52 protein-coding genes, 1 tRNA gene and 2 riboswitches (1 of these 55 cut by a window edge) are annotated in these 55860 nt (G+C 66.2%); of the genes, 30 read left to right on the top strand and 23 right to left on the bottom strand.

Features of this window, described 5'->3' with window-relative positions; all coding sequences use genetic code 11:
• Positions 1 to 618, top strand: part of the annotated coding region (gene hutH / locus ACK4S9_RS02490; protein ID WP_409720960.1) for a histidine ammonia-lyase (this coding region is incomplete at its 5' end). The annotated region extends 906 nt beyond the left edge of the window; 618 of its 1524 annotated nt are in view.
• A gap of 139 nt (positions 619 to 757) precedes the next feature.
• A complete protein-coding gene (locus ACK4S9_RS02485; protein ID WP_409720958.1) occupies positions 758 to 1255 on the top strand; it encodes a DUF421 domain-containing protein in 498 nt (165 codons plus the stop codon).
• A 4-nt stretch (positions 1256 to 1259) separates the two neighbouring features.
• On the opposite strand, the gene ACK4S9_RS02480 is transcribed toward ACK4S9_RS02485, so the two are convergent.
• Positions 1260 to 1844 carry a LuxR C-terminal-related transcriptional regulator gene (locus ACK4S9_RS02480; protein ID WP_409720954.1) on the bottom strand — a complete coding sequence of 195 codons (585 nt, stop codon included), beginning with the start codon at positions 1842 to 1844 and terminating at the stop codon, positions 1260 to 1262.
• Between the two features lie 114 nt (positions 1845 to 1958).
• Between ACK4S9_RS02480 and ACK4S9_RS02475 the strand changes: the two genes are divergently transcribed.
• Positions 1959 to 2657 carry a CoA transferase subunit A gene (locus ACK4S9_RS02475; RefSeq protein WP_409720951.1) on the top strand — a complete coding sequence of 233 codons (699 nt, stop codon included), beginning with the start codon at positions 1959 to 1961 and terminating at the stop codon, positions 2655 to 2657.
• Positions 2658 to 2678: 21 nt separating this feature from the next.
• Entirely contained in the window at positions 2679 to 3329 is a 651-nt protein-coding gene (locus ACK4S9_RS02470; protein ID WP_409720948.1) for a 3-oxoacid CoA-transferase subunit B, read from the top strand.
• Positions 3330 to 3396: 67 nt separating this feature from the next.
• On the opposite strand, the gene ACK4S9_RS02465 is transcribed toward ACK4S9_RS02470, so the two are convergent.
• The 8 genes from ACK4S9_RS02465 to ACK4S9_RS02430 form a co-directional block, all read right to left on the bottom strand.
• Positions 3397 to 3801 carry an energy transducer TonB gene (locus tag ACK4S9_RS02465; protein ID WP_409720945.1) on the bottom strand — a complete coding sequence of 135 codons (405 nt, stop codon included), beginning with the start codon at positions 3799 to 3801 and terminating at the stop codon, positions 3397 to 3399.
• A 108-nt stretch (positions 3802 to 3909) separates the two neighbouring features.
• Positions 3910 to 4956, bottom strand: coding sequence for a S41 family peptidase (locus ACK4S9_RS02460; protein WP_409720943.1), 1047 nt, complete (start codon positions 4954 to 4956; stop codon positions 3910 to 3912).
• A gap of 231 nt (positions 4957 to 5187) precedes the next feature.
• Positions 5188 to 6444, bottom strand: a complete 1257-nt coding sequence (locus ACK4S9_RS02455) for a M56 family metallopeptidase (RefSeq protein ID WP_409720940.1) — start codon at positions 6442 to 6444, stop codon at positions 5188 to 5190.
• Positions 6441 to 6836 carry a BlaI/MecI/CopY family transcriptional regulator gene (locus ACK4S9_RS02450; RefSeq protein WP_409720938.1) on the bottom strand — a complete coding sequence of 132 codons (396 nt, stop codon included), beginning with the start codon at positions 6834 to 6836 and terminating at the stop codon, positions 6441 to 6443. The genes ACK4S9_RS02455 and ACK4S9_RS02450 overlap by 4 nt, the downstream gene beginning before the upstream one ends.
• Positions 6837 to 7085: 249 nt before the next feature.
• The gene (locus ACK4S9_RS02445) at positions 7086 to 8387 is read right to left on the bottom strand and encodes a dicarboxylate/amino acid:cation symporter (protein WP_409720936.1); all 1302 of its coding nucleotides are present in this window, start codon (positions 8385 to 8387) and stop codon (positions 7086 to 7088) included.
• A gap of 149 nt (positions 8388 to 8536) precedes the next feature.
• Positions 8537 to 9454 carry an SMP-30/gluconolactonase/LRE family protein gene (locus ACK4S9_RS02440; protein WP_409720934.1) on the bottom strand — a complete coding sequence of 306 codons (918 nt, stop codon included), beginning with the start codon at positions 9452 to 9454 and terminating at the stop codon, positions 8537 to 8539.
• Between the two features lie 6 nt (positions 9455 to 9460).
• The gene (locus tag ACK4S9_RS02435; protein ID WP_409720932.1) at positions 9461 to 9841 is read right to left on the bottom strand and encodes a hypothetical protein; all 381 of its coding nucleotides are present in this window, start codon (positions 9839 to 9841) and stop codon (positions 9461 to 9463) included.
• 8 nt (positions 9842 to 9849) lie between these two features.
• Positions 9850 to 10644 carry a 3-hydroxybutyrate dehydrogenase gene (locus tag ACK4S9_RS02430; protein ID WP_409720930.1) on the bottom strand — a complete coding sequence of 265 codons (795 nt, stop codon included), beginning with the start codon at positions 10642 to 10644 and terminating at the stop codon, positions 9850 to 9852.
• Positions 10645 to 10777: 133 nt separating this feature from the next.
• Here ACK4S9_RS02430 and ACK4S9_RS02425 point away from each other — a divergent pair, with 133 nt between their 5' ends.
• The 7 genes from ACK4S9_RS02425 (at position 10778) to ACK4S9_RS02395 (ending at position 17928) form a co-directional block, all read left to right on the top strand.
• A complete protein-coding gene (locus tag ACK4S9_RS02425; protein WP_409720970.1) occupies positions 10778 to 11659 on the top strand; it encodes an alpha/beta fold hydrolase in 882 nt (293 codons plus the stop codon).
• Between the two features lie 31 nt (positions 11660 to 11690).
• The gene (locus ACK4S9_RS02420) at positions 11691 to 12041 is read left to right on the top strand and encodes a RidA family protein (protein WP_409720928.1); all 351 of its coding nucleotides are present in this window, start codon (positions 11691 to 11693) and stop codon (positions 12039 to 12041) included.
• A gap of 21 nt (positions 12042 to 12062) precedes the next feature.
• The gene (locus tag ACK4S9_RS02415) at positions 12063 to 14315 is read left to right on the top strand and encodes a RelA/SpoT family protein (RefSeq protein ID WP_409720926.1); all 2253 of its coding nucleotides are present in this window, start codon (positions 12063 to 12065) and stop codon (positions 14313 to 14315) included.
• Positions 14316 to 14520: 205 nt separating this feature from the next.
• A complete protein-coding gene (locus tag ACK4S9_RS02410) occupies positions 14521 to 15327 on the top strand; it encodes an MlaE family ABC transporter permease (RefSeq protein WP_409720924.1) in 807 nt (268 codons plus the stop codon).
• Positions 15328 to 15340: 13 nt separating this feature from the next.
• Entirely contained in the window at positions 15341 to 16273 is a 933-nt protein-coding gene (locus ACK4S9_RS02405; protein ID WP_409720922.1) for an MlaD family protein, read from the top strand.
• On the top strand, positions 16270 to 16896 hold the full coding sequence (locus ACK4S9_RS02400; protein ID WP_409720920.1) for a hypothetical protein: 627 nt from the start codon (positions 16270 to 16272) through the stop codon (positions 16894 to 16896). The genes ACK4S9_RS02405 and ACK4S9_RS02400 overlap by 4 nt, the downstream gene beginning before the upstream one ends.
• Before the next feature lie 75 nt (positions 16897 to 16971).
• Positions 16972 to 17928 (top strand): diguanylate cyclase domain-containing protein, encoded by a 957-nt coding sequence (locus ACK4S9_RS02395; protein WP_409720918.1) that lies wholly within the window; start codon positions 16972 to 16974, stop codon positions 17926 to 17928.
• Here ACK4S9_RS02395 and ACK4S9_RS02390 read toward each other — a convergent pair.
• Positions 17904 to 18869: an NAD(P)/FAD-dependent oxidoreductase gene (locus ACK4S9_RS02390; RefSeq protein WP_409720916.1), complete on the bottom strand. Its 966-nt coding sequence runs from the start codon at positions 18867 to 18869 to the stop codon at positions 17904 to 17906. The two genes, ACK4S9_RS02395 and ACK4S9_RS02390, sit on opposite strands and share 25 nt — an antisense overlap.
• 89 nt (positions 18870 to 18958) lie before the next feature.
• Positions 18959 to 19897 carry a cation diffusion facilitator family transporter gene (locus ACK4S9_RS02385; RefSeq protein ID WP_409720914.1) on the bottom strand — a complete coding sequence of 313 codons (939 nt, stop codon included), beginning with the start codon at positions 19895 to 19897 and terminating at the stop codon, positions 18959 to 18961.
• A gap of 112 nt (positions 19898 to 20009) precedes the next feature.
• On the opposite strand from ACK4S9_RS02385, the gene ACK4S9_RS02380 reads away from it, so the two are divergent.
• The 11 genes from ACK4S9_RS02380 (at position 20010) to ACK4S9_RS02330 (ending at position 31104) form a co-directional block, all read left to right on the top strand.
• A tRNA-Val gene (locus tag ACK4S9_RS02380) sits at positions 20010 to 20086 on the top strand.
• A gap of 261 nt (positions 20087 to 20347) precedes the next feature.
• A complete protein-coding gene (gene thrS, locus ACK4S9_RS02375) occupies positions 20348 to 22258 on the top strand; it encodes a threonine--tRNA ligase (RefSeq protein ID WP_409720912.1) in 1911 nt (636 codons plus the stop codon).
• 12 nt (positions 22259 to 22270) lie between these two features.
• On the top strand, positions 22271 to 22816 hold the full coding sequence (gene infC / locus ACK4S9_RS02370; protein WP_409720968.1) for a translation initiation factor IF-3: 546 nt from the start codon (positions 22271 to 22273) through the stop codon (positions 22814 to 22816).
• Positions 22817 to 23218: 402 nt separating this feature from the next.
• A complete protein-coding gene (gene rpmI, locus ACK4S9_RS02365) occupies positions 23219 to 23416 on the top strand; it encodes a 50S ribosomal protein L35 (RefSeq protein ID WP_057262756.1) in 198 nt (65 codons plus the stop codon).
• 30 nt (positions 23417 to 23446) lie between these two features.
• Complete coding sequence (gene rplT, locus ACK4S9_RS02360) at positions 23447 to 23806, top strand: 50S ribosomal protein L20 (RefSeq protein WP_027865360.1); 360 nt, start codon at positions 23447 to 23449, stop codon at positions 23804 to 23806.
• 138 nt (positions 23807 to 23944) lie between these two features.
• Entirely contained in the window at positions 23945 to 24961 is a 1017-nt protein-coding gene (pheS, locus tag ACK4S9_RS02355; protein ID WP_409720908.1) for a phenylalanine--tRNA ligase subunit alpha, read from the top strand.
• Positions 24962 to 25026: 65 nt separating this feature from the next.
• Positions 25027 to 27453, top strand: coding sequence for a phenylalanine--tRNA ligase subunit beta (gene pheT / locus ACK4S9_RS02350; RefSeq protein ID WP_409720906.1), 2427 nt, complete (start codon positions 25027 to 25029; stop codon positions 27451 to 27453).
• 170 nt (positions 27454 to 27623) lie between these two features.
• Positions 27624 to 27968 (top strand): integration host factor subunit alpha, encoded by a 345-nt coding sequence (locus ACK4S9_RS02345; RefSeq protein WP_281908493.1) that lies wholly within the window; start codon positions 27624 to 27626, stop codon positions 27966 to 27968.
• A 7-nt stretch (positions 27969 to 27975) separates the two neighbouring features.
• Positions 27976 to 28386: a MerR family transcriptional regulator gene (locus ACK4S9_RS02340; protein WP_409720904.1), complete on the top strand. Its 411-nt coding sequence runs from the start codon at positions 27976 to 27978 to the stop codon at positions 28384 to 28386.
• Between the two features lie 257 nt (positions 28387 to 28643).
• A complete protein-coding gene (locus ACK4S9_RS02335; protein WP_027865355.1) occupies positions 28644 to 29276 on the top strand; it encodes a response regulator transcription factor in 633 nt (210 codons plus the stop codon).
• A gap of 301 nt (positions 29277 to 29577) precedes the next feature.
• Positions 29578 to 31104, top strand: a complete 1527-nt coding sequence (locus ACK4S9_RS02330; protein ID WP_409720901.1) for a CHASE3 domain-containing protein — start codon at positions 29578 to 29580, stop codon at positions 31102 to 31104.
• On the opposite strand, the gene ACK4S9_RS02325 is transcribed toward ACK4S9_RS02330, so the two are convergent.
• Complete coding sequence (locus ACK4S9_RS02325) at positions 31105 to 31905, bottom strand: Crp/Fnr family transcriptional regulator (protein ID WP_409720899.1); 801 nt, start codon at positions 31903 to 31905, stop codon at positions 31105 to 31107.
• A 271-nt stretch (positions 31906 to 32176) separates the two neighbouring features.
• Here ACK4S9_RS02325 and ACK4S9_RS02320 point away from each other — a divergent pair, with 271 nt between their 5' ends.
• Together ACK4S9_RS02320 and ACK4S9_RS02315 are read left to right on the top strand one after the other, a co-directional pair.
• Complete coding sequence (locus ACK4S9_RS02320) at positions 32177 to 32848, top strand: response regulator transcription factor (protein WP_409720897.1); 672 nt, start codon at positions 32177 to 32179, stop codon at positions 32846 to 32848.
• A gap of 7 nt (positions 32849 to 32855) precedes the next feature.
• A complete protein-coding gene (locus ACK4S9_RS02315) occupies positions 32856 to 34232 on the top strand; it encodes a sensor histidine kinase (protein WP_409720895.1) in 1377 nt (458 codons plus the stop codon).
• Here the strand turns inward: ACK4S9_RS02315 and ACK4S9_RS02310 are convergent.
• Genes ACK4S9_RS02310 through ACK4S9_RS02285 form a run of 6 tightly spaced genes read right to left on the bottom strand, consistent with a single transcriptional unit; the run spans position 34211 to position 40687 of the window.
• Positions 34211 to 37555 carry a pilus assembly protein gene (locus ACK4S9_RS02310; protein WP_409720893.1) on the bottom strand — a complete coding sequence of 1115 codons (3345 nt, stop codon included), beginning with the start codon at positions 37553 to 37555 and terminating at the stop codon, positions 34211 to 34213. The two genes, ACK4S9_RS02315 and ACK4S9_RS02310, sit on opposite strands and share 22 nt — an antisense overlap.
• Before the next feature lie 20 nt (positions 37556 to 37575).
• Entirely contained in the window at positions 37576 to 38154 is a 579-nt protein-coding gene (locus ACK4S9_RS02305) for a hypothetical protein (protein ID WP_409720891.1), read from the bottom strand.
• Positions 38151 to 39221 carry a PilW family protein gene (locus ACK4S9_RS02300; RefSeq protein ID WP_409720889.1) on the bottom strand — a complete coding sequence of 357 codons (1071 nt, stop codon included), beginning with the start codon at positions 39219 to 39221 and terminating at the stop codon, positions 38151 to 38153. Before ACK4S9_RS02300 ends, ACK4S9_RS02305 begins: the two co-directional genes overlap by 4 nt.
• Positions 39222 to 39241: 20 nt before the next feature.
• A complete protein-coding gene (locus ACK4S9_RS02295) occupies positions 39242 to 39826 on the bottom strand; it encodes a type IV pilus modification protein PilV (protein ID WP_409720887.1) in 585 nt (194 codons plus the stop codon).
• A gap of 4 nt (positions 39827 to 39830) precedes the next feature.
• Positions 39831 to 40292: a GspH/FimT family pseudopilin gene (locus tag ACK4S9_RS02290; RefSeq protein ID WP_409720885.1), complete on the bottom strand. Its 462-nt coding sequence runs from the start codon at positions 40290 to 40292 to the stop codon at positions 39831 to 39833.
• A complete protein-coding gene (locus ACK4S9_RS02285) occupies positions 40286 to 40687 on the bottom strand; it encodes a type IV pilin protein (RefSeq protein ID WP_409720883.1) in 402 nt (133 codons plus the stop codon). The genes ACK4S9_RS02290 and ACK4S9_RS02285 overlap by 7 nt, the downstream gene beginning before the upstream one ends.
• Positions 40688 to 40849: 162 nt before the next feature.
• Between ACK4S9_RS02285 and ACK4S9_RS02280 the strand changes: the two genes are divergently transcribed.
• Positions 40850 to 42529: a peptide chain release factor 3 gene (locus ACK4S9_RS02280; protein WP_409720881.1), complete on the top strand. Its 1680-nt coding sequence runs from the start codon at positions 40850 to 40852 to the stop codon at positions 42527 to 42529.
• Positions 42530 to 42572: 43 nt separating this feature from the next.
• Here the strand turns inward: ACK4S9_RS02280 and ACK4S9_RS02275 are convergent, their stop codons facing one another.
• On the bottom strand, positions 42573 to 43274 hold the full coding sequence (locus tag ACK4S9_RS02275) for an outer membrane beta-barrel protein (RefSeq protein WP_409720879.1): 702 nt from the start codon (positions 43272 to 43274) through the stop codon (positions 42573 to 42575).
• A gap of 292 nt (positions 43275 to 43566) precedes the next feature.
• Here ACK4S9_RS02275 and ACK4S9_RS02270 point away from each other — a divergent pair, with 292 nt between their 5' ends.
• The 3 genes from ACK4S9_RS02270 to ACK4S9_RS02260 all read left to right on the top strand — a co-directional run bounded on the left by ACK4S9_RS02270 (position 43567) and on the right by ACK4S9_RS02260 (position 47222).
• Positions 43567 to 45237: a methyl-accepting chemotaxis protein gene (locus ACK4S9_RS02270; RefSeq protein WP_409720877.1), complete on the top strand. Its 1671-nt coding sequence runs from the start codon at positions 43567 to 43569 to the stop codon at positions 45235 to 45237.
• A 691-nt stretch (positions 45238 to 45928) separates the two neighbouring features.
• Positions 45929 to 46261, top strand: a complete 333-nt coding sequence (locus tag ACK4S9_RS02265) for a hypothetical protein (protein ID WP_409720875.1) — start codon at positions 45929 to 45931, stop codon at positions 46259 to 46261.
• A 271-nt stretch (positions 46262 to 46532) separates the two neighbouring features.
• Positions 46533 to 47222, top strand: a complete 690-nt coding sequence (locus ACK4S9_RS02260) for a hypothetical protein (RefSeq protein ID WP_409720873.1) — start codon at positions 46533 to 46535, stop codon at positions 47220 to 47222.
• 178 nt (positions 47223 to 47400) lie between these two features.
• Here the strand turns inward: ACK4S9_RS02260 and gcvP are convergent, their stop codons facing one another.
• The 3 genes from gcvP to gcvT all read right to left on the bottom strand — a co-directional run bounded on the left by gcvP (position 47401) and on the right by gcvT (position 52059).
• Positions 47401 to 50292, bottom strand: a complete 2892-nt coding sequence (gene gcvP, locus ACK4S9_RS02255) for an aminomethyl-transferring glycine dehydrogenase (RefSeq protein ID WP_409720871.1) — start codon at positions 50290 to 50292, stop codon at positions 47401 to 47403.
• A gap of 197 nt (positions 50293 to 50489) precedes the next feature.
• Positions 50490 to 50870, bottom strand: coding sequence for a glycine cleavage system protein GcvH (gene gcvH / locus ACK4S9_RS02250; protein ID WP_409720869.1), 381 nt, complete (start codon positions 50868 to 50870; stop codon positions 50490 to 50492).
• A 58-nt stretch (positions 50871 to 50928) separates the two neighbouring features.
• Positions 50929 to 52059, bottom strand: coding sequence for a glycine cleavage system aminomethyltransferase GcvT (gene gcvT / locus ACK4S9_RS02245; protein WP_409720867.1), 1131 nt, complete (start codon positions 52057 to 52059; stop codon positions 50929 to 50931).
• A gap of 46 nt (positions 52060 to 52105) precedes the next feature.
• Positions 52106 to 52205, bottom strand: a riboswitch (glycine riboswitch).
• Positions 52206 to 52224: 19 nt separating this feature from the next.
• A riboswitch (glycine riboswitch) is annotated at positions 52225 to 52309 on the bottom strand.
• A gap of 166 nt (positions 52310 to 52475) precedes the next feature.
• Between gcvT and ACK4S9_RS02240 the strand changes: the two genes are divergently transcribed.
• Positions 52476 to 53036: an ATP-dependent Clp protease proteolytic subunit gene (locus ACK4S9_RS02240; RefSeq protein ID WP_409720865.1), complete on the top strand. Its 561-nt coding sequence runs from the start codon at positions 52476 to 52478 to the stop codon at positions 53034 to 53036.
• 83 nt (positions 53037 to 53119) lie between these two features.
• Here ACK4S9_RS02240 and ACK4S9_RS02235 read toward each other — a convergent pair whose 3' ends face one another.
• On the bottom strand, positions 53120 to 53311 hold the full coding sequence (locus tag ACK4S9_RS02235) for a hypothetical protein (protein ID WP_036245977.1): 192 nt from the start codon (positions 53309 to 53311) through the stop codon (positions 53120 to 53122).
• A 292-nt stretch (positions 53312 to 53603) separates the two neighbouring features.
• On the opposite strand from ACK4S9_RS02235, the gene ACK4S9_RS02230 reads away from it, so the two are divergent.
• Positions 53604 to 55856, top strand: a complete 2253-nt coding sequence (locus ACK4S9_RS02230; RefSeq protein ID WP_409720863.1) for a DUF1631 family protein — start codon at positions 53604 to 53606, stop codon at positions 55854 to 55856.
• Positions 55857 to 55860 lie beyond the last annotated feature (4 nt).

Genomic DNA, 55860 nt, shown 5'->3' with positions numbered 1-55860 from the left:
GAGCTCAACAGCGCCAACGACAATCCCATCATCGACCCGGACGGCGAACGCGTGCTGCACGGCGGGCATTTCTACGGCGGCCACATCGCGTTCGCGATGGACGGCATGAAGAATGCGGTGGCCAACCTGGCGGACCTGATGGACCGCCAGCTGGCCTTGCTGGTCGACATCCGCTACAACGCGGGCCTGCCGGCCAACCTGTCGGGCATGCAGGGCGAGCGGGCCGCGATCTCGCACGGCCTGAAGGCGCTGCAGATCAGCGTATCGGCCTGGACCGCGGAGGCGCTCAAGCTGACCATGCCCGCCTCGGTGTTCTCGCGCTCGACGGAGTGCCACAACCAGGACAAGGTCAGCATGGGGACGATCGCGGCCAGGGATTGCCTGCGGGTGCTCGAACTGGTGGAGCAGGTCGCGGCCGGCATGCTGATCGCCGTCCGGCAGGCGATGTGGCTGCGCCTGCGCCCTGGCGGGCCGGTGGCGGCGCCGGCCGCATTGGGCGCCATGCTGGACGCGCTGGGCCGGGACATCGACGCGGTGATCGAGGACCGGCGCCTGGACACCGACCTGCACCGCTTGTTGATCGCGATCCGGGCCAAGGCCTGGGATCTGCACGCCTGAAAAGGGTGCGCCCGGTTCGGTTTGCCGACCGGGACCGGCTTGCCCGGCGCCGTGCGCTGCGCCACCTTCTGCGCGCTGCTGCTTAAATGGAGCCGGTGAGCATGCCGTTCCATGGCCGGCCGTCCCTGCAGGAGGAAGAATGATCGAGAAGCTTGGTCAGCCCGACTGGGCTGCCATGTTTGCAGTCAACACGCCACTGGTCGAACTGGCCGTGCGGGCCACGGCCTTGTACGCGGCCATCCTGGTCCTGATGCGCCTGATGCCGCGCCGCACCGGGGGCGAGCTGGCGGCCATCGACCTGATTTTCCTGCTCCTGATCGCGGGAGCGGCGTCGAACGCATTCGGCGCCTACGAATCGGTGACGGAAGGGCTGATCCTGATCGCCGTGCTGGTGCTGTGGGACTACGCCCTGAACGCCGCCAGCTACCGCTTCCGTTTCATCGAAAGGCTGGTATCGGCGCCGCCGATCCCGGTGGTCCGCGATGGAAGACTCTTGCGGCGCAACATGCGGCGCGAATTCCTCACCGAGGACGAACTGATGAGTTCGCTCCGGCAGCAGGAAATCACCAGCCTGGAGGAGGTCAAGCTGGCCTACATCGAAGGCGACGGCACCATCACGGTGGTGCGCCACCGCTAGCGGTTCAGCGCGCCCCGACCAGCTTGTGCACCAGTTCCGAGGAGGTCGAGGCGGCGAACTTGCGCATCAGGCTGGCCCGGTGCATCTCCACCGTGCGCGGGCTCAGGTCGGTATCGCGCGCGATCATCTTGCTGGTCTTGCCCTCCACCAGCAGCGCCGCGATCTCCCGTTCGCGCGGCGTCAGTTCGGCCGACACCGGGCGCTTTTCGCTGACGTCCTCGAAGGTCCAGACGCCGGCGCCGAGCGGCTGGCTTGGATCGAGCGCGCTCCCGGTCACGTGGCACCAGAACAGCTCGCCGCTGGCGCGGCGCATGATGCGCTCGTCGGAATAGCGTCCCCGGGCGTTCATGATCGGCACGATGCGGTCGCCCGTGCGCAGGAACTCGTCCATCGTGGGGTAGAGCACGCTGAAGGACTTGCCGTTGAGGTCTCCCTCGGCGTAGCCGAACATGCTTGCCAGCGCCCGGTTGCAGGACTGGATCACGCGATTGGCCGAGACGCACATGCCCACCGGCGCGTGCTGGAAGATCATCTCGTAATCGATGGCGCTGGCTGGGTTCACTTGAGGTGGATCGACTGCTCGGTTCATGGACGGGGCCGCCCGTATTTCTACGGTATTGTTATTCAGTACAGCGTATTTTATGCTGAGACTCTACTCTGTAGTACAGAAGAGCTTTTCGCTTAACCTATAAAAGGGACGGGTATGAACAAAGTGTATCCTGATGCGAAGTCGGCGCTTGCCGGCATCGTTGCAGACGGCCAGACCATCGCCGTGGGCGGCTTCGGCCTGTGCGGCATTCCGGAGGCGCTGATCGCGGCGCTGCGCGATTCCGGCGTCAAGAACTTGACGGCCATTTCGAACAATGCGGGCGTGGACGGCTTCGGCCTGGGCCAGCTGCTGGAAACCCGCCAGATCAAGAAGATGATCTCGTCCTACGTCGGCGAAAACAAGGAATTCGCACGCCAGTTCCTGGCCGGCGAACTCGAACTCGAATTCACCCCGCAGGGCACGCTGGCCGAGAAGCTGCGCGCCGGCGGCGCCGGCATCCCGGCCTTCTTCACCAAGACCGGCTACGGCACCATCGTCGCCGAAGGCAAGGAGACCCGCGAATTCGACGGCGGGCACTACGTGATGGAACGCTCGCTGCTGCCGGACGTCTCGCTGGTGAAAGCATGGAAGGCCGACAAGGCCGGCAACCTCCTGTACCGCAAGACCGCGCGCAACTTCAACCCGAACGTGGCCACCGCCGGCAAGATCTGCATCGTGGAAGTCGAAGAGCTGGTCGAGATCGGCGAGATCGATCCGGACCAGGTGCACACCCCGAGCATCTTCGTGCACCGCATCGTGCATAACCCGACGCCGGAAAAGCGCATCGAACAGCGCACCGTGCGCGCCAACTGAGACTAGAGCGGAGACAGAGACATGGCATGGACTCGTGATGAAATGGCCGCGCGCGCGGCGAAGGAACTGCAGGACGGTTTCTATGTGAACCTGGGTATCGGCCTGCCGACCCTGGTGGCGAACTACGTTCCCAAGGATATCGAAGTCTTCCTGCAGTCGGAAAACGGCCTGCTGGGCATCGGCCCCTTCCCGACGGAAGACGAGGTGGACGCCGACCTGATCAACGCCGGCAAGCAGACCGTGACGGCGCTGCCGGGCGCCGCTTACTTCAGCTCGGCCGATTCCTTCGGCATGATCCGCGGCGGCAAGATCAACCTGGCGATCCTGGGCGCGATGCAGGTGTCCGAGCGCGGCGACCTGGCCAACTGGATGATCCCGGGCAAGATGGTCAAGGGCATGGGCGGCGCCATGGACCTGGTGGCCGGCGTCAAGCGCGTGGTCGTGGTGATGGAACACGTCGCCACCGCCAAGGACGGCTCGACCAGCCACAAGATCCTGCCGAAATGCGACCTGCCGCTGACCGGCGTGGGCGTGGTCGACCGCATCATCACCGACCTGGGCGTCATCGACGTGACCGACACCGGCCTGAAGCTGGTGGAACTGGCGCCGGGCGTGAGCAAGGAGCAGGTGCTGGCGGCGACCGGCTGCGAGCTGGACGTCTCGGCGGTATAAGGCGGACGGGCGGCCTGCGCCGCCCGCCGACAAGCAGGCCCGGCCGCGCGAGCGCCCGGGCTTGTTTTCATTCCGGTGTCCAGACGTACTGGACGGCTGTCCAGGCGCGCACCGGCTTGCCCTCAAGCGTCGCCGGCCTGAATCTGCATTTGACCAGCGCCGTACGCGCCGCCTCGTCGAGGCCGGGGTAGCCGCTCGATTTCAGGATCTTCGACTCCACGACCCATCCATCGGGGCCGATGAGAAACTGCATCGTGACCGTGCCGGCGTTCTTCAGGCGTGCATCTTCCTCGGGATAGACCGGTCTGCTGCAGGTATTGGTGTCCACGAGGGGGCGCGGCTGCGGCGTCGCCTGGCCTGGCGCGGCATGCGCCAGGCTGGCCGAAGCGATCGCTGCCACAAGCAAGACGGATGCGGGGCCGAGACGCTGCGCGCGTCGCCCCAGGGTGAGGAAGTGCTTGATGCCGGTCATGCGTGCTCCTTGTACGGTTGGCGTCTCAGGCCGTGGATTGGCGGGTGTCCCGCGAGCTTGCTAGCCTGACGCGCGCGTTGCGCCTCGGCTCCAGCGCGCCGACTTCGTTCATTTCAGCTCGTCTAGACGCTTGCGCAGACGCTGTGCATGTCCGTCGTTGGCGGGCGATTTCAGCAGCTCGGTGAGGGCCAGGCGCTCGGCCGTGCGCAGCGCGTCCTCCGCGTCGACCTTCACGTCCGGCACCACGCCGCTGCCTTCCCAGTTGGTCTTGCTGACCGGGTTGACCGCCCGGCCGGCAGGGATGAAGGCCGCCAGGTGCTGGTGGATGCGGTGCACGCCGCCCGGATGGGCGCCACCGCCGGTGGTTTCTCCAACGATCACGCCACGGCGCAACTGCTGCAGGTTATAGCTGAATTCCTCGGCTCCCGAAAAGGTCTTCTTGCTGGTCAGGACGTAGATCTTTTTGGTGCCGCCAAACTTCCTGCCGGGGACATCCTCCTCGGTCCAGAACCCCTCCGTGCGGCCGCCTTCACGCCAGTACATGTCGTTCAGGTGCGTACGCTTGTCGAACAGGTAGCTCGACATGAAGGCGACGGCATGGGGATCGCCGCCGCCGTTATTGCGCAGGTCCACGATGAGCGCGTCGGTGTCCGCGACCAGGTTCATCATCGCGCTCAGGGCAGGCTTGGCGGCCGAGGCCTGGGGGAAGCTGTGCAGGTCGATATAACCGATGTTGCCGGGCAGGGTCTCCACCTTGCGGATGTCGTAATTGCGCGACTTCAGGAACACACCGAACTGGCGCTCCTGCTCGGGTGTGGGGCCGCGCTTGCCTGTGTCGGTGTCGGGAGGAATGGGTCTCGCATGGTAGCGCACGCCGAGGTGCTTGTCCCCGGTCGGCTGGCGCAGGTCTTCGGTGAGCATCGCCGCGAAGGCGGTGAGATCGGGGGCGGTGCGGTAGGCGCCGCTTCGCTCGCGCGCGTTCAGGCGGTCGACGACCTGCCTGGCCTTGTCCGGGAAGACGTAGATCTCGCCGACCTTGGCGCCGAGTTCGGCGATCACAGCCTTGCGAGTGGCCTCGTCGACTTCGGCTCTAGCGTCACAAGCGAAGGAGGCGAGCAATACGGGTGCAAGCAGAAGGGTGCGAATCGTATTCATGTGAGTCCTGTCGGGTGAGGGTGGGTCGCGTAGCAGGCAAGGATGTAACGCGCTTGCTTGCAAAAGGAACGGTTCGATGCTACGTCATGGAATTGATGCTACCTCATCGTAGCAATACATTGTTGGTCAAGCAATGCGCGCTGCATAGTTGGGCGAAAAAAACCGCTGTGACGGCGTCCCGTCCAGCGGTGTGGTTCAGGGCCCAGCCTTGCAGGGCCATTGCTGGGCTGCTTACTCCAGCGTCCAGACGTACTGCACCGCGGTCCAGGCCTCGACCGGCTTGCCCTTGGCGGTTGCCGGCTTGAACGTGCACTTGGTCAGCGCGGTATGCGCTGCCTCGTCCAGCGCCACATGGCCGGACGATTTCGTGACCTTCGATTCCTTGACCTTGCCGTTCTTGCCGACCAGGAAGCCGAGGGCGACGGTGCCGGTATGATGCTGCTTGATCGACTCGGCCGGATAGTGCGGCCGCTTGCAGGTCTCGAAGTTGGCGATCGCCTCGGTATCCTTCGCCACCGGCTTGGCGGGGGCCGCATGGGCCAGGCTTGCGGCGCCGATGACCAGCCCCAGTACGGGAATGGCCGCCTTCCAGTTCAACGCTTGCGTATCGGGACGAACCAATCGTTTGATGCGTGACATGAGATCTCCTCCGTTGGCCGCTTGGGCCAGGTGGTGGGTTGAGAACTGGAGTTTTTCCAGTTCGGACAGGGCCAGGGCCAGGCGCCGCGGTTCGCCCAGTTGCCTTGCCGCGAAATCGTCGGCGATCTGTTCCCGCTCCGCCCGGATGCGGCTGGAAATCCACCAGACCGCCGGGTGGTAGAAAAGCAGGGTCTCGACCAGGTTCTGGCCGAGGTTGACGAGATAGTCGTGGCGCTTGATGTGGGCCAGTTCGTGGGCCAGCAGCGCTTCCAGCAGCTGGGCCGGCATGCCGGACACCAGCGCGGCCGGCACCAGCACCACCGGACGCCACCAGCCGGCGGTAATCGGGCTGGCGAGCCGCTCGACCACGCGCAGGCGCACCGCACGGCCGATGCCGAACTGGGCCGCCATGCGTTCGATGCGCGCCTGCCAGGCCGGGTCGAGGCGCTCCTGGGTGGCGGCGCGTTCGATCCACAGCAGCCCGGCCACCATGCGCAGGGCCATCGCCAGCGCGCACACGGCCCAGGTGCCCACGATCCAGGTGAGCTGGTCGGCGAGCAGGGCGGCCCAGCCGGCGTCGACCGGCGAGCCGGCCACCAGGCCGGCCGCGAACAGCACCATCGCATCGCCGCCGCTGCCGCTCTCGCCGGTCAGGCGCAGCGCCAGTTCGAGGGTGGGCCAGGCCAGGCACAGGAACAGGCCGGTGCAGGCAGCCAGGTAGCGCGACTCGGGCCGCTTGTTGCGCAGCACGGTGAGCAGGACGGCGGTGGCGCAGCCGATCAGCGCGCCCTGCCACAGGAAGTGGACCAGGGTCCAGCCGACACTGGCGACGAGGTCCGCGGCATTCATCGCTTGTCCTCCGGCTTGTCTTCACGCAGCAGTTCCTCGATCTCTTCCCGTTCCTTCTTCGAGATGCCGGTCTTGAGCGCGGCCAGCACCAGCGCCTTGGCCGAACCGGCGAAGGCGCGCTGCATCAGGTCCTTGAGCAGATTCGTCTCCACCGAGTCCTGGGCGTGGGCCGGAGCGTAGACGTGCGAGCGTTCGCTCTCGTCGCGCACCAGGAGGCCCTTGCCGTGCATGATCTGCATCAGGCGCAGCACGGTGGCATAGGTGACCTCGGGCTTGGTCTTCTGCATTTCCTGGTGCACCTGCTTGGCGGTGCCCGAGGCCATCGGCCACAGCACTTGCAGGAGTTCGAGTTCGGCCGGGGTCGGCTTGGGAGTATCGGGTTTGCGTGGCATGAGCGTCCTCATTGGCGTGTTCGGATCTAGAATAGTGTGTCTAGACACTGGTGTCTACTCTTTTCGCCTACCGTGCGTGCTTTATGCGCGAAGAATAAGAGCAGGGTCAGGTCTGACATTTGGACACGGGCTGAGCAAGAACGATCGAGCAACGCTCGAGTTCGTGTCCGATTGTCAGACCTGACCCCGAACGAAGACGAAAAAAAACCGCATCCGGAGATGCGGTTCGTTGGGGCGAGCCCGGCGCAATCAGGCGGCGGCGCGCACCGGCTCCAGGTCTTTCTCGCCTTCCAGCGGCACCCGGCCGTGCAGGACGTCGTCCATGCGCTGGACGTCGAGTTCCTTTTCCCACTTCGAGACCACCACGGTGGCCACGCCGTTGCCGACGAAGTTGGTCAGGGCGCGCGCTTCGCTCATGAAGCGGTCGATGCCGAGGATCAGGGCCATGCCGGCCACCGGGATGGTCGGGACCACCGCCAGCGTCGCCGCCAGGGTGATGAAGCCGGCGCCGGTGATGCCGGACGCGCCCTTCGAGGTCAGCATCGCCACCGCCAGGATGGTCAGTTCCTGCATCAGGGTCAGTTCGGTGTTGGTGGCCTGGGCCACGAACAGGGCCGCCATCGTCATGTAGATGTTGGTGCCGTCCAGGTTGAACGAGTAGCCGGTCGGGACCACCAGGCCGACCACCGGCTTGGAGCAGCCGAGGCGTTCGAGCTTGCGCATCAGGGCCGGCAGGGCGCTTTCCGAGGAACTGGTGCCGAGCACGATCAAGAGTTCTTCCTTGATGTACTTGATGAAGCGGATGATCGAGAAGCCGGTGAACTTGGCGATCAGGCCCAGCACGCCGATCACGAACACGAAACAGGTCAGGTAGAAGGAGCCCATCAGCTTGGCCAGCGGCAGCAGCGAATCGAGGCCGTACTTGCCGATGGTGAAGGCCATCGCGCCGAAGGCGCCGATCGGGGCGGCCTTCATGACGATGTTCACGACGCCGAAGATGGCGTGCGAGAAGTCGTCGATCATCTTGGTCACCGGGCGGCCGCGCTCGCCCAGCATCGACAGCGAGAAGCCGAACAGCAGCGCGATCAGGAGGACCTGCAGGATGTCGCCCTTGGCGAAGGCGTCGACGAAGGTGGTCGGGATGATGTTCATCACGAAGTCCACCGTGCTCTGGTCCTTGGCCTTGGCGGTGTACTGGGCGATCGACGAAGCGTCGAGGTGGGCGGCGTCGACGTTGAAGCCGGCGCCCGGCTTGACCCAGTTGGCGACCACCAGGCCGATGGCCAGCGCGAAGGTCGAGACGACCTCGAAGTACAGCAGGGCCTTGCCGCCGACGCGGCCGATCTTCTTCATGTCCTGCATGCCGGCGATGCCGGCGACGACGGTACAGAAGATCACCGGGGCGATGATCATCTTGATGAGTTTGATGAAGCCGTCTCCCAAGGGCTTCATCTTCGCGCCCAGTTCAGGGTAGAACACCCCCAGCAGCACGCCGAGCACGATGGCGAACAGCACCTGGACATACAGGACTTTATAGAATGGCTTTTTCATGGCAACGCTTCGTCGTGAAGTTTGTGGTGTTGCCATCTTCACCGAAGCGTGACGCCTTATCTATTGTGGATATCCGCAGGCCTTATATCTTGCTTGCGGATATGTCGATCCTGTATCGGCTGATATTTCCGGTATCGCGGACATACGCCTCAATACGGCATGCCGCTCACACCCAGCGGCAGCCGCCACACTGCACCCGCCCCGGTGATGTACAAGGTCTTGCCGTCCTTGCCGCCAAAGGCCGCATTGGTGACGTTGGCGTCCACCCGGATGGTGGCCAGTTGCTGGCCACGCGGCGAAAAGACGCGCACCCGTTTCGCCCCGTGCTCGGTCACGTACAGGTTGCCGTGGCAATCGACCGTCATGCCGTCCGCACCTTCCAGCCCGCTCACCAAGGAGCGCCCGGTCTGCGGCGCGCCCTTGACGATGGGGTAGGCCACCAGCAGGCCGTCGCTGGCGTTCACGTACAGGACGTCGCCGGCGGGCGACAGCGCGATCCCGTTGGGATTCGGACGCGTGCCGTCCACCAGCGTCACCTCGCCGCCTGGCGTAACGCGGTAGATGCCGGTCACCGGCTGCCCGCCGGGCGCAGCCGCTTTTTGCCAGTCGGGATCCGTGAAGTAGATGGTCCCGTCGCCGGCGATGGCGATGTCGTTGGGCGAGTTGAACACATTCCCCTTGAAGGCGCCGGCCAGCCGCACGGCTTGGCCATCCGGTCCATGGCGCAGCAGCGCCTTGTCCTTGTGGCTGGCCAGCACCAGCCCGCCGCCGGCGTCCACGGCCAGCCCGTTGCTGCCGCTGTCCTCGATGACGGTGCTGACCGTACCGTCCGGCGCCAGCTTGCGCACCCGCGAGGGGAAACCCTTGGCGAAGCCGAAGTCGGAAAAATAGAGCGCGTCCTTGACCCACACCGGCCCTTCGTACAGGCCCGGTTCGGCGCGCGAAGCCGTGACGGCGGCGACGCGTTCGGCCTGAAGTGTGCCGGAAGGCGGGGCGCCGCAGGAAGCCGCAAGCGTGTTGCTGGCCGCTAGCGCCAGCGCGGCGCAGATGAGGAGTCGATGTGTCATGCGTAGTCAGCCCTCCAGGTCCCCGAGCGACTGCTCGATCCCGAACTGCACGTCGCGCAGGAAGGCGCCGCCCTTGTCGGACAGCGCAATGCCCGGCACCGCCAGCTCCACCAGGCATTGCAGCGCCTGGCGGAACCATTCCATGTCGGTGCCCATGAGGGGCAGGGCGTGGGCATCGTTCAGGTAGTGCACCGCACGGATCAAGAGATTCGGATCGCGCCCGGCGCGGGCGACGCCGGGCGCGAAGTCGACCACTTCGCGGAAGAAGCGGTCGGCCAGCGTCTCGAGGATGTCGTTCGACACCTGGGGCTGGCCGGCGGCGAGCACCACCCGGGCCAGCTCCTGGCAGGCGTCCTGCAAGCCCTGTTCGTCGAGGCGCTCGGTCATGGTGGCCTTTACTGTGCGGCCCAGCCGCCGTCCATGTTCCAGGCCACGCCGCGCACCTGGTCGCCGGCCGGCGAGCAGAAGAACACGGCCAGCGCGCCCAGTTCCGCCGGGGTGACGAATTCGCCGGACGGCTGCTTCTCGCTCAGCAGGGCTTTCTTGGCCTCGTCGTTGGACAGGCCGTCGCGCGCGGCGCGGTCGTCCACCTGCTTCTGCACCAGCGGGGTCAGGACCCAGCCCGGGCAGATCGCATTGCAGGTCACGCCGGTGGCGGCAAGCTCCAGCGCCGTCACCTTGGTGAAGCCCACCAGGCCGTGCTTGGCCGCGACATAGGCCGATTTGCCGCTTGATCCCACCAGGCCGTGCACCGAGGCCAGGTTGATGATGCGGCCCCAGCCCTTCTGCTTCATGCCGAGGATGGCCAGGCGGCTGGTGTGGAAGGCCGAGGTCAGGTTGATGGCGATGATGGCATCCCACTTCTCGGGCGGGAACTCGTCCACGGTGGCCACGTGCTGGATGCCGGCGTTGTTGACCAGGATGTCGACCCCGCCGAACTTGTCGGCCGCAAAACGCATCATCGCCTCGATCTCGTCGGGCTTGCTCATGTCGGCGTTGTGGTAGGCGGTCTGCACGCCGAATTCGGCGCCCACGTCCGTGTAGAGCTTCTCGATCTGCTGGGCGTCGCCGAAGCCGTTGAACACGATGTTGGCGCCCTGTTCCGCCAGCGAACGGGCGATGCCCAGGCCGATGCCCGAGGTGGAACCGGTGACGAGTGCTGTTTTACCGCTGAGCATATTGGATTTCATTGCGTCCTCTTTCGTGGATGAACGGGTTGCTTCCTCAGAATTGGTAGAATTCTAATGGCAATGCCAAGTAAAATGGTGTGTTGCGATGCAAAGTATCCAATATTGTCATGACGGAGCGGGGGCGAAGGTGCAGATCGGCGAAGCCAGATTGAAAAGCGTGCAGTGCAGTTCGCTCGCCGGCCTGCACCGCATGGCCTACAAGGAGTGGGGCGATCCCGCCAATCCGAAGGTGCTGGTCTGCGTGCACGGGGTCACCCGCGTGGCCGACGACTTCGACGCCCTGGCGCGCGCCCTGTGCGACGAGTACCGCGTGGTCTGCCCGGACGTGGTCGGCCGCGGCAGATCCGGCCGCCTGCGCGACCCGGCCTACTACACGGTGCCGCAGTACGTCGCCGACATGGTGACCCTGATCGCGCGCGTCACGCAGGACGACAGTCTCGGCGTGCACTGGTTCGGCACCTCGATGGGCGGCCTGATCGGCATGATGCTGGCCTCGCTCGACGACAGCCCGGTGCGCAAGCTGGTCCTCAACGACATCGGCCCGGTGCTCGACCAGGGCGCGCTCGCCCGGATCGGCGAGTACATCGGCCAGGACATCCGTTTCCCCGATTTCGAGACCGGCGCGGCCTACGTCAAGGCGGTGTCGATGTCCTTTGGCCCGCACAGCGAGGAGGAATGGCGCAAGCTGGCGAGCGACGTGCTGCGCCAGGAACCGGGCGGCCAGTGGGTGCGCCACTACGACCTCGGCCTGGCCCAGCCCTTCCAGGCCATCACGCCCGAACGCGCGGCCGGCGACGAGGCGCAGCTGTGGTCGGCCTGGGACGCGATCCGCTGCCCGGCCTTGCTCGTGCGCGGCGAGCAGTCCGACCTGCTGTCGCGCGAGACGGCCTTGGAGATGTGCACGCGCGGTCCGAAGCCGCGGCTGGTCGAGATCCCCGGCGTGGGCCATGCGCCCACCTTCCTGCGGCAGGATCAGATCGCGATCGCACGCGAATTTTTAGTCGGCGGAGCATGAGGCTTCCGCCACGTTTTAGAAGAAAGCAGCTATGGAAATCAAACGACTCCACGTAGGCAAGCGCCTGTCCGAAACCGCCATCCACAACGGGACCGTCTACCTGGCCGGCCAGATCGCCGAAGACACGACGCAGGGCATCGAAGGCCAGATGCACGAGGTGCTGGGCCACATCGACCGCCTGCTGAACGAAGCCGGCAGCGACAAGTCCTGCATCCTGATGTGCCAGATCTACATCTCGAGCATGGAGCACTTCGCCGGCATGAACAGCGTCTGGGACGAGTGGGTGCCGCAGGGCCACACCCCGCCGCGCGCCACCGTCGAAGCCAAGCTGGCCAATCCCGCATGCCTGGTCGAGGTCTGCGTCACCGCCGCATTGCGCTGAAGCGCCAGGCACGCGAACCAGATGGTAGCAAGCGTTCTACTCGGTGACGCCAGCACCCAGCTGGTCCAGGGGCTCGGCGTGGAAGACTGCGCGCGGGTCCAGACGGCGCTCGACTATGCCGGCGGCATGTACGGCGAGCGCAAGGCCGCCACGGGCCAGGATGCGTTCGAATTCTCGCTCGGCGTGGCCGGCACGCTGGCGCTGCTGCGCACCGACGCCGAAACCCGCATCGCCGGCCTGCTGTTCGAGCTGGCGATGATGGACCCGGCGGTGGCGGGCTCGCTCGAGGAACGCTTCGGCAAGGAAGTATCCGACCTGGTGCAGGGCGTGTACCAGCTGGTCAAGCTGCGCGACCTCACCGCCGGCAAGGACCAGGTGGCGGAAGCGAAAAGTGCGGGCAAGAACGCGGCCCAGCAGGCCGCCGCCCAGGTCGAGACCCTGCGCAAGATGCTGCTGGCGATGGCTTCGGACATGCGCGTGGTGCTGATGCGCCTGGCCGCCTGCGCCGCCAGCCTGCGCTACTTCGCCGAGCAGAAGCGCTTCGACGAGGTCACCCGCGCCTATGGCCGCGAAGTGCTCGAGTTCTACGCGCCGCTGGCCAACCGGCTCGGCATCTGGCAACTGAAGTGGGAGCTGGAAGACCTGTCCTTCCGCTTCATCGAGCCGGATGCCTACCGGCAGATCGCCAGGATGCTCGAAGAGAAGCGCACGCAGCGCGAAAGCTTCGTGCAGTCCTCGATCGACCGGCTGGAAAAGGAGCTGCGCGAGGCCGGCATCAAGGCCGAGGTCTCGGGCCGGCCGAAACACATCTACAGCATCTGGAAGAAAATGCGCGGCAAGGAGCTCGATTTCTCCTCGCTGTACGACGTGCGCGCCTTCCGCGTGACCGTCGAGGACGTCAAGGCCTGCTACACGGTGCTCGGCATCGTCCACAACATCTGGACCCCGATCCCGAAGGAATTCGACGACTACATCTCGCGCCCGAAGCCGAACGGCTACCAGTCGCTGCACACGGTCGTCACCGCCGAGGACGGGCGGCCGCTGGAAGTGCAGATCCGCACGCAGGAGATGCACAACTTCGCCGAATACGGCGTCGCCGCCCACTGGCGCTACAAGGAAGAGGGCGGCTCCAACTTCAAGAGCCAGAAGTACGACGAGAAGATCGCCTGGCTGCGCCAGCTGCTGGCCTGGAAGAGCGACGTGGCCGACGTGGTCGCCGGCCAGGAAGACCTGCAGAAGGAATGGGTCGAGAAGCTGAAGGCCGCCACCCTGGACGACCGCATCTTTGTCCTCACGCCCCAGGCGCGCGTGCTCGAATTGCCGCAGGGCGCGACCCCGATCGACTTCGCCTACCACCTGCACAGCGAGGTCGGCCACCGCTGCCGGGGCGCCAAGATCGACGGCGTGATGGTGCCGCTGAACACGCCCTTGAAGAACGGGCAGACCTGCGAGATCATCACCGCCAAGGGTCCCACCGGCACCCAGGGACCCTCGCGCGACTGGCTCAGTCCCGGGTATACGGTCAGCAGCCGCACCCGCTCGAAGATCCGCGCCTGGTTCCACGCGCAGGAACAGGCCGAGACCCTGGCGCAGGGACGCGCGCTGGTCGAAAAGTCGCTCCAGCGCGAGGGCAAGACCGCGGTCAACCTGGAGGCGCTGGCGCAGAAGCTGGGCTTTGCCAAGGTGGACGAGCTGTTCATCCAGGTCGGCAAGGAGAAGTTCAGCCTGCGCCACGTGGAAGCGGCCCTGCACGACACGGCGGAAGCACCGCCGCCCGTCGACGAGGCCGTGGTCAACAAGAGCCGCGCCTCGAGCGTGGAGCAGGGCGCCAAGTCGGGCGTGCTGGTGGTCGGCACCGAGGGCTTGATGACGATGCTGGCCAAGTGCTGCAAGCCGGCGCCGCCGGACCCGATCTGCGGCTTCGTCACGCGCGGCAAGGGCGTTTCGATCCACCGCCTGAGCTGCAAGAACTTCGCCGAGATGCGCGCCAAGGCGCCCGAGCGGGTGATCCAGACCGAGTGGGGTTCGGCCGGGCTGGAGACCGTGTATCCGGTCGACCTGTTCATCCTGGCGATGGACCGGCAGGGACTGCTGCGCGACATCTCGGACGTGTTCATGCGCGAGAAGATCAACGTGATCGGGGTGAACACGCAAAGCAGCAAGGGACAGGCGCGCATGGTGTTCACGGCCGAGATCGGCTCGACCGGGCAGCTGAACAAGGCGCTGGCGGCGATCGCGGAGGTAAAGGGAGTGATGGAGGCGCGGAGGCAATAGCGTTCTTGGTTCTCACGCACAATGGGGTTCCCGCCTGCGCGGGAACGACGGTCTCTCTGCTAGTGGCGAAACATCTTTTTCGGCCCGCGGCCTCCGGACCGTCATTCCCGCGCAGGCGGGAATCCAGTTCCCCTGAATAGCCCAAAAAGTATCAATTTGATACCAAAACAGAGCACGTCCATCATAGTTGTATCATATTGACACCATGCGCCGAACCCTCAACCTCTACGCCAACCCGAGCCTGTGGGGCCTGGCCTTCCTGCGCTACCTGCGCAGCTGGTGGTACATGGTGCACCTGGGCGCGGTCGCGCTGGTGATGGCCCTGTCGCCCTCGACCTACAACCGCGCCAACCGCTTGGCGGCGGCGCGCCACATCTATGCCAGCACCTGGCAGGTGCTGCCTGGGTTCTCGCTGGCCTCGGCCCTGATCAGCCTGGTCATCATCCGCATCGTGCTGGTCACCGCCAAGAGCTACGGTCTGTCGCATTTCGCGCTCGAGATGGTGGTGCGGGTGCTGGTGCTCGAACTGATTCCCCTGTCCGCCGCGATGTTCGTGGCCCTGCGCGCCAGCATGGCTTTTGATGCCTCGGCGCTCGGGCTGGCGCGCGCCGGCCTGTCGCCGCAGGCCGCCAACGACGAAGCCCTGCGCCGGCTGCGGCGCGACATGGTGCCGCAGCTGCTGGCGAACTCGGTCGCGGTGACCAGCCTGGCCATGGTCACCAGCACCATCGTGCTGGTGCTGGCCTACCTGAACGTGTACGGCCTGCTGCCCTGGGGGATCGCGGACTACACCCGCACCGTCGGGCGCGTGTTCTCGCCCACGGTGACGATCGGCTTCGTACTCAAGACCGTGTTCTTCGGCCTGGCCGTGGCCTTGATCCCGACCGCCGCCATCCTCGAGCTGCAACGCTACCCGCGCCGCGTGAATTCCACCGTTCAGCCGGGCGCGCTGCGCCTGCTGTTCGTGCTGCTGGTGATCGAGGCCGCGTCGCTGGCGCTGAAATACATCTGACACATAGGACACCATGACGGAACCCCTGCCGGACGAACCGAAACATGTCGAACTCAAGGCGATGATCCTCCTGGTGACGATCGGCATCCTGGTCGTCGCCTTCTTCGGCTACGTGATGCATGCGCGCGGCGTGTTCGAGCCGACCCAGCGCCTGATCCTGGAAACCGACGATTCCTCCGGCGTGATCCCCGGCATGGACATGACTTTCGCCGGCTTTCCGATCGGGCGTGTCAGCCAGGTCGAGCTCTCGCCCGAGGGCAAGGTGCGGATCCTGGTGGACGTGCAGAGCAAGGATGCCAAGTGGCTGCGCACCTCGAGCGTGTTCACGCTGGAGTCGAGCATCGTCGGCGAAACCCGCCTGCGCGCCTTCACCGGCCTGCTGAACGATCCGCCGCTGCCCGCCGGCGCCACCCGCCAGGTGCTGCGCGGCGACGCCACCGCCGAGATTCCGCGCATCGTCGCCACCGCGCGCGCGCTGCTGGAGAATCTGGAAACCATGACCGCCAACGATTCCGACATCAATGCCAGCCTGGCCAACATCAATGCCGTCACCGGCCGCATGAACGGCCCCGGCGGCGTGCTGGGCGGGGTGATGGGGGGCGACGCGGAGGCGCGCCGGCTGCGCGAGGCGCTCGACCGCATCAACTCCCTGCTGGGCAAGACCGAGCGGCGTGTCTACGGCAAGGACGGCGTGATGGACGACGCCCAGCTGGCGATCCGCCAGCTGCACGTGGTGTTGCAGGATGCCAGCACCACGCTCAAGAAGATGGACGCCGTGCTGGTCGAGGCCCAGGCCGTCGGCGCCAACGCGCGCGTGGCCACCCAGGACCTGGGCGCGCTGCGCGGCGAGGTCGACGCCAGCCTGCGCAAGGTGAACCGCCTGGTGGACGAGCTCAACCGCAAGTGGCCGTTCGCCCGCAAGAACGAGGAGATCAAGCTGCCATGAGAATTCTCGCTTTCGTCGCCGTGGCGATGCTGGCCGCCTGCGCCAGCAAGCCTTTGCCGCCCGACTGGCAGGCGGACGCCAAGGGCGCGCTCGACGCTTCGGTGGACGATTACCTGAAAGGGCACGGCGCCGCCGCGGCCGCGCAATTCCGCACTGCGCGCACGGCCACCACCAGCACCGGCCGCCCGGACTACGTCGCCCAGGTCGAGTTGGTGCGCTGCGCCGCGCAGGTCGCCAGCCTGGATTTCGACGACTGTCCGGGCTACGCGGCCCTGGCCGCGGAGGCGACGGCGCAGCAGCGCGCCTATGCCGACTATCTCTACGGCCGCTGGCAGGGCCTGAATGCCGCGCTGCTGCCCGAGCAGCACCGTCCCGTGGCCGCCACCGGCCAGGTAGGCGGCGTGGCCGATCCGCTGGCGCGCCTGGTGGCCGCCGGGGCCGCCTTCAAGGCCGGGCGCATCACGCCGGAGGGCATCGTGCAGGCGATCGATACGGCCTCGAACCAGGGCTGGCGCCGGCCGCTGCTGGCCTGGCTGGGCGTGCAGGCGCAGCGGGCCGAGGCGGCCGGCGATGCGCAGGAGGCGGCGCGCATCCGGCGCCGCATCGCCCTGGCCTCGGGCTGAGCGGAATCGCTTTGCCCGACACAGCAATCTATTTCCGGTGCACAATACCATGCATATCCACCCCGCATGGACATCATGACGATCAAGCCCCCCGAATCCCGGCCTGTTTCCTGTGACGACCCGGGCGTCTACCGCACCTTGCTCGAATCGACCAAGGCCATCCCCTGGCGCATCGACTGGGCCACCATGCGCTTCACCTACATCGGCCCGCAGATCGAGGCGCTGCTCGGCTGGAGCCCGTCCAGCTGGCAGTCCGTGAACGACTGGGCCGAGCGCATCCACGAGGACGACCGCCGGAAGACCGTCGACTTCTGCGTCGCCCAGTCGAAGCAGGGCGTGGACCACGAGGCCGATTACCGCGCGCTGACCCGCGACGGCGACTACGTCTGGATGCGCGACGTCGTGCACGTGCTGCGGCGCCCGGACGGCAGCGTGGAGGCGCTGGTCGGCTTCATGTTCGACATCACGGCGCGCAAGCAGGCCGAGGACAAGATCCTGCAGCTGCAGCGCGAGCTCGAGCTGCTGTCCTACCGCGACAGCCTGACGGGCGTGGCCAACCGCCGCATGTTCGACACCCTGTATCCGGTCGAATGGGCCAAGGCGGGCGCGAACGGTGAGCCGCTGTCCTTGCTGGTGATCGACATCGACTACTTCAAGCAGTACAACGACCACTACGGCCACATGCAGGGCGACGAGTGCCTGCGCCAGGTCGCTGCCGTGCTCGAGGCCGGCGCTTCGCGTTCGCGCGACCTGTGCGCGCGCCTGGGTGGCGAGGAATTCGTGCTGCTGCTGCCGGCGACGGATGCGCAAGCCGCGCGCAACGTTGCCGAGCGCTGCCGCCGGCTGCTGGCCCAGAAGGAGTTGCCGCATGCGCGTTCCGGGGTCGGCCGCCTGGTGACCGTCAGCATCGGCATCGGCACCATCGTGCCGGGTGGCCAGGATCGGGCCGAGGTCTTCCTCGACCGGATCGACCGGCGCCTGTACCAGGCCAAGTCCGCGGGGCGCGATCAGGTCTGCGAGGCCGAGGCCTGATCCAGGGCCGGCCGCAGCGCCCACGGCAGCATGTTGTGGATGGTAGTCGCCGCCAGCGCCGCCTGCCCGGTCGCCACCGCGATCTGGTTCAGCCCGCGCGTCACGTCGCCCACCGCGAACAGGCCCGGGACCGAGGTGCGGCAATGGTCGTCCACCGCGAGCTTGCGGCATTCCACGGTTTCCGCCCCGAGCGCGCTGGCCAGGTCGGAGCGCGCGTTCTCGCCCAGCATCGGGTAGAACACGTCGCAGTGGTAGTCTTCGCCGTCCTTCGTGTGCAGGATCGGCTTCATGTCCTCGCTCATGCTGACGCCCGCCAGCGGCGAATCGACGTAGCGCACACTGGCGGCGGCCAGGCGCTGGCGGTCCTCGTCGTTCAGGGTGGACACCGGGCCGCGCTCGAACAGCAGCACGTCGGCGCTGAAGGTGCGCATGAACAGGGCATGGCCGACCGGATTGATCTCGGAGGTGACCACGCCGATGCGCTTGTCGATCACGTCCCAACCGTCGCACACCGGGCACAGGCGCACCGCGCCGCAGCGCACCGCCTCGTCCCAGCGCTCCACGGGCATGCCGGCGTCGGCCACGCCGGTGGCCAGGAGGACCGTCAGCGCGCGGATCTGGCAGGGCTCGCCGCCGTCGGCGGGCGTGTAGTCGGCGACGAACACGCCGTCTTCCAGGCGCAGCTCGCGGATCTCGCCCGGCATCACGCTGCCGCCGTAGTTGGCCAGCTGGGCGCGCAGGTTCTCGAGCAGCTGCACGCCATTGATACCCTCCGGAAAACCGGGGTAGTTGTGCGAGACCGGAATCCACGACAAGCGGCTGTTGCCCTTGTCGACCAGGGCGATGTGGCGGGTGAAGCGGCGCAGGTAGACGCCGGCGGTCAGGCCGGCCGGGCCGCCGCCGATGATGAGGGTGTCGAATACTGTGCGGGAGCAATCCATGGGGGGATTATGCTGTGCGCGCGGGGCGGCGCGTATCGGCGTGCCGGCCTGCCGCGGGTAAGAACGGGCTTACACGGCCGGTAGGAGACCTACAAGGACTTGCCGCCGGCCGCTTCCGGCTGCAGGGTCACGTGGTCGATGCCGTGCTTTTCGCGCAGCATCGCGCGCACCGCGGCCAGCACGGTCGGCCAGCGCTCGAGGCTGGCGATCTCCAGGTGGCCGATCAGGGCAGGGTGGCCGGGCGACATGTCCCAAACGTGCAGGTCGTGCACGTCGAGCACGCCCTCGATCGCCTTCAGGTCGGCGCCGACCTCGAGGTAGTCGATCTCGTGGGGCACGGCCTCCATCAGGAAGTGGTAGGACTCGCGCAGGATGCCGCTGGTCGAGCGCAGGATCAGGAGGGCCACGAAGATCGACAGGATCGGGTCGACCCGCACCCAGCCGGTGAAGGTGATGATGGCGCCGGAGGCGATCGCGGCGATCGAGCCGAGCAGGTCGCCCATCACGTTGACCAGGGCGGCGCGGGTGTTGATGCTCTGGTTGTCGCGCGACAGTATCCAGGCGACCAGCAGGTTGATCGAGGCGCCGATCGCGGCCACCACCAGCACCACGCCGCCCTGCACGGCTTGCGGATGCAGCAGGCGCTGTACGGCTTCCCAGGCGATCCAGCCCACCAGCGCCAGCATGGCCAGGCTGTTCACGAAGGCGGCCAGCGCTTCGGCGCGCACGAAGCCGAAGGAATGGCGCGAGGAGGGCGGGCGCTTGGCGATGGCCTGGGCCAGCAGCGCCAGGCCGAGGGCGGCGGCGTCGGTCACCATGTGGCCGGCGTCGGAGATCAGGGCCAGGGAGTTCGACATGAAGCCGGCGAAGACCTCGACGACGGCGAACAGCAGGGTCAGGCCGAGCGCCATCGCCAACGCGGCCTGGCTGCGCCCCTCGATGACGTGGGTGTGGCGCGCATCGCCGTCGAGGTGGGCGTGCAGGTGCTCGGTAGAAGGCTCGGCGTGGTCGGCGGGCATGGTCGGCATGGTGATTTGTGCAAGTCGCTAGTGTAAGGCAAGGCGCAGGCGGGCTCGCCAGGAAACTTTTTCCGTGACAAGCCTTGCCTAAGAGCGGTGCGCTCCCTATAATGGCGGCATCGGGCGGTTAGTTCAGCTGGTTAGAATACTTGGTCGACATCCAAGGGGTCGCAGATTCGAATTCTGCACCGCCCACCAGAACATCTTAGATAAGTGCGGGGAGCTACGGTTTTCCGCTCTTGTCGTCAGTAAGGGCGAGAAAGGCACAAACGGTTATGACACCGCGAACTACAACCTGGTTGTGGGGGAATCGCTAGACGCGGTACGGTGGTCTTTTGTCCAAAGAAGCTCGACAACACTGAAGAAAACGCGCCTAGTGCGCGTTTTTTTTCGTCCGCACTTTTTAGCTTTCAAGATTTTCAATATTTCACGGCGCGCCGCGCCACATGGAGAACAGCAATGCTCAACGTTCGACTTCCGGACGGCTCAAGCCGTCAATTCGAAGGGCCGGTGACGGTCGCCCAGGTGGCCCAGAACATCGCCCCGAGCCTGGCCAAGGCCGCGCTCGCCGGCAAGGTCAACGGCAAGGTCGTCGACACCTCGTTCCTGATCGAAGACGACGCCGACCTGGCGATCGTCACCGACCGCGATCCCGACGGACTGGAGGTCATCCGCCACTCGACCGCCCACCTGCTGGCGCACGCCGTCAAGGAACTGTTCCCGGAAGCGCAAGTCACCATCGGCCCGGTCATCGAGAACGGTTTCTACTACGACTTCTCGTACAAGCGCCCGTTCACCCCGGACGACCTGGCGGCGATCGAGAAGAAGATGGCGGAACTGGCCAAGAAGGACCAGCAGGTCACCCGCAAGGTGCTGCCGCGCGACGAAGCCGTCGCCTACTTCAAATCGATCGGCGAAGACTACAAGGCCGAGATCATCGCCTCGATCCCGGCGAACGAAGACGTGTCGCTGTACGAGCAGGGCGGCTTCACCGACCTGTGCCGCGGCCCGCACGTGCCCTCGACCGGCAAGCTGAAGGTCTTCAAGCTGATGAAGCTGGCCGGCGCCTACTGGCGCGGCGACTCCAAGAACGAGATGCTGCAGCGCGTGTACGGCACCGCCTGGGCGAAAAAGGAAGACCAGGAGCAGTACCTGCACATGCTGGAAGAGGCGGAGAAGCGCGACCACCGCAAGCTCGGCAAGCAACTGGACTTCTTCCACTTCCAGGACGAGGCGCCGGGCCTGATCTTCTGGCACCCGAAGGGCTGGACCATCTGGCAGCAGGTCGAGCAGTACATGCGCAAGACCTATCAAACCACCGGCTACAGCGAAGTCAAGGCGCCGCAGATCATCGACGTCACCCTGTGGCAGAAGACCGGCCATTGGGACAACTATCGTGAAAACATGTTCACGACCGAGTCGGAGCACCGCACCTACGCCCTCAAGCCGATGAACTGCCCGGGCCACGTGCAGATCTATAACGCCGGACTGCGTTCCTACCGCGACCTGCCGCTGCGCTACGGCGAATTCGGCCAGTGCCACCGCAACGAGTCCTCGGGCGCGCTGCACGGCCTGATGCGCGTGCGCGGCTTTACCCAGGACGACGGCCACGTGTTCTGCACCGAAGAACAAATTGCTCCCGAGGTCGTGGCCTTCCACGCCCAGGCGATGAAGGTCTACGAGGACTTCGGTTTCGACAATATCGACGTCAAGATCGCGCTGCGTCCGGAAAACCGCATCGGTTCGGACGAGGTGTGGGACCAGGCCGAAGAAGCCCTGCGTTCGGCCCTGCGCGGCTGCGGCGTGGACTGGACCGAACTGCCGGGCGAGGGCGCCTTCTACGGCCCGAAGATCGAGTACCACCTGAAGGACAGCCTGGGCCGTCCATGGCAGGTCGGCACCATGCAGGTCGACTTCTCGATGCCGGGGCGTCTCGGCGCCGAATATGTGGCGGAAGACAACGCCCGCAAGGTGCCGGTCATGCTGCACCGTGCGATCGTCGGCTCGATGGAGCGCTTCATCGGCATCCTGATCGAGAACTACGCCGGCGCGTTGCCGCTGTGGCTGGCGCCAGTGCAGGTCGCCGTCCTGAATATTTCGGATGCGCAAGCAGATTATGTGAAGCAGGTCGAAGCCAAGCTGCGCGCGGCGGGCATCCGCGTTCACGCTGATTTGCGGAACGAGAAGATTACTTATAAAATTCGCGAGCATTCTGTCCAAAAACTGCCGTACATTCTGGTTGTTGGCGATAAAGAACGTGAAGCAAATACGGTGGCCGTGCGTGCCCGCGGCAATGTCGATCTCGGCGTGATGCCGGTCGACGCGCTCGTGGAGCGCCTGGTTGGCGAAGTTGCCGCCAAGGCGAAATAATCCCGGCCCTCAATCAATACTTTCAAAGGAAACGACATAGCTACTGACAAACAGCATCGCATCAACGGCGAGATCACCCATCCCGAAATGCGCCTGAACGGTGTGGACAACGAACCGCTGGGCATCGTGAGCCTGGCGGAAGCGTTCCGCATGGCCGAGGAAAAGAACGTCGACCTGGTCGAGATCGCGCCGAACGCGGTCCCGCCGGTCTGCCGCCTGATGGACTACGGCAAGTTCAAGTACTCCGAGCAGAAGAAGGCGCACGAAGCCAAGCTGAAGCAGAAGATCATCCAGGTCAAGGAAGTCAAGTTCCGTCCGGGCACCGATGAAGGCGACTACAGCATCAAGCTGCGCAACCTCATCAAGTTCCTGGAAGACGGCGACAAGACCAAGATCACGCTGCGCTTCCGCGGCCGCGAAATGGCGCACCAGGACATCGGCATGCGCATGCTCGAGCGCCTGCGTGGCGACCTGGAAGAGGTCGGCCAGGTCGAGCAGTTCCCGAAGCTCGAGGGGCGCCAGATGATCATGATCGTTGCGCCGAAGAAGAAGAAGTAATCCCGCAAGGGGCTTCGCGCGTCGTCAGATGATGGGCCGGTCCGGGTGCCAGCGTGAGCTGCGCCAGGCCCGGCCTGTCTTCGTTTGTGCGGTTCGCGTTGGCCTGTACGGCACGTCGTTCCGGCGCAGGCCGGAATCCCATTTGCTCTGCAAGCGTGCACGGTCCGCGTTCTCGCTACGCACGGGAATCGGATCCCGGCCTGCCATGAAAAGCCCATCCCCGCCGCAACCATTCCCCGCAAACCTGTGCTATCATCTGCGGTTCCTGTTTTTAACAAGCAGGTTGTAGTCGGCAGGCAGTGGCGTCGGCTGCAAGACAAGTGAAAGCAGGCATCCAAGAGCGGCGTTGCCGCCACCTGCAATCCTGTCGTATAGAGGCTGTCCGTAACAGGGCAGAATACTATGCCAAAAATGAAAACCAAAAGCTCCGCGAAGAAGCGTTTTCGCGTGCGTCCGGGTGGTACCGTCAAGTCGGGTATGGCGTTCAAGCGTCACATCCTGACCAAGAAGACCACCAAAAACAAGCGTCAACTGCGCGGCACCCGTAACATCAATGCGTCCGACGTCACCAGCGTCCTGCGCATGATGCCTTCCGCTTAATCTCACTAATCATATACAAAGGGAGCTACCATGCCTCGAGTAAAACGTGGGGTTACTGCACGTGCCCGTCACAAGAAAGTCCTTGAACTTGCCAAAGGTTACCGCGGCCGCCGCAGCAAGGTATTCCGTATTGCCAAGCAAGCAGTCATGCGCGCTGGCCAGTACGCCTACCGCGACCGTCGTAACAAGAAGCGCGTCTTCCGCGCCCTGTGGATCACCCGTATCAACGCGGCATCGCGTTCGCACGGCATGACCTACAGCGCCTTCATGAACGGCCTGAAGAAGTCCGGGATTGAACTGGACCGTAAAGTCCTGGCCGACATGGCAGTGCACGACAAGCCGGCATTCGCCGCGATTGTCACCGCCGCCAAGGCCAAGCTGGCTGCCTAATCCAGTCAGTCAGCTAGCAAGACCAGCTCTGGGCTCTTTACTGAGCTCGGGGCAAAAAGAGCGGGGCACACGGTGATAACCTTGTGCCCCGTTTTTGATTGTGGCTCCTGCCACCACCCAAACAGGAAAAGAACAAGCATGCAATCGCTGGAAGATCTCGTCTCCTCGGCCCAGGCTGACTTCACCGCCGCCGCGGACGCCGCCGCGCTCGAAAATGCAAAAGCCAAGTACCTGGGCAAGACCGGGCAGATTACCGACCTGATGAAGGGCCTGGGCAAGCTCGACCCTGAACAGCGCAAGGCGCAGGGCGCCCTGATCAATGCCGCCAAAGAAAAAATCGAACAGGCCTTGACCGCCCGCCGCGACGCCCTCGCCAACGCCCAGCTGGAAGCGCGCCTCAATCTCGAGGCCATCGACGTGACCCTGCCGGGCCGCGGCCGCGCCAAGGGCGGCATCCATCCGGTGATGCGCACCTGGGAACGCGTCGAGCAGATCTTCCGCTCGATCGGCTTCGACGTGGCCGACGGCCCCGAGATCGAAACCGACTGGACCAACTTCACCGCACTGAACAGCCCGGAAAACCACCCGGCCCGTTCGATGCAGGACACCTTCTACATCGAAGGCAATGACAGCACCGGCAAACCGCTGCTGCTGCGCACCCACACCAGCCCGATGCAGGTGCGCTACGCGCGCACCCATACCCCGCCGATCAAGGTGATCGCGCCGGGCCGCACCTACCGCGTCGACAGCGACGCCACCCACTCGCCGATGTTCCACCAGGTCGAAGGCCTGTGGATCGGCGAAGACATCTCCTTTGCCGACCTGAAGGGTGTGTACCTGAATTTCGTTAGGGCCTTCTTCGAGACCGACGATCTGCAGGTGCGCTTCCGTCCGTCCTACTTCCCGTTCACCGAACCGTCGGCCGAGATCGACATCGCCTTCGGTTCCGGTCCGCTCAAGGGCCGCTGGCTGGAAGTGTCGGGAGCAGGGCAGGTGCACCCGACGGTGGTGCGCAACTTCGGACTGGATCCGGAACGGTTCATCGGTTTCGCGTTCGGCTCCGGCCTCGAGCGCCTGACCATGCTGCGTTACGGGATCAACGACCTGCGCCTGTTCTACGAGGGCGATCTGCGATTCCTGAAGCAGTTTAATTAATCCGGGTGCTGATTCAGTACGCTCAGTCATAAATACAAGTCACGCGCTGACGAGGTAGAAAGAATATGCAATTCTCCGAAAACTGGCTCCGTTCCATGGTCGATCCGCAGATGACCTCCAGCGAGCTGTCCCACCTCTTGACCATGTCCGGCCTCGAAGTCGAGGAAGTGGAAGCGGTCGCGCCGCCCTTCACCAACGTGGTGGTGGCCGAGGTCAAGGAAGTCGCCAAGCACCCGGACGCCGACCGCCTGAACGTCTGCCAGGTCGACGTCGGCACCGGCACGCTCCTGAATATCGTCTGCGGCGCGCCGAACGTGCGCGCCGGCATGAAGGCGATCTGCGCCAAGGCCGGCGCCGTGCTGCCGCCGGGGCTCGATGGCAAGCCCTTCGCGATCAAGGTCGGCAAGCTGCGCGGCGTCGAGTCGCAGGGCATGATGTGCTCGGCCAAGGAACTGAAAATCTCCGAAGAGGGCAGCGGCCTGATGGAGCTGCCGGCGGACGCCCCGGTTGGCGCCGACATCCGCGACTACCTCGGCCTGGACGATCTGAAGTTCACCATCAAGCTGACCCCGAACAAGGCCGACTGCCTGTCGGTGCTGGGCGTGGCGCGCGAAGTGGCGGCCCTGACCGGCGCCCCGCTGCACGTGCCGACGACGAAGCAGGTAAGCGTCAACAGCGACGAAACCCTGCCGGTCAGGATCTCGGCGCCGGACCTGTGCGGCCGTTTCTCGGGCCGCGTCATCCGCGGCCTGAACGCCCGCGCGGCGACCCCGGACTGGATGAAGCAGCGCCTCGAGCGCAGCGGCCAGCGATCCGTGTCGGCGCTGGTCGACATCTCGAACTACGTGATGCTGGAAGTCGGCCGTCCTTCGCACGTGTTCGACCTGTCCAAGATCCACGGCGGCCTGGATATCCGCTGGGGCAGGAAGGGCGAGCAACTCAAGCTCCTGAACGGCAACACCGTCGAGGTCGACGAGTGGGTCGGCGTGATCGCCGACGACAGGCAAATCGAATCGCTGGCCGGCATCATGGGCGGCGACTCCACCGCCGTCACCCTGGATACGGTCGACATCTACCTGGAAGCCGCCTTCTGGTGGCCGAACGCCATCCAGGGGCGCGCGCGCAAGTACAACTTCTCGACCGACGCGGCGCACCGCTTCGAGCGCGGCGTCGACTACGCGACGACCGTCGAGCACCTCGAGCGCATCACCGCGCTGATCGTCGAGATCTGCGGCACCCTTGACACCAAAGTCGGCCCGGTCGACGACCAGGCCGTCAACCTGCCGCAGCCCAGGGCGGTGGCCATGCGCACCGCCCGCGCCGCGAAAGTCATCGGCGTGCCGCTCACCGACGAGGTGGTGGCCGACATCTTCACCCGCTTGCAGCTGCCGTTCACGTTTGAAAAAGGTGTGTTCCAGGTGAGCTCGCCGTCCTACCGCTTCGACATCGAGATCGAGGAAGACCTGATCGAGGAAGTGGCGCGCGTGTACGGCTTCGAGAACATCCCGACCCGTCCGCCGGTGGCGCCGACCGCGATGCTGATCGAGCCGGAAAACACCCGCTCGCTGTTCGCGATCCGTCACCAACTGGCCGACCTGGGTTACCAGGAAACCGTGAACATGAGCTTCGTGGAAGCCCAGTGGGAACAGGACTTCGCCGCCAACGCGGATCCGATCCGCCTGCAGAACCCGATCGCCAGCCAGATGAGCGTGATGCGCTCGAACCTGGTGGGCAGCCTGCTGGCCAACGTGCGCTACAACGTCAACCGCAAGGCCGGGCGCGTGCGCGTGTTCGAAGTCGGCGCCGTGTTCAAGCGTAACCCGCAAGCCCAGGACGGCCCGCTGTCGGTTGCCGGTTTCGACCAGCCCAAGCGTGTCGCCGCCATGGCCTATGGCCCGGTCAATGACGAGCAGTGGGGCGAGAAGACCCGCGCGGTGGACTTCTTCGACGTCAAGGCCGACCTGGAAGCGCTGCTCGCACCACGCGTGCCGCGCTTCGTGAAAGGCGAGCATCCGGCCCTGCATCCGGGCCGCAGCGCCATCGTCGAACTGGATGGCAAGCAAATCGGCTTCATCGGCGAGCTGCACCCGCGTTGGCTGCAGAAGTACGACCTGCCGCAGGCGCCGGTCGTGTTCGAAGTCGATGCGGAGGCGCTGCGCCAACGCCACGTGCCCGTGTACAGCGAGATTTCCAAGTTCCCGGGGGCAACCCGCGACCTGGCGCTGGTGGTGAAGCAGGGCGTCTCGGCCCAGGAAGTGCTCGATACCTTCCACGCCGAGATCGCCTCGAATCCTGGCGGAAAGATCGTGCAAGCCGTTGTTTTGTTTGATGAATACCGCGGCAAGGGCCTGGAGACGGATGAAAAAAGCCTTGCTTTCCGCTTTGGCTTGCAAGATACTCAATCGACGCTGCAGGACGACGCGGTGGACGCCATCATGGCGGCCGTGGCCCGTGCGGCACAAGAAAAAGTCGGCGCAAAGCTGCGTGCATGACGTGCCTGGCCGCGGCGTTCCAGCGGAACGCGGCGGCGAAGCGCTTCACATCGTTCCAAAACATCGTTTCTTGAAGGGTGGGCTTCAAAATTAATAACAACGACGTTGATTCGGCCGTGTTCCAGGAAGCGCTGGCGGCCGATCTGCATCGCGCGACGCAAGTGGCGCGGATGCGGAAGGAAGCAGAGAAGGACCTGCCGACCCTGACCAAGGCCGAGCTGGCCGAACTGCTGTTCGAGCAGGTCGGCCTGAACAAGCGCGAAGCCAAGGACATGGTCGAGACCTTCTTCGACGAAATCCGTAACGCGCTCGAGCGCGGCGAGGCCGTCAAGCTGTCGGGCTTCGGCAACTTCCAGTTGCGCGACAAGCCGCAGCGGCCGGGCCGCAATCCGAAAACCGGGGAAGAGATCCCGATCACGGCGCGCCGCGTCGTGACTTTCCACGCCAGTCAGAAGCTCAAGGGAATGGTCGAGGAGACTAATCCCCCGAGTAACTCGCTGGCCCGAGCTGCTTGAGTGATAGATGAGCGAACGACCGAACAAGCCTGAACCCGTGGTGCTGCCGCCGATCCCGGCCAAGCGCTATTTCACGATTGGTGAAGTGAGCGATTTGTGCGGGGTCAAACCGCATGTGTTGCGCTACTGGGAACAGGAATTTACCCAACTGAAGCCGGTCAAACGCCGAGGTAACCGCCGTTATTACCAGCACCACGAAGTGCTGCTGATCCGCCGCATCCGCGAGCTGCTCTACGAGCAGGGCTTTACCATCAGCGGGGCGCGCAATCGCCTCGACGGCCGCGGCCATGCGGTGGCCGAAGCCGACGAAGTCGAGATGGTGCCGGCCGCGCCCACCGTCGATGTCGAGATGGTCCGGGCCGAGTTGCTGGACATCCTTGCGCTCCTGAAGCACGGCCGCAGCGCCAGCGCTGCCTGAGGCGTCGGGCGCGCCCGGTCGCGCCGCGCCGTTTGCGCTTGCCGGGCTTCCTGATGCGGTGCGCTCATCAAATTCGTCAAATAACCCGCTGCGCGGCTGTGTTGATGCGCACCGCGCATAACTCAGCAAGTGTGTGCCTTGATGCCCCGCGCCGTAGTGATAGAATGTCACTTGCGGTCATGCTTATATATGCATGCAAGCCGGGCGTTTGCACGGACCTGGCACTTTCCTGAAAAGGGAAAATTTAAGGGAAGACAATGATACGCGTTGCCATTTGTGACGATCACCAAATAGTACGAGCAGGGTTCAAGCAGATTTTCTCGTCGTCGGGCGAGTTCGAAGTCGTTGCCGAAGGCGCCACCGGACGGGAGGCCCTCGATATCGCACGCCGCGAAATCTGCGACGTCCTCCTGCTCGACATCGCCATGCCGGACCAGAGCGGCATCGATATCCTGCGCACCATTCGCCAGGGCCAGCCCAACCTGCCGGTGCTGATCCTGTCCGGTTATCCGGCGCAGCAGTACGCGCTGAACCTGTTCAAGATGGGCGCCAACGGCTACCTGAACAAGGAATGCGAAGCCGACGAGCTCAAGACCGCGGTGCGCACCGTTTACCAGGGCCGCCGTTACGTGAGCTCGACCGTGGGCGAACTGCTGGCCCAGAGTTTCGACCGCGACCCCAACACGGCCCTGCACACCGAACTGTCGGACCGCGAGTTCCAGGTCTTCCTGCGCCTGGCCAAGGGGGCGACCGTGTCGGACATCGGCAATGCCCTGTCACTGTCGATCAAGACCGTGTCCACCTACCGGACCCGCATCATGGAAAAGATGGGCCTGCAGTCGAACAGCGACCTGACCTATTACGCCATGAAGAACAACCTGCTCGACTGAGCTGCTCCCCGACGCGCCGGCCCGCCGGCGCGTGTCCCCCGCCTTCCCGTTCTTCCCGGCTGCGACCTTGCCAGCCAACAATTGTTTCCAAACCTTACAAAAAATTCGCCCCTGTGCAACATTTGTATTGCATACCGCCGCGTCCTGACGCACACTGGGAGGTGTCAGCCACCCAGCATCTGCGCATCCATTAACAAGGCTGGCACCGCGTCAGCGTCGTTACCACACGGTCCGCACTGCACTGTCGAGCTAACGCGACTATAATCGGCCCGGACGGCGTTAGTTGCGCGAAAGGAAGCTCATGTACTTTTCCACTGCCTTCGATGGCAAGCGGCTGCGCGGCCTGCCGCTTTCCAAGACCCTGTTGTGCGTGGCCTGTGTCGTCATCCTGGTCATCAACGCGGTCTTCCTGGTCCGAAACCTCGACGACCTGCGCGCCGCCAACGCCCTGCAGGCCCAGACCGCCCGCGTCACCGACGAACTCCAGTACCTGAACCTCCTGGTCACCGATGCCGAGACCGGCCTGCGCGGCTATTTCCTGTCCGGCTCGGAAGTCAACCTCGGGCCGCTGCACGCGGCGCCCCAGCAGATCGACAACCAGTTGCGCGCCCTGGGCGTGCTACTGGCCGACAGCCCCTCGCAAACCAGAAACCTGGCCCAGTTGCGTAACCTGGTGCAGCGCAAGCTCGGTTTGATGCACCAGGCCCTCGAAGTCTACCGCCGCGGCGGACTGGTCGACATTGTCGCGATCTCGGCCGCCGCCGACGAGCGCGGCCAGATGGACGAGATTCGCCTGCAGGTGGTGATCATGACGCGCGAGCAGAACGAACTGCTGGCCAGCCGTACCGCTGCCTTCTACGAACAGACGCGCCGCACGGTGCTGCTCGGAGTCGGCATCAATGCCGCCGCCATCCTGGTGCTGCTGCTGTTCTATAACCTGGTGCAGCGCAGCTTCGGCCTGCGCCTGGAAGCCGAGCGTGCGCTGCAGCAGACCAACGACAGCCTCGAAGCCGTCGTGGCCGAGCGCACCGAGCAACTGTCGGTGCTGTCGCGCCACCTGATCCGGGTCTCGGAAGAAGAAAAGTCGCGCCTGGCGCGCGAGTTGCATGACGAGATGGGCGCCAACCTGACGGCCATCGGCATGGACATGACCAGCGTCAGCGAGCAGCTCAAGGGTTCGCATCCGGAACTGGTGGCGATGCTGGGCCGGGCGCGCAAAACCCTGGTCGACACCGTCCAGCTCAAGCGCCGCATCATCGAGAACCTGCGCCCCAGCCTGCTCGACAACATGGGCCTGTCGGCTGCGCTGCAGAGCTATTGCGCCGACTACGCGCGCGTGACCGCGCTCGACTGCGACGCGCTGATCGATGCCGAAGCCGACCGGGCCGGCCCGATGCAGGCCATCGCGCTGTTCCGCATCACCCAGGAAGCCCTGAACAATATCGCCAAGTACGCCAAGGCGCGCACCGTGATCGTCAACCTGACGCGCGAGCCGGACGGCTGGGAGCTGGAGATCACCGATGACGGCATCGGCATTCCTCCCGATGCCATGGCCAAGTCGAAGTCGCACGGCCTGCTGGGCATGCGCGAGCGCGCCTTGCTGCTGGGCGGAAGCCTGGAGGTGGCGCCCGGCGTGAATGGCATCGGCACCTGCGTGCGCGCCTGGATTCCGGCGGCGTCGCCAGGCGGCGAGGGCGCGCCGGCTTTTACGGCGCCGCTCGCGGCTGGCGTGGAAACGACAACGCCGCCCCTGTCGATCGGGACGGCGTCGAGTAACGTACAAGCTGCTTCGAGAGCGGCGCCCGATGGGGCGCCGGTCGATCCTTGATCAGCGCGCCACGTCGCTGAGCAGGCGGTCGTATTCCGACTTGGCGACCTTGTAGCATTCGCCCGCATATTCTTCCAGGCCGGCACGGTCGAGGACAGTGATGTTGCCGCGGCGGTACTGGATCAGGCCTTCGTCCTGCAGCTTGCCGGCGGCGGCGGTGATGCTTTCGCGGCGTACGCCCAGCATGATCGAGATCAGTTCCTGGGTCACTTTCAGCTCGTTGCTGGCCGAACGGTCCAGGCGGTCGAGCAGCCAACGGCACAGTTTCTGTTCGATCGAGCTATGGCGGCCGCCGACGGCGTTCTGGGCCATCTGGGCGAACAGCGCGTTGGTGTAGCGCATCAACAGCTGGGGCAGGGCGCCGCCTTTGGCGAAGGCGTCACGCAGGAACTGGGTCTTCAGGCGGTAGCCGTAGCCGGCGCTCTGGACCACGGCGCTGCAGGTAGCGCGTTCGCCCATGAACAGCGACACGCCGACCGCGCCTTCGTGGCCGACCACCGCGATCTCGGTGGTGGCGCCGTCTTCCATCACATACAGCAGCGACACGATTGCGGTCGTCGGAAAATACACGTATTCCAATTTGCTGCCATACTCGAACAACTCCTTGCCGAATGGCAGAGGAACGAGTTCCAGGTGCTCGAACAGGGTTTCCAGGTCTTGGCGAGGCAGGGCGCCAAGCAGTTCGTTCTGCTGGGTGCCGCTGTAGCTGACAACGGGGCGGGACGCGGCTTTCACAGTCTCACTCGTGGCTGGGATCTTGTGCTGCGCTTTTTGCGTACCACCAAGTTGAGTGTTGTTCATTTTCTGTCCTCTTATCTCTAACGTGCGTCGGGTTGCGACTCTCCGAGGGCTTGTTTTCGTTTCCTCATCGCGATGTGTGAACAATAAAGCTATAGTCTGTTGGCGAACATAAGACTGGCAGTCGCACCTGTGTAGGCTTGCCGCATGATGTTTTGTAAGTCCAGTCCTACTGGAGGGATGCCGCTCTGTCATCTCTTTTTTCTTATGCTGGGGAAACGCTCGTGTGCCTGTTTCGCGCATAATGTGGCTTTCCTTTCGCCTCCCCACGACGATGCCCCTGCTTTTGCTGCTGGTCGAAGACGATGCCGTGCTGTCGGACGCTCTGGTGCGCACCTTGCAGGCCCAGGACATGCAGGTCGAACTGCTGCAGGACGGCCTGGCGGCCGACGTCCGGCTGCAGGGCCGCCAGCCCGCGGTCGTGGTGCTCGACATCGGCCTGCCCGGCATCGACGGCTTCGAAGTGCTGCGCCGCCTGCGCGAGCGCGGCAGCGCCACCCCGGTGCTGCTCCTGACCGCCCGCGATGCCATCGAGGACCGGGTGCGCGGATTGGAAGCCGGCGCCGACGATTACCTGGTCAAGCCCTTCGCCACCCCGGAACTGGTGGCGCGCATCCGCGCCCTGGCGCGCCGCTTCGCCCCGCCGCCCGGCCAGGTCGGGCTGGGACGGCTCACGCTCGACAGCGGCACCCGCCGCGCGCGCGTCGGCGAGCGCGCCCTCGAGCTGTCGGTGCGCGAATGGGGCGTGCTCGAATACCTGCTGCAACACGCCGGCCGCGTAGTGTCCAAGCAGCAGATCATCGACGCCATCGCCCCCTGGGGCGAGGACCTGACCCTCAACGCGGTCGAGGTCTACGTCTCGCGCCTGCGCCTGAAGCTCGATGGCGCGGGGGTGGCCATTCGCACCATCCGCGGCTTCGGCTACCTGCTCGAGGCAGGGAACTAGGCTGCCCATGAGCAGCATCCGCCTGCGCCTGCTGAAGTGGCTGGTCGCCCCGATCCTGATCTTCAACCTGCTGGCCGCCAGCCTCACCTACCTGCTGGCCTGGACCCCGGCCCAGCGCGCGTTCGACCAGGGCCTGCTGGACGCCGCCACCGGCCTGGCCACCCGCGTGCGCCCCGGCGGCGCGGCGGTCGACCTGCCGGCCGACCTGCCCGGAGCCGCACGGGTGCTGGGCGCAGGCTCGCCCGACGCCAGCTGGTTCGTGGTGCGCGATGCCGCCGGCAAGGTGCTGGCGGGCGACCCCGCCTTCCCGCGCCGCAGCGGCGGCGAAGCGGTGCGCGACGACCGCATGCACGGGCATCCGGTGCGGGTCGCCAGCCTGCTGGTGCCGGGAACCGGCGGTCCGGTCGAGGTGGGGGTGGCGCGCACCCTCAGCCAGCGCCAGCAGGTCCGCTCGGCGATCGTGCGCGCCCTGGTGCTGCTCGAAGTCGTGTTCAGCCTCGCGCTGGTCGGCCTGGTGTGGTTCTCGGTCGGTAACGGCCTGGCGCCGCTGGCGCGCCTGCGCGCCCGGCTCGACGCGCGCGGCAGCCACGACCTGGCGCCGCTGGCAGACGACGGCATGCCGCGCGAGCTGCTGCCGCTGGTCAGCGCCTTCAATGCCTTGCTGGAACGTATCGCCGCCGGCGCCCGGGCCCAGGACGACTTCCGCGCCAACGTCGCGCACCAGCTGCGCACCCCGCTGGCCGGGCTGCGCCTGCAGCTGGAATGGCTGGCCGGCCGCCATCGCGACGATCCCGAGACCGTGCGCACCGTCGAGCTGCTGCTGCAGGCCAACGAGCGCATGATCCGCCAGGCCAATCAGCTGCTCGCGCTCGAACGCGCCGGCCCGGAGCGCTTCGCGCAGGCGCGCTTCGCCGCGCTCGACCTATCGAGCGTCGTGGCCGAGTCGGTCCAGTCGTTCGTCGAGCGCGCGCTGCGCAAGGAGATCGACCTTGGCTTCGAGCTGGAACCGGGCTGGCTGGAAGGGGAGCGCCACATGCTGCGCGACCTGGTCGACAACCTGGTCGACAATGCGCTGCGCTACACGCCCGCCGGGGGCAGGGTCACGGTGCAGTGCCGCAGCACGCCGGAGGGCGTGCTGTTCGCGGTCGAGGATTCGGGACCGGGAATCGCGGCGGAAAAACGGGCCCAGGTGTTCCAGCGCTTCGTGCGGCTCGACCAGCACGGCGAGGGCTCGGGCCTCGGCCTGGCCATCGTGCGCGAGATCGCCGCCGCGCACGGCGCGCGTGTCGATCTCGCGGAAGGCGCTGGGGGGCGCGGACTGCGGGTCGCGGTCCGCTTTCCCCGTGAACGCCGTCTGGCAGCTCAGTCGGCGCCCGAGGTATAGCTGTAGCTGCGCTTGCGCCGCGAGTTGATGCTCGGGCGGATTTTTTGCGGGGCGATCGCCACGCTGGCGCCGGCGCTGCGCTGTACCGCACCGATCACGACCGTGGTCGCCTGCGGCTTGCCGTTGACCGTGACCGGCACGCCGGTGGCCAGCACCGGGGACGGGGGCAGGCCGCCGCCCACGAAGGCCGAGGAACGCTGGCCGCCGCAGGTGCCGTTCACGCCGATCGCGCCGGAGCCGTTGAGCAGGTTGACCCAGTAGCCGCGCGCTTCGCCGAGGGTGGTGGAGCAGGTGCCGGCGAGCGGCGGGATCGGGCGGTTGGTGCTGAAGGTCACCATGCCGCCGGCGATCAGCGCCGAGGTCACGACCTGCTCGCCCTGGCCGTTCTCGTTCAGGTCCATGAACCAGCCTTTCAGGCTGCTGGCGGGCAGGATCGCCGCGTTCGAGCAGGTGTTGCGCGCGCTCGCGCTGTAGTTTTCCAGCGCGTCGAGGTCGACCGCCTCGGTGCCCGCACCGGCCGCCAGGCTGTCCTTGTAGACGTAGAAGCGGTTGGTGACCTCCTTGAACGGATACTGGCTGGCCAGCGGATGCTCGCGGTCGCCGCTGCCGATCGCCACGTAGACGTGGTCCGGGGCCGCCAGCACCGCCGGCGCGAACAGGAACTTGCGGCCGCCGCCGCTGGTCCCGGCCACCTTGCGGCTGGTCCAGGCGCTGCTCGCCAGCGCGCTGCGGCTCGCGTCCACGAAGTCCACCCGGTACAGGCCGCCGCCGGTATCGGCCGCGTAGGCATAGTCGGGCATGGCGTCGTTGTCGATGTCGACCAGCGCGACGTCGGCCGCCACCGGGCGCGCGGTGGGGAAGCTGCGCAGCAGCGCGCCGCTGGCGGCGTCGAGGACGTAGATCACGCCGCCCTTGGCCTTGCTGCAGGCCGGCGCCCGGCTGTCGGCGTCCTCGCAGCCGTCGTAGCCGCCGCCCACCACCAGCAGCGGCGCGGCGCCGTTGCGGTAGCCCTTGACGAAGGCCACGCTCGGCGTCGACCAGGTCTGGCCGATGCCCGCCATGCCGGCAGTGCAGCCGGTGTCGTCGTTCAGGTTCGGGCAACCGGCCTTCCACTTGAACGCCGGCGACTGCGGCTTGCTGACGTCGAGGGCGTAGATCATGCGTCCGCCGCGGCGCATGGTCGGGAATATCCACACCTGCGAGCTGTCCGCATTCTGGTAGACGCCGGTCGAACCGTCGAAGAAATAGTCCTTGCGGGTCGGCGCGATGTCCATCTCGGGCATGTCCGGATAAGCGACCAGCGGGGTGTTGCTCATCAGGCGCGACAGGCGCGGGAAGAATTCCGGCGCCACGAAGGCCCAGCGCTCGACGCCGGTATCCGCGTTCATGGCGCGCAGGGTGCCGTCGTTGGCGCCGTAGAACACGGTCACGCCGACATTCTCGCCGTCGATCTGCTTGCCGCCGTAGTTGATCGGCAGCGGACGCGAATGGATCACGTCGCCGTGGATCGAGGGGCGGGTGGTGCTGGCATTGACCGTGCCTTTCTCGCCGGTGACGTCCTCGCCGCGGATGAACCTGACCAGGTCGGCCGCCATGCCGCTGTTGGCGCTGGTGAGGGCGGCGAGGCCGGCCGCGGTGTGGGTGAGCACCTTGCGGTTCACCACCTGGGTTTGCGCGCCGTTGGCCGCGCCATTGCCCTGGCGCAGTACCTGCGCGGCCGCGCCTTTTTCCACGAAGGGACCGTCCGGCAGGTCGGAATACGGCTGGAACACCTTGGGATCGCAGGTGCCGAGCGGGGCCGGATCGATGCCCAGGCCGTCCCAGTAGCTCCCGCTATCGGTGGTCCAGTAGCTGGCCGCGCAGGGCGTGACGAAGCCGGTGACGGTATTCACGGCCACCTTGCCGTTGACGTCGCCGAGGTCGATGTTGCCGTTGTTGTCGATCAGTTGGTAGCGCTTGAGGTTGCCGAACCAGCGCGGCTTGGCCTTCTTGTCGGGGCGGAACATGCCGATGAAGACCTGGTTTTCGTTCTGCGAGCGGTTGGTGGCATTCACCGGCAGGCTGGTCGAGGCGAAGGTGCTGTTGACCGCCTGGATCTCGATCAGGATCTCCCTGAGCGCGTCGACGATGGAATCCTCGTTCCTGGCCAGGAAATACTTGCCGCCGCCGGCGCGCGCCATGCTCAGCAGGAGCGAGGTGTGCTCGGCGTTCGGCTGGGCGTTATGGACGTCGATCGTATACGTCGTCACGTTCGGGCGGATGCTGCCGCTCGGCATGGCAATGCCGCGGTCGTGCAGCAGGCGCGCCCACTCGTCGGCATTGCGCGGGCCGGTGTCGGTGCTGAAGGTGCCGGTCGGGGTGTTGGTGATCTCGATGTCGGTGGCGACCACGCTGTAGCGGCTGTTGCCGGTGGTGCACACGCCGGCATCGCTGGGAACCGCATTGCCGATCTTGCAGCCTTCGGTGTAGCCGTCGCAGACGGCGCTGAAGGACGGCAGGGCGGAGGCGGCCGCGGTGGCGCTGCCATAGCAGGCGCTGGTCGTGCCCACCGTGGTCGAGGTGCTCAAGCTCTTGGTGCTGAAGTTCGGCAGGCCGAGCTGGGTGACCGGCTGGCCGTTGAGCGTGTTCAGCAGGGCGGTGTTGGCGGCGCTGTCCTTGGCCGGGCCGCTGGCGTTGGGGTTGCCGATGAAGATGACGAAGCTCTTGCCGCACAGGTTGTCGAGGGTGAGCGGCGACTTGAAGCGGGAAAAGGCGGTGGTGTAGCCGTTCCTGTCGGCCTTGCTCGCCAGCGTGGCGCCCGGCGAATAGGAATTGGCGCCGGCAAAGTAGTTGTACACGTCGTACATCAGGTTGCCGTACGGGGTATTCGAGTTGCGCTTCTCGTCCGGGCTGTTGATGTTGTTGAAGATCGTGGTCAAGTGGGCGCTGATCGCGCCGCGGTTGTCTTCGTCCATCGGCTGGACCGCATAGCGGATGAAGCCGCCATCGTCGTTGGCGTTGCCGCCGGTGACGTACTCCATCAGGCCCAGGCTCACCGAGCCGTCGAGCTCGGCCACGACGCGCTTGATCGCGTTCACCTCCGACTGGCCCTGGGTGATCCCGCCCGGCCATTTCTGGTTCTGGCGCGCCCAGTTCGAGGTGTTGTCGAGCACGATGAGGATGCGCGGATTGAGCCTGGCGCCGGCCGAGGCGCCGGTGAAGATGTCGATGTCGTCGGCTTGCGCCGGCGCCGGCAGCAGCGACAGCAGCGACAGGCAGCCCGCCAGCCCGAGGCCCAGGCGCAGGGCGGCCGGACGGGAAAAGAGTTGCGTGGTGCGGAACATGGTGAATCCTTCTCGGCGGCTCAAGTGGTGGGGCAATTGTTGGTGACGTCGTCGCGCGCCACGCGCACGGCCACGCCCTGGGTGACCGTGACCTGGGCTTCGGTCTCCATGTCGGTGGCCTCGGCGCTGATTTCCCAGATGCTGTCGGCGCAGGCCGAATTGCCGTCGACGGCGCCGGCCACGCCGAAGCTCTGCGAACTGCCCATGCTGCACACCTGGTCTTCCGCCTTGGCCAGGTCGAGCGCGGTGTTCTTGATCACAGGCGCCTTCACGCATTTCGGGCTCGGCGCGATCTTCACCCGCACGTCGTCCTTGCCGTCGCCGTTGGTGTCGACGCAGCGCTGGTTGTCGGCGCCGCAGGGGCTGGCCAGCACGTGCTTGGGGGTGACGGTGAACCGGGTGTTGCTGATCACTTCCTCGATGGTTTCGCGCGCCGCCGCCGCCGCTTCGTCACGCTGCTGCATGTTGCTGACGATTTGCAGGTTCGACTTGCCGACGTTGAAGGTGGTCAGCGCGACCAGGGTCAGGAGCACCAGCAGGACCAGGGCGGTGATCAGGGTGACGCCGCGCTGGCGGCGCGGGCTGGCGAGCTTGCTCATGGCAGCCTCCTGCCGGCCGGGTTGGGCAGCGCCACCTGGGTCTGGAACACGTGGCGCTTGTAGGCGTCTTCGGCGGCAGCGATGGTGTGGGGTTCGCCGTCGGCATCCAGGCCGAGCGTGTAGCGCTTGCGGTCGACGTAGCCGGGGCTGGGTTTGGTATTGCGCGCCAGCACGTGGATGCGGACCGCGACCGCGGCGCGCCAGTTGCTCACCGCGCAGGCCGCGCTGGCGCAGCCGTTGGCGCCGGATGGGTCGGCCGTGGTGAGGTCCGCCACGCCGTCCTTGGCCAGGTCGAGGCCATACTCGACCTGCAGGTTCTCGATCCCTTCGGCCAGCGGCACCACGGTGTTCCAGGTCGGGGCCTGGCCGGTGCTGCCCAGTTCGAGGCGCTTGAGGGTGGGGATGCCGTCGCCGGCGCGGTTGTTGTTGGCCACGTAATAGATATGGGTCAGGTAGCGCCGCTTGGCGGCCAGGGTGCCGCTGCCGGCGACCGGGCTGCAGTCGCGCTGGTGGCGGTTCAGGTTGACCTCCGACAGGCTGAGCGCGTAGAAGTCGGCGACGTTGGGCGAATCGAGTTCGGTGGCGTTGCTGCACAGCGAAGCCTGGAAGAACGGCCCGCCGTTCGACAGCGGGGCGCAGTTGCCGACGCCGGCGATGCAGGTGGCGGTGCGGCGCACCACCAGCACGTCGGTGCCGCGGCGCACGTCGCTCAGGCAGGACGGCAGCGTGGCGCCGGCGTCCAGCCCCTGGACCGGCAGCACCAGGCCGGCCTTGAGTTCGTCCAGGCTGGCGGCGCACAGGGCCGGCAGGGCGGCCGGGTTGGCCAGCACGGTCGGGTCGAATTCGGCGTAGTAGCCGGCGTTGCGCAAGTCCACGCCCAGCACGTCGATCGCGTAGCGGCCGTTCTCGACCTGCTGGTGCGCCTGCTCGATTTCCTGCTGGGCGCGGGTATTCTTCACGAACATCGTGGACAGGCCGGCCAGGATCGCCAGGCCCAGGGCCGAGGCGATCATCAGTTCGGCCAGCGAAAAGCCGCGCGCGCGGCCTATTGAAGGAAGGGGACGCATGCTGTTCTCCTGTGCCGGGTTCAAGAGCATCCCGGCAGGCCGACGGCGACGCGCGCCGATACGGTGCGGCGGTGGGTGTCCGGGCCGTACAGGTCCTTGCCGCAGGCCTGGGCCGGGGCCTTGGTCGCGTGCATGCCCTGCCATGCCACGGTGACGAGATAGACCGCCGGCGTGCAGACCCCGACGGCCGTGTTTTCGGCGCGCACCAGTTCGACGCAGCCGCGCGCGCCCTGCATGGCGCCGGCGTTGTTGCCGCCGCGCTGTTCGGCCGCGCCCTTCAGGGCCAGGTTCCACTCGCACAGGTCGCGGTCCTTGCCGGCCGCCGCGGCGCAGTCCGTGCTCAGCGTGCTGCCGGTGCCGAGCGGCGCCGCGGTGACGTAGTCGCCGGCCTGGGCGCCGTTGGCAGACAGGCGCGCCTGCATGTCCTGCAGCAGCACCGCGGCCTGGGCGCGCTGGTAGGACTCGATGGTGCCGACGTGGGCCTTGGCCTGGAAGGCCGCCAGGCCCAGCAGGCCAAAAGCGAGCACGACCATCGTGATCAGGACTTCGACCAGGCCCACGCCGCGTGCGCGAAGCCGTGGGGGGAGGGAATGCAATCGTTTCATGGCATCAGCAGGCGGACTGGGTTTGGTTCGGGCGCCCCGACAGGTCGACCTTGACGCAGCGCAGTTCGGCGCCGCTCTTGCCGGCGATCTCGAAGCTCGGCAGGCTGGTGCCCTTGACACGGCCGTTGGCCAGGTAGGTGACGCGCTCGGGCCCCGTGATGCGGGCCACGCTGGGCGCGGGGTGGCTGTGCAGCGGGCGGCCGGCGGCGCCCGGCGCGGCGATGCTCCAGCCGGCGATCCAGCCGCCGGCGCCAGGAGCCAGCGTGACCTCGGCGTTGCGCTTGATCGCCTCGCTGCGCGCCAGGAGCAAGGCGGTGTGCAGGTCGGTGCCGGTGCTGCGCGCGCGCATGGCGGCCACCCAGTTGCCGTAGGCGGGGGCCGCGACCGCGCCCAGGATCGCCATCACGGCCAGCGCCGTCATCAACTCGGGCAGCGTGACGCCGCGCTGGCGATCCCGGCTTACCATTTGCCGGCCGGCGTGCGCACGCCCGCCTGGTTGATGCTCAGGGCGCCGTCCGCCGCCTGGGTCGAGCCCGCCAAGGGCGTGGCGGTGATCGTATAGCCCTGCGGCGGCCCTTCCACCAGGGTGATCGTGACCTGGTATTTGGCGGTGACCGCGCCTGGCGGCGTGATGCCCAGCTCGCCGGGCGTGGCGGCGTAGCTGCGGCTGTCGGCCATGTACTGGGCCTGGGCCTGGCTCAGCTCCATCAGGTAGGACTGGGCGGCGGCGCGCTTGCTGCGCACCACGTACTGGTTGTACGAGGGCAGGGCGATCGCGGTCAGAATGCCGACGATGGCGACCGCCACCATCAGTTCGACCAGGGTGAAGCCGCGCCGGTGCCGAAAGCTTGGGGAAATCATTATTTCCTCACGGAACTATAAATGTTGCCCAGTATAAACATTGAAGCTGTCAAATTGCTGACAAAGAGGTGGGAAGGAGGGCGGCCTGATGCGCGCCGTCCACACAAGCCGCGCCGTACCCGGTAAAATCGCCGGTTTTGCATCAATCCACGGCCCGAGACCATGTCCACCGATACCGCAGCACCCGGCAACGAGAACGCCGACGAGATCTCCCTTGATACGAGCGCCGGCGCGGCAGGCAAGCCGGGCGCCCTGATCGCGCGCGAAGTCGCGCGCCGCCGCACCTTCGGCATCATTTCCCACCCCGACGCGGGCAAGACCACGCTGACCGAGAAGCTGCTGCTGTTCTCGGGCGCGATCCAGCTGGCCGGCACCGTCAAGGGCCGCAAGAGCGGCCGCCATGCGACCTCGGACTGGATGGACATCGAGAAGCAGCGCGGCATTTCGGTCGCGTCCTCGGTGATGCAGTTCGAATTCCGCGAGCACGTGATCAACCTGCTCGACACCCCGGGCCACCAGGACTTCTCGGAAGACACCTACCGGGTGCTGACCGCGGTCGACTCGGCCCTGATGGTGATCGACGCGGCCAAGGGCGTGGAAGAGCAGACCATCAAGCTGCTCGACGTCTGCCGCATGCGCGATACCCCGATCGTCACCTTCATGAACAAGCTCGACCGCGAAACCCGCGACCCGCTCGAGCTGCTCGACGAGGTGGAATCGGTGCTCAAGATCGAGTGCGCGCCGGTGACCTGGCCGATCGGCATGGGCAAGAACTTCCGCGGCGTCTACCACCTGCTGCGCGACGAGATCATGCTGTTCAAGGCCGGCGAGGAAAAGGCCGATGGCGCCTTCGAGATCGTCAAGGGCATCGACAACCCGAAGCTGGCCGAGATGTTCCCGCTCGAGATCGAGCAGCTCAAGATGGAAGTGGAACTGGTGCACGGCGCTTCGCACGTGTTCGACCTGGAGCGCTTCCTGTCGGGGGTGCAGACGCCGGTGTTCTTCGGATCGGCGATCAACAACTTCGGCGTGCGCGAGATCCTGTCGGCGCTGGTCGACTGGGCCCCGGCCCCGCGCGAACGCGACGCCACCGTGCGCGCGGTCGAGCCGACCGAGCCGAAGTTCTCCGGCTTCGTCTTCAAGATCCAGGCCAACATGGACCCGGCGCACCGCGACCGTATCGCTTTCCTGCGCGTGTGCTCGGGCCGTTTCGAGAAGGGCATGAAGGTCAAGCACCTGCGCCTGGGCAGGGAGGTCAAATTGTCGTCGGTGGTGACCTTCATGGCCTCGAGCCGCGAGCAGGTCGAAGAAGCCTACGCCGGCGACATCATCGGCCTGCCGAACCACGGCAACATGCAGATCGGCGACAGCTTCTCCGAAGGCGAGCTCTTGACCTTCACCGGCATCCCGTATTTTGCCCCGGACCTGTTCCGCACCGTGCGCATCCGCAATCCGCTGAAGGTCAAGCAGCTCCACAAGGGCCTGCAGCAGCTGGGCGAAGAGGGCGCGGTGCAGGTGTTCAAGCCGGTGCTGGGTTCCGACCTGATCCTGGGCGCGGTCGGCGTGCTGCAGTTCGAGGTGGTAGCCAGCCGCCTGCTGAACGAATACGGCGTCGATGCGGTGTTCGAGGGCAGCAGCATCTCGAGCGCGCGCTGGGTGTCGAGCGACGACAAGAAGGCCCTGTCGGACTTCGAGAACCAGCTCGGCCACCAGGTCGCCTATGACGCGGCCGGCAACATGGCCTTCCTCGCCACCTCGGGCGTCAACCTGCGCCTGACCCAGGAACGCTGGCCCAAGCTGACCTTCCACGCCACCCGCGAGCACGCGGCCAAGCTGGGCTAAGGCCTGTCAACTCCGGGGCGCCTGCACGGCGCCCCGCGTCCCATCAAAAGCCGAAGCCGACGCTCCCGCGCACGCCGCTGGCGTTCGAATTGCTGCGGAACTTGTCGGCGCTGCCGTTCATGATGACTTCGCCCTTGAGCGTCGCCTTGTCGCCCAGCTTGTACTTCGCGCCAAGCGCGCCATAGGCGCCGGTGCCGGCCTCGCTCCCGAAGGCCGTGGCGGGTTTGCCGCCGGCATGGGCTTCGGCCATGTTCGGCGTCACGAAACCATCGTTCTTCACCACGCTCTGGGCGACGCCCAGCTTGCCATAGGCGGTCAAGCGCTCGTTGACCGGCACGGTGATCTTCGCAGCAAGATGGGTGGTATAGCTCCGGGCGCCAAGCACGCCCGCTCCCACGGCCTCATCGATCGCCATCTCCCTGGCATTGAAGGGGTTCGGCTTGTGGAAACCCCGGTCGTCGAGGTGGGAGTAGCCGGCCTCCAGCGCAAGGTACTGGTTGAACGCGTAGCCGATCACCAGCCTGGGATCGGTGCGAAAGCCCTGGGCCTTGAACAGGCGGTCGTTGGGGTTGGCGGCTTCGTTGCCGCCGTAGACGCTCCGGTAGCGTTTGAAACCCTCGGCCAGGGGGCCGTAGCGTCCGCCCGGCTGGGCCGAGAGGCTGGAAGAGGGCGCGTCGATGGATTGCGCCTGCGCGCTGCCCATGGCGACGAGCACTGCGACAAGGGCGAAGCCGGTGGCCTTCATGCGTGTTCCTTTTCGTGACGTGATGGTCGGGTCGAGCGGAAGGATACAACCTGTGGCAGGAGCAACTATATCAAATTGGTAAGTGATTGTTTCACAATACATATGCCTGTTGGTTCGCACCTGGAGATGGCGGGCGATCTGAGCCAGCGCAAACCGGCACCAGATTGAAGCGCGTAGATTCATTGAATGCGTTTAGGAAACTAACTACATTCGCGTCACTCTCAGGGAGGCAATCATGCTGGTTCATCCGACTCCTTCCCATGCCAACACATCGTCGCCGGTGGTCTGAGCCATGCTGTCGCGACTGAAGATCGGCCCCAAGCTGCTGCTCGCGCCCGGCATCGTCCTGCTGCTGCTGGTCCTGCTCTCGAGCGGCGCCTATTATGCGATGGTCAAGCAGCACCAGTCGCTCCAGTCCATCGTCGGTCCCCGTGCGGTGCAGATGCGCAGCGCGGCCGAACTGGTGGGCCAGGCCCAGCGCGTGCACGCGGATACCTACAAGCTGCTCACCTGGCTCGGCAGCAGCTTCTCGCGCGCGCGCATCGACGCGCTGATCGCCGACATCCATCGCCAGCATGGCGCGATCGAGCGCGCCTTCGGCGAACTGCTGCAGCGCACCGGCGACGGCGCCGAGCGCCGCCACGTCGAGCAGGCGGCGCGGGCGCACCGGCTGTACGTGCGGGCGGCGCGCGAAGTGGTCGAACTGGCCCACGCCGATCAGACCATCGGCGCCAATGCCATGATCAAGCCCGAGGCCGCGTTCTCCAGCCTGGTGCAGCGCATGGGCATGCTGGCCACGCTCGAGCGAGCGCTGTCCGAAGAGGCTTCCAGCGCGGCCGCCGCCGACTTCCGGCTCACCGCCGGCCTGATGCCCTTCGTGGTGCTGCTGGCGGTCGGGGTGTCGTTGGCCATCACGGTGGCGGTGCGGCGCGCGCTGCTGCTGGAAATCCGCAGCATCGGCGCGGCTGCCCAGGGCCTGGCGAGCGGCGACCTGACGGTGGGCGTGCGGGTCTATGGCGAGGACGAGATCGGCGAAACCTCGCGCGCGCTCGACGCCGGCATCCGCAACCTGAACGGCACCCTGCGCACCGTGCTGGAGTCGGCGCGCACCATCGGCAGCGCCTCGCGCGACCTCAGCCTTGGCAACCTGAGCATGCACAGCCGGGCGGTATTTCGCGGCCGCTCGCTCGAAGACACGGCGGCCAGCATGCAGCAGCTGGCCGAGACCGTCACCGTCACCGCCACCCATGCGCTGGCCGCCAACCGGCTGGCGCAGTCGGCTTCCTGCCGCGCGCGCGCGGGCGGGCAGGGCGTCGAACACATGGCGGCTACCCTGGGGCGGGTCAAGGAGAGCGCGGCGCGGGCGGCCGAAGTGGCGGCCGCGATCGACGCCTTTGCCAGCGAAGCCGGGGCGCTGGCCCTGAACGCCGCCCTCGGCGCGGCGCGCGGCCATGATGTCGCCGGCGCCGCCAACGAGATGCGGGCGCTGGCCCAGCGCGCAGCGGGCGGCGCCCGCGAGGTGCGCGAACTGGCGGCGCGCTCGGTGGCCGAGATCGAGGGCTGCGCCGCATGGGCGGCCCAGGCCGGCGCCGGGGTCGAGGACACGCTGGGAGCGGCGCGCGAGATGGAAGACGTGCTGGGACGGATCGGCAGCGCCAGCGCCGGCCAGGCCGGCAGCCTGGCCGAGGTCAACCAGGCGATCGTGCGGATGGACGAGGTGACCCAGCAGAACTGCGCGCTGGTCGAGGAAGCGGCGGCGGCCGCGCGCACCCTGCAGATGCAGGCGCTGGCGCTGTCGCGCACGGTGGCGGCCTTCCGCCTCGGCGAGCCGGAATCGGCGCCGGCGCCCCGACCGGAGAGCATGGCGCCGCCGCCGATTGAAAACGGCGCCCCCCGGGATCTTCCCAGGGAGCGCCGTCGTCACGAGCGGTCGCACTTGCGGCTCGCCTCGAGCCGCAAGTGATTCCTCGTTCAGTCCAGCGTATGGTCAGGTAAGGTTCTTGCATTGGCGTGCCTAGCGCTATGTCGAGACAGCTCCTCAGTCTTGGTTCCTGTTCCGGTCACGCGAGGCCTTCGGCTGCGATCGGAAGCTGCTGATCGACGCCGCCGAGAACGTCGTGCCTCCGCTGCCCGGCGCCCGGTGCGGGGCGACTGCCACACCCTGGCGCCGGGCTCTGCCGGCGCGTACTCGCGCTTCCGGCGCCACGCCGAAGCGGCATCCTGCAAGTAGGCGGACAGGAAAATATCATCATCGACGTCGCGCTCGACATGCTCGAGGATCGCGATGCCCCTCGCTACGTGGCCTGATGCGGTGTATGGCCGGGATCGTCCGACCGGTGCAAAAAACGCATAGCAGCCATGCATCGTTTTAAGTTGCACGATGACACGAGGATATGGAAATATCTAGAACATAACTTCTAAAGCCTGAGTTAGTTAAATAAATACAGGGAGACCAACCCATGCACCACAACAAGCTTCCCCGCACCTCCCCTGGCTGAACGCCAGCCCTGACCATCCGCTTCACCGTTATTCGTTTCACCCGCCAGTCGCAACCCGAGACGACGCAGATTGTCCGCGACAACCGGCAACGCAGGTGACCGTTGGCATTGCGCCACCGCTGCGCCCGTGCCGGATATGACAAGAATGGAGACAGTATGAAGAAGTCAGTAGCTGGCATAACTGCACTGTGCGCATCCACCCTGGCCCTGGCCCAGGAGCCGGGCGGAGCGCATGCGCCAGTCGCCAGTGGCAGCCTCAAGATCCACTGCGTGACCGGGATCCAGCTGGCACGCTGCCGAACCCTGGATCCCGGAACCCTGCTGGCGGCCGGGTCGAATTCCGAAACCGCCTTCGGCGCCACCTGCCGGGCCGGTCCGATATCTCCCTGCTTCAGCCTGTTCCCCCTGGCGATTCCGGTGACCGAGCGCGGCACTGTGCGCCTGACCCACGATCTACATACCAGCGGCCTGGCCGACAGCGACCCGTAACACGACGGGATTGGCCACGCCTGCGACGTCAGCCGCAGGCCGATGCCGATGGCTGCGACCATCCATTTTCTGCCGGATGGTGCCGCGCGCCGTCCGGCCTTCCAAAGCCCGCGCCCGCGCGTCGGCAGGTCGGTCGAGACCATGACGGCAGGCCTGGCTTGACGCTTCTGAACCGTTCCGAGCGCATCCGGGCCCGATTCATTCCAGTTCGCAACGCAGGACCGGGTGTGGAGCGCACCCGGAATATCGCAGTTCCAACCGAGGATCAGACATGTCCGAGCAATCACCGTGGTTTTTTATCGTTCACTGGCTCCGGCTGTACTTTGGCGCCAACCTTCTGTTCTCCGGCATCCGCTACGCGGTTACCGGCTTTGTCCCCGAAATTCCAGGCGTCGGCGGCGAGTGGGTCCAGGCCAACGCAAATATCTACCTATACCAATTCATCAAGTACCTGGAAATCGTGACCGGCGCGATGCTGTGTCTTAACCGCTATCCGTTGTTGGCACTCATCCTCCAGTTTCCAGCCTCGATCAATATCTTCTGGCTCAATACGTTCATCGTTGGTACCCCGCGCCAGCTATTCTCGGGTCCGCAGGAGCTGTTCATGAACGGCTCACTGCTGCTGGCCTACAGCGGCTGGATGGCTGCGGCGCTCAAGCCGAAGCTCGAGCCGCTCTGGTTGTGGCGAGGAGACCTGGCCTACCGGCCCGGCATCGGCAGCCGCCTCGTCGGCGATGCCAATAACAGCAGCGTGAATGCCACGACCGGCGGGATGAAACGCACAAACGGCAAATGGATCGCCATCGCGGCGTGCGCAGGCTTGACCGCAGCGGCATATATTGGTTCGACCGGACTGTTCTACGCCGACTTCAGGGAGATCCGCAATCGTGACCTGGTGGGGTATGCCGTGGCGTGGATTGGCATGCTCTACATGATGGCACGCCGCAGCGCGCCCGGCTGAGCATCGGGACGTGGACTGCACGCAGGAGAGGCGCTGAAGTCGAGTCGTGGACACTTCGCGCGGCCTCGGCGCTGATCCCCTTGAGCTGGGCCGCCGGCCCGGCCCTGGACCCGGTCGAGGCCCATAAAAAATGGCGGCCGCAAGGCCGCCATGCAAACTCTGGAAGTTCCAGATTTTCTTACTCGTAGTCGCTGATCGGCGCGCAGCCGCAGAACAGGTTACGGTCGCCGTAGACGTTGTCCGCGCGGCCGACCGGTGGCCAGTACTTCTTCTTGCGCAGCGAGGCCACCGGGAAGGCCGCCACTTCGCGCGAGTAGGTGTGGGCCCACTCGTCGGCGGTCACCACCTCGGCGGTGTGCGGAGCGCCCTTGAGCGGGTTGTCCATCTTGTCGTACTCGCCGCGCTCGACCTTCACGATCTCGGCGTGGATGGTGATCATCGCTTCGATGAAGCGGTCCAGCTCGGCCTTCGATTCCGACTCGGTCGGCTCGATCATGAGCGTGCCCGGCACCGGGAAGCTCATGGTCGGGGCGTGGAAGCCGAAGTCCATCAGGCGCTTGGCCACGTCCTCGTTCGAGATGCCGGTCTTGTCCTGCAGCGGGCGCAGGTCGATGATGCACTCGTGCGCGACCAGGCCGTCGTGGCCGGTGTACAGCACCGGGTAGTGCGGCGCCAGGCGGCGCGCGATGTAGTTGGCGTTCAGGATCGCCACCTCGGTCGCGGCGGTCAGGCCCGAGGCGCCCATCATCGCGATGTACATCCACGAGATCGGCAGGATCGAGGCCGAGCCGTAGGCCGCCGCGCTGACCGCGCCGATGCCCGCTTCGTTGCGGACGTAGCCGGTCGACAGCTGGTTCGGCAGGAACGGTGCCAGGTGGGCGCCGACGCCGATCGGGCCGACGCCCGGGCCGCCGCCGCCGTGCGGGATGCAGAAGGTCTTGTGCAGGTTCAGGTGGCTGACGTCGCCGCCGAAGGCGCCCGGCGCGGCCACGCCGACCATCGCGTTCATGTTGGCGCCGTCGACATACACCTGGCCGCCGTGCTGGTGCACGATCTCGCACAGTTCGCGAATGCCTTCCTCGAACACGCCGTGGGTCGACGGGTAGGTGACCATGACGCAGGCCAGGTCCTTGCTGTACTGCTCGGCCTTGGCCTTCAGGTCGGCCAGGTCCACGTTGCCGTTCTCGTCGCAGGCGGTGACCACGACCTTCATGCCGACCATGCTGGCCGATGCCGGGTTGGTGCCGTGCGCCGAGGACGGGATCAGGCAGATGTTGCGGTGGCCTTCGCCGCGCGACTGGTGGTACTTCTGGATCACCAGCAGGCCCGCGTACTCGCCCTGCGAGCCGGCGTTCGGCTGCAGCGAGATCGCGGCGTAGCCGGTGGCGGCGCACAGCATGGCTTCCAGCTGGGCGATCATCTCGCGGTAGCCGACGGTCTGGTCGTTTGGCGCGAACGGGTGGATGTTCGAGAATTCCGGCCAGGTGACCGGGATCATCTCCGAGGTCGCGTTCAGCTTCATGGTGCAGGAACCCAGCGGGATCATGGTGCGGTCCAGCGCCAGGTCCTTGTCCGCCAGCGAGCGCAGGTAGCGCAGCATCTCGTGCTCGGCGTGGTAGCGGTGGAAGGTCGGGTGGGTCAGGTAGTCGGTGCTACGGGCCAGTGCGGCCGGGAAGGCGTCCTGGATATCCGCATCCAGCGCGTCGATGTCGACCGATTTGCCCGCTTCTTCACCGCCTGCGAAGATCGCGAACAGTGCCGCCAGGTCCTCGCGGGTGGTGGTTTCGTCCAGCGAGATGCCGACGTGGCCGTCGTCGATGCGGCGCAGGTTGATGCCGGCCGCTTCGGCCGCGGCGTGCAGTGCGGACGCATCGCCCTTGACGGTCAGGGTGTCGAAGTAGGTCGTGTTGAGCACCTCGGCGCCGAGCTGCTTCAGGCCGGCGGCCAGGATCGCGGTCTGGCGGTGCACGCGGGTGGCGATTTTCTTCAGGCCCTGCGGGCCGTGGTAGACAGCGTACATGCCGGCCATCACGGCCAGCAGCACCTGGGCGGTGCAGATGTTCGAGGTCGCCTTTTCGCGGCGGATGTGCTGTTCGCGGGTCTGCAGCGCCAGGCGGTAGGCCTGGTTGCCCTGTGCGTCCACGGTCACGCCGACCAGGCGGCCGGCCATGGAACGCTTGTATTCGTCGCGGGTGGCCAGGTAGCCGGCGTGCGGGCCGCCGAAACCGAGCGGCACGCCGAAGCGCTGGCTATTGCCGACGACCACGTCGGCGCCCCAGGTGCCCGGCGCTTCCAGCATCGTCAGGGCCAGCAGGTCGGCGGCGACCACGACCATGGCGCCGGCGGCATGCAGGTGTTCTACGGCGGCGCGGTAGTCGCGCACTTCGCCGTTCACGCCCGGGTACTGCAGCAGCACGCCGAAGCAGGTCTCGTTCAGGGTCTCGATCTCGCTCGCGCTGACGACGCGCACTTCGACGCCGATCGGCTCGGCGCGGGTGCGCACCACTTCCAGGGTCTGCGGCAGCACGTCGTCGGCCACGTAGAAGACCTTCGAACTGGACTTGCCGACGCGCTGCAGCAGGGTCATGGCTTCGGCGGCGGCGGTGCCTTCGTCCAGCATCGACGAGTTGGCGATGCCCATGCCGGTGAGGTCCGTGATCATCTGCTGGAAGTTCAGGATCGCTTCCAGGCGGCCCTGCGAGATTTCCGGCTGGTACGGGGTGTAGGCGGTGTACCAGGCCGGGTTCTCGAAGATGTTGCGCAGGATGACTTTCGGGGTGTGGGTGCCGTAGTAGCCCTGGCCGATCATCGACTTCATAACCTTGTTCTTCGAAGCCAGCGCACGCAGGGTGTCGAGCGCCTGTTCTTCGCTGCGCGGTTCGACGAACTGGCCCAGGTCCATCGTGTCCTTGCGGCGGATGTTCGCGGGCACGACGGCGTCGATCAGGGCGGCGCGCGAGGCGTAGCCCAGGGTCGACAGCATGGCTGCCTGTTCGGATTCGGACGGGCCGATATGGCGCGGGATGAAGGAATCGCGCGCTTCGAGTTGGGTGAGGCTGGAGCGGGTCATGGTAATGGCCAAGAGAAGGAGCTGGCGCGGGTAGCGCCGGGGTATCGAAGATGGGGGCTGCTAAGGCTGCTGCAAGGGTGTGGCAGTTGTAGGGTGGGCGGGTCTTCCGCCCGAACGTTTACCCAGAGAATGCGTTGCCACAAATCGTCCGTGAGTTGAACGCGCGGGCGGCGGAGCCGCCCACCCTACGAAAAACATCAAGCGCCAGTGGTCTTGCCGTAGGCGTCGGCGTCGAGCAGCTTGTCGACCGCGCCGGCGTCCGTAGGCGCCAGCTTGAACAGCCAGGCGCCGAAGGCGTCCTGGTTGATCGAGTCCGGAGCGTCGGCGACCGACTGGTTGACGGCGGTGACGGTGCCCGAGACCGGAGCGTAGATGTCGCTGGCGGCCTTGACCGACTCGACCACCGCGGCGTCGTCGCCGGCGGTGAATGCCTTGCCGACCTGCGGCAGTTCGACGAACACGATGTCGCCCAGCGCGTCCTGCGCGTATTCGGTGATGCCGACGGTCAGGGTGCCGTCGGCCTCGCGGCGCACCCACTCGTGGGACTCGGTGTATTTCAGGTCGGTTGGGATGTTCATGTAAGGCTCCAGTAGAGGGTGAGGCGGTAGTATAAAGCTTGTTGTTGGTTTTTTTGGGTCAAGCAGCGAGAACTTTGCCGTTACGCACGAACGGCAGTTTCACCACGCTGGCAGCCAGTTTCTTGTCGCGGATTTCCACGTGCACGGTGTCGCCCACGGCAACGTCGAGCGGCACGCGCGCCAGCGCGATCGCCTGCTGCATGCTCGGGCTGAAGGTGCCGCTGGTGATTTCGCCGCTGTTGCCCGAGGCGGCGACGACCTTCTGGTGGGCGCGCAGGATGCCGCCTTTCTCGCGCAGGATCAGGCCGACGAAGTTGGCCTGCTGGCCCTTGGCCTGCAGGGCGGCCTTGCCGATGAAGTCGCGTTCCGACACCAGGTCGATGGTCCAGCCCAGGCCGGCGTCCAGCGGGTTGATGTTCTCGTCCATGTCCTGGCCGTACAGGTTCATGCCGGCTTCCAGGCGCAGGGTGTCGCGCGCGCCCAGGCCGGCCGGCTTGACGCCCGCGTCCTTCAGGGCATTCCACAGGGCTTCCACCTGCGAGGCCGGAACGCCGATCTCGAAGCCGTCCTCGCCGGTGTAGCCGGTGCGCGCCACCATCGCTTCGCCGAACGCGGTATCGGGGACGATCACGACGTTGAAGGGTTTCAGGGCCTCGGATGCGGCCTGGGTCTCGGGCAGCACCTGCCAGACCTTGGCGCGCGCGTTCGGGCCCTGCACGGCGACCAGGGCGATCGGATCGCGATTTTCTTCGCTGCGGTCGCGACGCTGGGTGACAGTCACGCCGGAGCCGGTGGCCTCGTTCTGTTGCGAGATCCAGGCCACGTCCTTCTCGGCGGTGCCGGCGTTGACCACCAGGCGGAACCAGTCTTCGCTGAAGTAATAGACGATCAGGTCATCGATCACGCCGCCCTCAAGGTTCAGCATGCAGGAGTAGAGCGCCTTGCCGGGAACTTGCAGCTTGTCGACGTTGTTGGCCAGCAGGCCGCGCAGGAAGGCGCGCACGTTCGCGCCTTTCAGGTCCACGACGCACATGTGCGAGACGTCGAACATGCCGGCATCAAGGCGGACGGCGTTGTGCTCTTCGATCTGGGAACCGTAGTTGACCGGCATGTCCCAGCCGCCGAAATCGACCATCTTGGCTCCGAGGGAGCGGTGTGCGGAATTGAGCGGGGTCGCTTTGAGCGTCATGGAATCCTCGGGCAGTAAATAGGGGGCGCGCACCCATGCGGGTGCCTGTATCCCCTCTGTCCTTGGTACCTGAGAGATAGCGGCATGCGCCGCCTGCCCCTTCGGTGGGCCCCGTGTTGGCGGAGCCGCTCTCCAGAGTGTGAGCCGGCCGCGCCTTGCGCTGCCGCTCCCTGACCAGTCCTTTTGCCTGAGAGTTTGTGGGTAGTGCCCCTTCGGCGGCAGTGTCGCTGCGCTCTCCCGGTCAAGACTGTGGAGGATATGCCAGCCTTGGTTTGGTGTCAACCGAGGAGGGGGCTCCCGCAGGGGGATTGGCGCTTGCCAAGAAGAATTGCCGCGCACTATTGGCGGATGCCGTGAGCGGGCCTGCGGGCGTGTTTTGCTACACTTGTCTTACACACTTTGCAGTGGGAAAAACTATGAGCGAAGACAAAGCACAGAAGGTCAAGGAGGCCTGGTTCACGCTGTCGGGCGACGTCAACAGCGACATGGTGCACCGGGTGTTCGAAGCGGCATCGATGATGACCGAGGATGGCATCGAGACGGCCCATGTGCTGGTGCAGTCGAACGGCGGCTATGTCAGCGATGGCCTGTGCCTGTACAACTTCCTGGCGAATTCGCCGATCAAGTTCGTGATGTACAACGGCGGGGCGGTGGCCTCGATCGCGGTCATCCTCTATCTGTCGGGCAGCGAGCGCTACTGCAGCGAGACGGCGCGCTTCATGGTGCACAAGTCGCACGCGACGGCCTCGCCCGGTTCGCGCCCGGACGCGCTGAACATCATCGTCGAAGGCCTGCGCGCCGACGACGCCCGCACCGAGTCGATCCTGCGCAAGTGCATTGAACTGACGCCGGAGCAATGGGCCATCCACCAGTACTCCGACCTGCACCTGAATTCGCGCGACGCCAAGGCCGCCGGACTGGTCAACGATATCCGCGACTTCCGGCCGCCGAAGGGCGGCATGCTGCGCAATATTTGACGTCTTAAAAAAAGAAAAGCCCATCGCGACTGCGACGGGCTGGCGACAATGCCTGTCGTGGGCAGGCCGGGCCTGCCGCGCGATCAGCGCTTCTTGTCGTTCTTGTGGCTTTGACGGCCGGCTTCGGCGTGCTGTTCCGGAGTGCCGCCGCGGGTGCCGCCGCTGCCCCCCGAGCGCGAGCCCGAACCGGAGCCCGACTGCTTGTTGCCGCCCTGGCGGCCTGCCTCGGCGTGTTGCTGCGAGCTGCCGCCTTGCTTCGATTTACCTTGGGCCATGATCATTTCCTTTCAATGTGGGAAAGTGTCCTGCATGCCGAGCTGTGGATCGTTACCGCAGCATTTCCGGTCGACCCATCATGCGATTCGAACTGTTGAATCGGTATCGGACCGGGGCGTGAACCAGTGTAGGACAGCCACCGACGATCTCAAGGCATTATTTTTTCGCGACCGTGGCGCGCCGCAGCGCGCGGGTGCGCCTGCGTCAAGCGCATCCGCGTGTTTTTCTATTGCCATATGGAAATAGTGTGGCACAATGGGATAATCGATCCCCCGTTCAAGCATCCAGGCCGTGAATACCGCCCAGACACCCGCCGTCCGCAAGGCAGCCAGCGCGCAGCAGGCGACGCTGCACGCGCTCGTCGCCGTCGCGGCCGGGCTGGCCGCCGATGGCCTGGCGGACATGGTCGGGCGCATGACGGCCGTGTTGCTGGACATGACCACCGCCGGCAATGACGCGCAGGCGGCAGCGCGCCGCATCCGCTCCGGCAATCTGCTTCAGGACAATGCCTACGCTTTCGTGCATCTGGCCTCGACCGGCATCGAAGCGGCCCTGCGCAGGGAAGCGGCCTTGCTGGCGCCGGCAGGCAAGGCCGCCAGCCCCGCGCCCCTGACCCTGAGCCTGGTGCCCCTCGAGGAGATGGACAGCCAATTGGCCTTCGCCGCCATCAGCCGTCCCTTCGACATCCAGCATTCGGAGAGCCTGGCCGGCCTGGGCGTGCGCCTCGGACTGCTGCTGGGGCGCGAGCTGGTGCGTGCCAGCCACAACCCTTTCCGTCCCGAAGTCTTCCTGCGCGCCTTGCAGGAGGCCTGGTGCGAGTTCGAGCCCGACGCCGCGGCGCATGGGCTGATCGTGCCGCTGCTGCGCCCCGGGATCGTGTTCGACTTCAAGCCCATCCTCGAGGCCGTGGGCGACAAGCTCAAGCCGGCGCGCGCCCGTGACGAACGCTTCGCCAAGACCGACGGTAGCGCCGCCGCCAGGGCCGCGCGGGCGCGCCGCGACGCCGCGGTGTCGCAGCAACTGCGCCAGTTGTTCGGCGCGGCCGAGGCTGCTGCCAGCGCCGAGCTCGACATCCCCCTGATCCCCAACCTGCCCCAGGGCAGCGGCGGCTGGCGCCCGAGTGCGGCATCCGGCTTCGCCGCCGCCGTGCCGGCGGACGGCCGCCGGAGCGTGGCGGCACAGACCGAGGCCCAGATGGCCGGGCCGGCGGCAGCGGCGGCGTCCTTCCCCGCGCCGCTGATCGACGTGCTGGAAAAACTGTCCGGTGGCGTGCCCGGCGCCGCTTTCCAGGGCGCGGCAGCGGCCCCGCACGAGCTGTTCTACCTGCCGCGCCTCAAGCAAAGCCTGCCGCGCGGCAGCCTGTCTCGCGGTGACGAGACCACGCTCGACCTGCTGTCGCGCATCTTCGAGACCGTCCTGCTCGACGAGTCGATCCCGCAGGAGACGCGCGAACTGATCGCCTTCCTGCAGGTGCCGGTGCTGAAGGCCGCACTGAAGGACCGCAGCTTCTTCTTCGAAGACGCGCACCCGGCGCGGCGCATGCTCGACCTGCTGTCGAATGCAGGCTGGGAGCGGCCGGCCGGCCCGGACGATCCGGTCTACCGCGCCATGCGGCGCGGGGTCGACAAGCTGCGCCGCGAAACGCAGCCGGAAGCGTTCGCCACCGCGGTGGCCGACCTGGAAGCCAGCATCGCCGAGCGCGAACAACTGGACGAGGCCGCGATTGCCGGCCCGATCGCCCAGGCGACCCGCCAGGAGAAACAGGCGGCCGCCGCCCGTTCGGCAAAAAAGGCGGTGTCCCTGCGCCTGGCCGGCGAAGCGGTGCTGGCGCTGGTCGGCACCTTCCTCGAGCAGCGCTGGACCCCGGTCCTGGCGCTGGCCTATACCATCGAGGACGAGAAGCCGGGCGCGGTGGACAACGCCACCCGCGCCATGGACGACCTGATCTGGAGCGTCAAGCCCAAGGCGACCCAGGAGCAGCGCCAGGCGCTCATCAAGCGCCTGCCGGCCCTGCTCACCACCCTCAACAAGTGGCTCGATGCCGTCAAGTGGCAGGATGCCGAGCGCCTGCAGTTCTTTGCCGCCCTGGCCGAGTGCCATGCCGCCATCGTGCGCGCCCCGATCGAGCTGTCGCCGCAGCGCCAGCTGGAGCTGGCCGTGGAAGCGGCCCAGCAGGACGCCTTGCTGCGCATCGCCCGGGAGCAGGCCGAGGCCGCCGAACAGGAGGCGCCGCCGGACGCCGCGGGCGCCGCGCTGGCCGGCCTGGAGCGCGGCATGCGGGTCGAATTCAGCGGCCCGCGCGGTGTGCGCAAGCTGCGCCTGGCCTGGGTCAGCCCGCTGCGTACGCTCTTCATCTTTTCCGGCGCCAACCGCCAGGAGGCATTCTCGCTGCCGGCCGAGCGCCTGGCCGATGCTTTCCGTGCCGGCAGCATCCGCGTGCTGGCCGCCGAGGGCGTGGTCGGGCGCGTGCTTGGCGAGGCGGTCGGGCAGGGCGCCATGAACGATCCGGCACGCGAACCGGCATCGGCCGCCCGGGGCGGCTGATTCC

It is taken from the genome of Massilia sp., assembly GCF_046293535.1.
GTDB lineage: Bacteria > Pseudomonadota > Gammaproteobacteria > Burkholderiales > Burkholderiaceae_D > Telluria.
The sequence above is the reverse complement of the archived record's forward strand: the minus strand, read 5'-3'. Positions and strand labels throughout refer to the sequence as shown.

Coding starts and splice junctions, on each gene's coding strand:
- ACK4S9_RS02315 (WP_409720895.1), top strand. CDS start 32,856: ATGAGCAGCATCCGCCTGCGCCTGCTGAAGTGGCTGGTCGCCCCGATC.
- ACK4S9_RS02295 (WP_409720887.1), bottom strand. CDS start 39,826: ATGAAACGATTGCATTCCCTCCCCCCACGGCTTCGCGCACGCGGCGTG.
- thrS (WP_409720912.1), top strand. CDS start 20,348: ATGCTCAACGTTCGACTTCCGGACGGCTCAAGCCGTCAATTCGAAGGG.
- ACK4S9_RS02410 (WP_409720924.1), top strand. CDS start 14,521: ATGCGCCGAACCCTCAACCTCTACGCCAACCCGAGCCTGTGGGGCCTG.
- ACK4S9_RS02345 (WP_281908493.1), top strand. CDS start 27,624: ATGCGGAAGGAAGCAGAGAAGGACCTGCCGACCCTGACCAAGGCCGAG.
- ACK4S9_RS02310 (WP_409720893.1), bottom strand. CDS start 37,555: ATGTTCCGCACCACGCAACTCTTTTCCCGTCCGGCCGCCCTGCGCCTG.
- gcvP (WP_409720871.1), bottom strand. CDS start 50,292: ATGACCCGCTCCAGCCTCACCCAACTCGAAGCGCGCGATTCCTTCATC.
- ACK4S9_RS02330 (WP_409720901.1), top strand. CDS start 29,578: ATGTACTTTTCCACTGCCTTCGATGGCAAGCGGCTGCGCGGCCTGCCG.
- ACK4S9_RS02275 (WP_409720879.1), bottom strand. CDS start 43,274: ATGAAGGCCACCGGCTTCGCCCTTGTCGCAGTGCTCGTCGCCATGGGC.
- ACK4S9_RS02265 (WP_409720875.1), top strand. CDS start 45,929: ATGAAGAAGTCAGTAGCTGGCATAACTGCACTGTGCGCATCCACCCTG.
- ACK4S9_RS02390 (WP_409720916.1), bottom strand. CDS start 18,869: ATGGATTGCTCCCGCACAGTATTCGACACCCTCATCATCGGCGGCGGC.
- ACK4S9_RS02290 (WP_409720885.1), bottom strand. CDS start 40,292: ATGGTAAGCCGGGATCGCCAGCGCGGCGTCACGCTGCCCGAGTTGATG.
- ACK4S9_RS02465 (WP_409720945.1), bottom strand. CDS start 3,801: ATGACCGGCATCAAGCACTTCCTCACCCTGGGGCGACGCGCGCAGCGT.
- ACK4S9_RS02320 (WP_409720897.1), top strand. CDS start 32,177: ATGCCCCTGCTTTTGCTGCTGGTCGAAGACGATGCCGTGCTGTCGGAC.
- gcvT (WP_409720867.1), bottom strand. CDS start 52,059: ATGACGCTCAAAGCGACCCCGCTCAATTCCGCACACCGCTCCCTCGGA.
- ACK4S9_RS02450 (WP_409720938.1), bottom strand. CDS start 6,836: ATGCCACGCAAACCCGATACTCCCAAGCCGACCCCGGCCGAACTCGAA.
- ACK4S9_RS02325 (WP_409720899.1), bottom strand. CDS start 31,905: ATGAACAACACTCAACTTGGTGGTACGCAAAAAGCGCAGCACAAGATC.
- pheT (WP_409720906.1), top strand. CDS start 25,027: ATGCAATTCTCCGAAAACTGGCTCCGTTCCATGGTCGATCCGCAGATG.
- ACK4S9_RS02260 (WP_409720873.1), top strand. CDS start 46,533: ATGTCCGAGCAATCACCGTGGTTTTTTATCGTTCACTGGCTCCGGCTG.
- ACK4S9_RS02415 (WP_409720926.1), top strand. CDS start 12,063: ATGGTAGCAAGCGTTCTACTCGGTGACGCCAGCACCCAGCTGGTCCAG.
- ACK4S9_RS02480 (WP_409720954.1), bottom strand. CDS start 1,844: ATGAACCGAGCAGTCGATCCACCTCAAGTGAACCCAGCCAGCGCCATC.
- rplT (WP_027865360.1), top strand. CDS start 23,447: ATGCCTCGAGTAAAACGTGGGGTTACTGCACGTGCCCGTCACAAGAAA.
- ACK4S9_RS02300 (WP_409720889.1), bottom strand. CDS start 39,221: ATGCGTCCCCTTCCTTCAATAGGCCGCGCGCGCGGCTTTTCGCTGGCC.
- ACK4S9_RS02305 (WP_409720891.1), bottom strand. CDS start 38,154: ATGAGCAAGCTCGCCAGCCCGCGCCGCCAGCGCGGCGTCACCCTGATC.
- gcvH (WP_409720869.1), bottom strand. CDS start 50,870: ATGAACATCCCAACCGACCTGAAATACACCGAGTCCCACGAGTGGGTG.
- ACK4S9_RS02285 (WP_409720883.1), bottom strand. CDS start 40,687: ATGATTTCCCCAAGCTTTCGGCACCGGCGCGGCTTCACCCTGGTCGAA.
- ACK4S9_RS02470 (WP_409720948.1), top strand. CDS start 2,679: ATGGCATGGACTCGTGATGAAATGGCCGCGCGCGCGGCGAAGGAACTG.
- ACK4S9_RS02475 (WP_409720951.1), top strand. CDS start 1,959: ATGAACAAAGTGTATCCTGATGCGAAGTCGGCGCTTGCCGGCATCGTT.
- ACK4S9_RS02435 (WP_409720932.1), bottom strand. CDS start 9,841: ATGACCGAGCGCCTCGACGAACAGGGCTTGCAGGACGCCTGCCAGGAG.
- ACK4S9_RS02400 (WP_409720920.1), top strand. CDS start 16,270: ATGAGAATTCTCGCTTTCGTCGCCGTGGCGATGCTGGCCGCCTGCGCC.
- ACK4S9_RS02280 (WP_409720881.1), top strand. CDS start 40,850: ATGTCCACCGATACCGCAGCACCCGGCAACGAGAACGCCGACGAGATC.
- ACK4S9_RS02395 (WP_409720918.1), top strand. CDS start 16,972: ATGACGATCAAGCCCCCCGAATCCCGGCCTGTTTCCTGTGACGACCCG.
- ACK4S9_RS02405 (WP_409720922.1), top strand. CDS start 15,341: ATGACGGAACCCCTGCCGGACGAACCGAAACATGTCGAACTCAAGGCG.
- ACK4S9_RS02385 (WP_409720914.1), bottom strand. CDS start 19,897: ATGCCGACCATGCCCGCCGACCACGCCGAGCCTTCTACCGAGCACCTG.
- ACK4S9_RS02460 (WP_409720943.1), bottom strand. CDS start 4,956: ATGAATACGATTCGCACCCTTCTGCTTGCACCCGTATTGCTCGCCTCC.
- ACK4S9_RS02270 (WP_409720877.1), top strand. CDS start 43,567: ATGCTGTCGCGACTGAAGATCGGCCCCAAGCTGCTGCTCGCGCCCGGC.
- ACK4S9_RS02455 (WP_409720940.1), bottom strand. CDS start 6,444: ATGAATGCCGCGGACCTCGTCGCCAGTGTCGGCTGGACCCTGGTCCAC.
- ACK4S9_RS02445 (WP_409720936.1), bottom strand. CDS start 8,387: ATGAAAAAGCCATTCTATAAAGTCCTGTATGTCCAGGTGCTGTTCGCC.
- rpmI (WP_057262756.1), top strand. CDS start 23,219: ATGCCAAAAATGAAAACCAAAAGCTCCGCGAAGAAGCGTTTTCGCGTG.
- ACK4S9_RS02240 (WP_409720865.1), top strand. CDS start 52,476: ATGAGCGAAGACAAAGCACAGAAGGTCAAGGAGGCCTGGTTCACGCTG.
- ACK4S9_RS02235 (WP_036245977.1), bottom strand. CDS start 53,311: ATGGCCCAAGGTAAATCGAAGCAAGGCGGCAGCTCGCAGCAACACGCC.
- ACK4S9_RS02335 (WP_027865355.1), top strand. CDS start 28,644: ATGATACGCGTTGCCATTTGTGACGATCACCAAATAGTACGAGCAGGG.
- ACK4S9_RS02430 (WP_409720930.1), bottom strand. CDS start 10,644: ATGAAATCCAATATGCTCAGCGGTAAAACAGCACTCGTCACCGGTTCC.
- ACK4S9_RS02420 (WP_409720928.1), top strand. CDS start 11,691: ATGGAAATCAAACGACTCCACGTAGGCAAGCGCCTGTCCGAAACCGCC.
- ACK4S9_RS02440 (WP_409720934.1), bottom strand. CDS start 9,454: ATGACACATCGACTCCTCATCTGCGCCGCGCTGGCGCTAGCGGCCAGC.
- ACK4S9_RS02340 (WP_409720904.1), top strand. CDS start 27,976: ATGAGCGAACGACCGAACAAGCCTGAACCCGTGGTGCTGCCGCCGATC.
- pheS (WP_409720908.1), top strand. CDS start 23,945: ATGCAATCGCTGGAAGATCTCGTCTCCTCGGCCCAGGCTGACTTCACC.
- ACK4S9_RS02485 (WP_409720958.1), top strand. CDS start 758: ATGATCGAGAAGCTTGGTCAGCCCGACTGGGCTGCCATGTTTGCAGTC.